We start from the raw sequence: 57,671 nt of genomic DNA, 5'->3' as shown, positions 1-57,671 counted from the left end.
AGCCGCTCAACCCCGACTACCAGTACTGGTGCGAGGAATGCGCGCGGGCGCTGATCATAAAAGGCGACCCCATCGAGACGTACCGCGAACTCGAGGGGGAGCCGATCTACGGCCGGCTGCTGGAGGAGCACTGCACGCTCAAGCGCTTCTATTCGTTCGTGACCGCGTAGCCCTCCGCGCGGGGCATTTCGGGACACAGGCGAGCGAAGCGAAACCGATTTGGTGTTGGGCCGGGTCGACCGTGTAAAGTTGGCGTCGCCGCCGGGGAAACCGGGCGGAGCGGGACAAGGGGCTATAGCTCAGTTGGTAGAGCGCCTGCATGGCATGCAGGAGGTCAGGAGTTCAATTCTCCTTAGCTCCACAGAAGAAGAGGGCGGACCATCCGAACGGATGGTCCGCCCTCTTCGTTCGTCCCGGACTCCGGTGGTCCCGGACCGCCGCAGCGGTCCGGGACCCGTGTCAGCGGCCCAGGGCGCGCCGGCCGCGCCCCTGCGAGAGCACCGGCAGATTGCGGGACGGCGCCTTGGCCTGGGGCGCCTCGTCCTCGATGCGCAGGGCCAGCGCCGGGCAGCGGCGCACCGCCCGCAGCGCCTTCGCCTCCGCGAAACGCGGCACCTGGGCCTGAGCCACCGTCGGGAAGCCGTCCGCGCCGAGCTGGAAGACCTCCGGGAGGATGTCCGCGCACAGGCCGTGGCCCCGGCACAGCGTCCAGTCGACGTAGATCTTCTGGCGGCTGGGCCCGTTCTCCTCCCCGCCGCCGCCCGGGATGCCCGTGGGGGCCCTGCCCCCCTCGAAGAGCGGCAGGACGCCCGCCACGGGCCGTCCGCAGCCGTTGCCGAGGACGTGCGCGGCGAGGTCGTCGGTGAACGCCTTGACGGTCGACTCCAGGAACATCGCGGAGCCGTCCGGGTGCGAACACGCCCCGCGCCGCTTCACGTTCCTGGCGACCTGCTTGACCGCCTCCAGGGCGGCGGGACCGCCGCCGCCCAGGATGTCCTCGAGGCCGCGCGCGGCGGCCGGCAGCCCCAGGTAGCAGGGGCCGCACTGGCCCGCGCTCTCCTCCGCCAGCCACTGCGCCACCCGCAGCGACTCGCCCAGCGGGCAGGTGTCCTGACTGATCGGCAGGATCGCGCCCGCGCCCAGCGAACCGCCCACCGCGTCCAGGGAGTTGCGGGAGACGATCGCCTCGTTGACGGTCGCCGCGTCGATCCACTTGCCGTGGTAGCCGCCCGTCAGCACCCCCTGAGGCACCGGCGGGGCGCCGGCGAGCTGCAGGACGTAGCGCAGCGGCACACCCGTCGGCACCTCGATCACCATGGGGCGGGTCACCGCCCCGGACACCGTGAGCATCACGGTGCCCGGCTCGTCGTACAGGCCGGTGTTGCCGTAGCGCTCCGGGCCGATGCGGGCCGCGATGGCGAGCTGGGCGAAGGTCTCGGCGTTGGACAGCAGCGTGGGCGCGCCGCCGACGCCGTTCTTCGAGGCGCTGACCTTGCGGCCCGGCGGGACGGCCGGGCCGCCGTCGATGGAGCGGATCAGGGAGGCCGCCGCGCCCGTGACCATGCGGACCGGGTTGCGCTGCACGCGGGCGCGCAGCGCGGAACGGCGTCCGTTGTTCAGGCCGCGCTCGGCGAGCGCGGCCTCCATGGAGCGCTGGGTGGACTCCCGGGTGACCCCCACCACGAGCGTGCGGGCACCCATGGCCTCGGCGCACAGCAGCGCGCCGTCCAGGATGAGGTGCGGGGCACGGTTGATCAGCACCGTGTCCTTGCGGCAGGCCGGCTCGTCCTCGCTGCCGTTGACGACGACGACCGGCCGGACGCCGCGCTTGATCGCCGATTCGGCGACCGAGCGCAGCTTCTTGTGGAAGGGGAACCCCGCGCCGCCGCGGCCCCTGAGGTTGATGCGTTCGGCGAGCTGCGCGAGCTGCTCACCGCCCAGGGGCTCGAGCGGCCCGTGCACCTTGAGGTGCATGGGCAGATCGAGCCGGTCGACAAGGTCGAAGCCCGACGTGAGCTGGGGAAGGCCGACCACGCGGACTTCGGGTACGTCGGGCAGGGCCTCGTTCACTTATAGCCTCCGGACGGCGTGTTCCAAGGTTCGCCCGAGCCCGGTGCGTCGAAGTCGTAGGACGACGGGGGCGACGCACCGGGGAGTGGTTCATTGGCGGGACCGCTGTTGTACGTGTCACTCGGGTTGTACGTGGCGTAGAGGCCGTTCGTCTCACCGGTGTCGCGCACATCACGTGAACCGAAGCCGGAGGCGGCCGAATTGTCATAGGCCGGGATGTTGTATCCGGTGTCCTGGAGCGGGTCGTACGACGAGGGCGGGGCCTCGCCGACCGGCGGCGGGGACGGGATCGGCCAGTTGCCCGAGGTGCTGGAGGGGCCGTCCACGCGCGGGATGGCCTCCGTGGGCCGCATGTCCGGCGGCAGCTCCATGCGGGCGGTCGCGTCGGTGAGGGACTGGTGCCCGGTGGCCGGCCGGCCGGGCGTCGACACCGCGCGGTAGGCGGCCGCGAAGCCGTTCGCCGGTTCCGGGGCGGGGGCGCGCTCGGCGGTCTCGTACCGCGGGCGCTCGCCGCGCCGGTCGCCGTCCCCGCGCGGGCGGCCGGCGCCCCGCGCGGAGCCGCGCCCGTCGCCGTATCCCGGCAGGGGGGACCCGGCCGCCCGGGACCTGCTTTCCTCCCCCTGCTCCCCGCGGCCCCGCTGCTGGTCGGCGAGGCCGAGCAGCGTGGTGACCCGGTCGGCGATCCTGCGCTTCACACGGGCCGGGGAGGCGCGCACGACGAGGGCCGCCATGACGCCGACCAGGGACAGCCCGTAGAGGATCAGGAAGATCGGCTTCGCCGATCGACCCGCGTAGAGGCCGTGCACCAGCGCGGCGCACCAGGCCGGATAGGCCAGCATGTGCATCGCCCGCCAGCGGGCCGCGACCGGCGCCGGGGAGGCGAAGCGGTTGCGCAGCACGCCGGTGATGCCCACGAAGATCATCAGCAGGCCGGCGAGGGTGCCGAGCCCGATGAGGAAGGACCTGCCGGCGACGGCCTCGTCGTCCGTGAGGGCCAGCCCGAAGGGGATGATCGCGGCGATCCACGTGGTGTGGTCCAGGGCCAGCTTGATGCCTATGTGCACCAGCAGGAAGGCGATCGAGGCGACCGCGGTGGTCCGGTGCACCGCCTGCGCCAGGATCCGCTGGCGGGGACCCAGCAGGATCCGGTCCTGGGCGACGAGCCCCCAGATCACCGAGCAGCTGAGGCAGACGAGTGACAGGACGCCCACGCCGAAGTTGAGGAACTCGGCGAACCAGTCGTCCGCCGTGCTGTCGTCCGGCCTCACGACCCGCCTCCCGACGTCACGACGCGGAGCGGGTACGACGGAGCCGCAGCCGACCGGCCCCGAGCGGGGGGTGGGCTGCTGTCTGGGCGAGGGTTCATGGGGGCAACTCCGAAGGTTCGGTAAAGCGGTCCCGCTGCCGAACTCTAAGGCCCGTCATACCGATGAGTACGAGGTTTGAGTTATTGCGCTGTTATCAAAAGACAATGAGGCCGTCGCGATGCCCCTTAGGGGTCGTTACGCGAAGTAATACGTGACCCCGGGTCACCGTGCCGCGGAAGCACGTCGCGACCGGATCGGCGGCTGCGGTACCCTGGCGCCATGCGTGCCGTACGCCTTCTGCTTAGCGAGCCGCGCTGATCAGTCCCGACCGCCGGTGACCGGCCGGTCGGAATCGGCGCGGCGTCCCCTCCTGTGCGAGGGGATTTTTCATTTCCAGGAAGTCGCAGCAGCAGGCAGAGACGATCGATGGAGCATTGAGGATCATGAGCGAGACGAACCCCGCTGCCACCGCAGCCGCGGAGGCAGCGCCGCACCGCTACACGGCCGCCCTGGCGGCCGAGATCGAGGCACGCTGGCAGGACTTCTGGGACGCCGAGGGCACCTACGCCGCGCCGAACCCGAGCGGCGACCTGTCGGGCGATCCGGAGACCGCCGCCAGGCCCAAGAAGTTCATCATGGACATGTTCCCGTACCCCTCCGGTGCGGGACTGCACGTCGGACACCCGCTGGGCTACATCGCCACCGACGTCTTCGCCCGCTTCCAGCGCATGACCGGACACAACGTCCTGCACACCCTGGGCTTCGACGCCTTCGGCCTGCCCGCCGAGCAGTACGCCGTGCAGACCGGCACGCACCCGCGCGTGTCGACCGAGGCCAACATGGAGAACATGAAGTCCCAGCTGCGCCGGCTGGGCCTGGGTCACGACAAGCGCCGGTCGTTCGCCACGATCGACCCGGAGTACTACAAGTGGACCCAGTGGATCTTCCTGCAGATCTTCAACTCCTGGTACGACGAGGAGGCGGAGCGGGCCCGCCCGATCGCCGAGCTGGTCGAGCTGTTCGAGTCCGGTGAGCGCGGCGTCCCCGGCGGCCGCTCCTGGAACGAGCTGACCGAGGCGGAGCGCGCCGACGTCCTGGGCGAGTACCGCCTGGCCTACGCCTCCGACGCGCCGGTCAACTGGTGCCCCGGTCTGGGCACCGTGCTGGCCAACGAGGAGGTCACCGCCGAGGGCCGCTCCGAGCGCGGCAACTTCCCCGTCTTCAAGGCCAGGCTGCGCCAGTGGAACATGCGGATCACGGCTTATGCCGACCGCCTCCTTGACGACCTGGACGGCCTGGACTGGCCCGAGGCCATCAAGCTGCAGCAGCGCAACTGGATCGGCCGCTCCGAGGGCGCCCGCGTCGACTTCCCCATCGACGGCGAGAACATCACCGTCTTCACCACCCGCCCCGACACCCTGTTCGGCGCCACCTACATGGTGCTGGCGCCCGAGCACCCGCTGGTGGAGAAGTTCACCCCGGACGCCTGGCCCGAGGGCACCCACGAGGTGTGGACCGGCGGGCACGCCACGCCCACCGAGGCCGTCGCCGCCTACCGCGCGCAGGCCGCCGCCAAGTCCGACGTCGAGCGGCAGGCCGAGGCCAAGGACAAGACCGGCGTCTTCATCGGCGCGTACGCCACCAACCCGGTCAACGGCGAGCAGGTCCCCGTCTTCATCGCCGACTACGTCCTGATGGGCTACGGCACCGGCGCGATCATGGCCGTCCCGGCGGGCGACCAGCGCGACTTCGAGTTCGCGCGCGCCTTCGAGCTGCCGGTCCACTGCATCGTCGAGCCGACCGACGGCCGCGGCACGGACACCTCCACCTGGGAGAACGCCTTCGCCTCGTACGACGCGAAGATCATCAACTCGTCGAACGACGAGATCTCCCTGGACGGCCTGTCCGTCGTCGAGGCCAAGGCCCGCGTCACCGAGTGGCTGGAGCGCGAGGGCCGCGGCGCGGGCACCGTCAACTTCCGCCTGCGCGACTGGCTGTTCAGCCGGCAGCGCTACTGGGGCGAGCCCTTCCCGATCGTCTACGACGAGGACGGCGTCGCCCACGCCCTGCCCGAGTCGATGCTGCCGCTGGAGCTGCCCGAGGTCGAGGACTACAGCCCGCGCACCTTCGACCCGGACGACGCCGACACCCAGCCCGAGACGCCGCTGTCGCGCAACGAGGACTGGGTGAACGTCACCCTGGACCTGGGCGACGGCCGCGGTCCGCGCCGGTACCGCCGCGAGACCAACACCATGCCCAACTGGGCCGGTTCCTGCTGGTACGAGCTGCGCTACCTGGACCCGCACAACAGCGACAAGCTGGTCGACCCGGCCATCGAGCAGTACTGGATGGGCCCGCGCGAGGGCATGCCGCACGGCGGCGTCGACCTGTACGTCGGCGGCGCCGAACACGCCGTGCTGCACCTGCTGTACGCGCGCTTCTGGTCCAAGGTGCTGTACGACCTGGGGCACGTGTCGTCGTCGGAGCCGTTCCACAAGCTGTTCAACCAGGGCATGATCCAGGCCTACGTCTACCGCGACAGCCGGGGCATCGCCGTACCGGCCGCCGAGGTGGAGGAGCGCGACGGCGGCTACTGGTACCAGGGCGAGAAGGTCTCCCGGCTGCTGGGCAAGATGGGCAAGTCCCTGAAGAACGCGGTCACCCCGGACGAGATCTGCGCCGAGTACGGGGCCGACACGCTGCGCCTGTACGAGATGGCGATGGGCCCGCTGGACGTGTCCCGGCCGTGGGACACCCGCGCGGTGGTCGGTCAGTTCCGGCTGCTGCAGCGGCTGTGGCGCAACATCGTCGACGAGGCGAGCGGCGAGGTGACCGTCGTCGACGACGGCGACGTCGACGAGGACACCCTGCGCGCCCTGCACAAGGCGATCGACGGCGTGCGCGGCGACCTGGAGGGGATGCGCTTCAACACCGCCATCGCCAAGGTCACCGAGCTGAACAACCACCTGACCAAGCGGGGAGGGGCGCTGCCGCGCTCCGTCGCGGAGCCCCTGGTGCTGCTGGTCGCGCCGCTGGCCCCGCACATCGCCGAGGAGCTGTGGCGCAAGCTGGGGCACGCGGACTCCGTGGTGCACCAGGACTTCCCGGTGGCCGACCCGGCGTACGTGGTGGACGAGACCGTCACCTGCGTCGTGCAGATCAAGGGCAAGGTCAAGGCGCGACTGGAGGTGTCCCCGGGCATCTCCGAGGACGAGCTGGAGAAGGTCGCGCTGGCCGACGAGCGGGTCGTCGCGGCGCTGGACGGGGCCGGGATCCGCAAGGTGATCGTCCGGGCGCCGAAGCTGGTGAACATCGTCCCGGCGTGAGGTGGGCGTTCCGTGGCCCGTCCGGTGCGATCCGCCGGACGGGCCTCGGGGTTCGGCCTTCAGAGCGCCGGTGGTCCGGGTGGTCCCCTACGGGCAGGTTCGGGGTTTTTCGGGAACTCCGGACCTGCCCGTTGCGTTTACCGTTGAAGAGCGGCGCGACGTGCGCCGGGACAGGCCGGAGGGGCCCGGAGGAGGAGCTTCGTGGAAGCGGTGTTCGCAGTGGTCGCCCTGCTCTTCGTGCTCTTCGTGGCGCTCGGCGCCTACGCCACGGTGAAGGTCGTCGGCGCCGCCAAGCGCAGCGCGGACCGCCACATCACCCAGGCCCGCCGCACGGTCGAGGACCACACCCTGAGGGCCAAGGCCTTCGCGCAGACCGGCCCGGCCGGCGAGATCGCCCAGCTCCGGCTGGGACTGCGCACCTCCATGCGGGCCACCCAGGAAGCCCTGGAGGCCGCCGTCGCCGAGGACCAGTCCCTCAAGGAGTCCCTCGGCCTCTTCCAGCGGCTCAGCGCGCACGGCCACGAACTGGACGGCGAACTCAGGCGCCTGGAGTCCGAACCGGACCGCGCCACCCTCGCCGCCCGGCTGCCCGACCTGCGCGAGCGCACCGAGCGCATCACGGGGGCCGCGGACTCCCTGCGCTGGGCGGCCCGCGACCGCGCCCGCCGTTTCGCCTCCGACGACCTGGACTCGCTGAGCGAGCAGATCGACGTGGAGGCCGGGGCCCTGCGCCACTGGACCACCACGGAGCAGCACCCGGCGCCCCCGCCCTGGCCCGAGGCCACCGACGCCCCGGCGGCCGGGCGGACCCGGCCGGACACCCCGGAGCCCGCCCCGGCGAAGGAACCGGAACAGCGGCCCGCCATCACCCCGCCGGCACCGCGTCCCGCCTACCCCTGGCAGAAGAAGCCCCGCCCCGAAAGCACCACCTGAGCACCCCCTGAGCACCACCTGATCCGGCCACCGTCGTACCCCGCCCGCGAGGCCGGACTGCCGCACGGGCACCACGGCAGGTAACCTCCAGCTCATGTCCCGCCATGTCGCGATCGTCACCGATTCAACGGCCTACCTGCCGACCCGGACGATGGAGCGGCACCACATCACGGCGGTACCCCTGACCGTGGTCCTCGGCGACCGCGCGCTCGAAGAGGGCACCGAGATCTCCACCCGTTCCCTCGCCCAGGCTTTGCAGAAGCGGCGCCCGGTCACGACCTCGCGGCCCGGCCCCGAGGTGTTCGCCGAGACCTACCGCAGGGTCGCCGGGGCCGGCGCGACCGGCATCGTCTCCCTCCACCTCTCCGCCGAGCTCTCCGGCACCTACGACGCGGCGGTCGTCGCGGCCCGCGAGGCGCCCGTGCCGGTGCGGGTGGTGGACACCGGCATGATCGCGATGGCGCTCGGGTTCTGCGCGCTGGCGGCGGCGGAGACCGCGGAGGCGGGCGGCACGGTGGACGAGGCGGTCACGGCCGCGGAGAAGCGGGCGGCGGACACGTCCGCCTACTTCTACGTCGACACGCTCGACTATCTGCGCCGGGGCGGTCGGATCGGCGCCGCGCAGGCCCTGCTGGGCTCGGCCCTCGCGGTCAAGCCGCTGCTGCAGCTGACGGACGGCCGTATCGAACCACTGGAGAAGGTGCGTACGGCGTCGAAGGCGATCGCCCGTCTGGAGGAGATCGCGGCCGAACGGGCGGGCGGGGCGGAGGTCGACGTCGCCGTCCACCATCTCGCCGCGCAGGAGCGCGCGTCGGCCCTCGCGGACCGGCTGCGGACCCGGCTGCCGGGACTGGCCGACCTGCACGTCAGCGAGGTGGGAGCGGTGATCGGGGCGCACACGGGGCCCGGGCTGCTGGGGGTCGTGGTCTCGGCCCGGTGAAGTCGGCGCACTCGTACGGGTGACGGAGTTGTCCACAACCAGATGGTGATCCACCGGATTCGAGCAAGATCATCCTGGATGGGATGATGTGCCGGATCCTCCTGGCATGGCACTTCGATCACGCTCACGCACAGCGACGGCAACCAGCGGCCCGGGCCGCCCACCCGCCTCCGACGGCCGTGCCCGCCACCGCAGGCCGACCGGGCCCCGAGGCCGGTCCCCGCACCGGAACCGCAGGGCGGCCGCGGAGGAGATCCGCCGCCGGGCGGAGTCGCTGTTCGACGACGACCGCTCCGCGCACACCAGGCGACCCCCGACCTGGGCCCTGACCGGCACCCGCCGCATCAGGCGGGCCGGCTCCTCGGCGGACGGGAACCGGGCGGCGGCCGTGGGGCACCTCGCGGGCGCGGACCGCGCGGCGGCCGCGGATCACGTGACGGCTCAGGGGCGCTCGGTGACCGTGGCGCGCGGAGGCGCCGGGGAGCACGCGGCGACTGTGCGTCGCGCGGGGAGCGCGGGCCGGCCGGGGCCGGGGGACCCGCCGATGGGCGCGGGCCGGCCGGTGGCTCCGGGACGGGCGGCTGCCGTGGGCCCCCTCGCCGCGGGGTCCGGTGGCGGTGCGGTCGCGGTGGACGACGAGGACGACGACGTGGGCCCGCAGGTCGCCGGCCGCGGGTCCGGACGGGGGTGGCGGCGGGAGAGGGCCGGGCTCGCGCTGCGGGAGCGGCTGCCGTTGTGGGTGCGGGCGCGGTGCGGGATGGAACGACGGAGCGTGGTCGCGCTGTCGGTGCTGCTCGTGGTCGCCGTGGGATTCGCCGTGCAGCACTTCTGGACCGGGCGGACCCAGCCGGTGAGGGCGCCGGAGGTGGTGCGGGCGGCGGCGGTTCCCCACGGGTCGCACGACGAGGGCGCGGCGAAAGGGGAAGCCGCGCCGGACGGCGCGGTGCGGGCCGACGGCTCGGCGGGACCCGAGATCGTGGTCGACGTCAGCGGCAAGGTGCGCGACCCGGGGATCCACCGCCTGCCCGCCGGCTCGCGCGTCGAGGACGCGCTGCGGGCGGCCGGCGGTGTACGGCCCGGCACCAGGACCGACACCCTGAACCGTGCCCGTTTCCTCGTCGACGGCGAACAGGTGGTCGTGGGGGGCCCGGCGCCGACCGGAGCGGCCTCCGGCGGCGGCCCCGCCGCACCGGTCTCCCTCAACACCGCCACCCCGGACCAGCTCGACGCCCTGCCCGGAGTCGGCCCCGTCCTCGCCCAGCACATCGTCGACTACCGCACCCGCAACGGCGGTTTCCGCTCGGTGGACGAACTCCGCGAAGTGAACGGCATCGGCGACCGCCGTTTCGCGGAACTGCGGAACCTCGTACGGCCATGAGGACGGAGGCGACGGGCACGGCGGCGCCACCGCCCACGGGGCCCACCGCCCGGCGGCGCGTCCACGCCGCCTCCGGGAACCGGCTCGGAGCCGCGCACCCGAGGCAGGAGGGACCGACCGACCTGCGCCTGGTCCCGCCGGCCCTGGCCGCCTGGGCCACGGCCGCCGTGATGCTGCACGCCCCACCCGGCCGGGCGGCGGGCGCGGTGATCGTCTCCCTGCTGGCGGCCGGCGCCCTCCTCGTGGCGCGCGGCCGCCTGACCGGGCGGGGACGGGCCGCCGCCCACGCCGGCGCCGCCGCGCTGCTCTGCGTCGCCGCGGCCGCCGGATCGGCGGGCCTGCACGGCGCGGACCTGCGACGGGGCCCCGTGCCCGCACTGGCGCGGGAGTACGCCCCGGTGACCGCCGAGGTCGAGATCACCTCCGACCCCCGGCTCACCCGGCCCAGGGTCAGCGGCGACCACATGGCCCCGGCATCCGTACTGATCGAGGCCGACGTGCGGCAGGTGGGGCGGACCGGCGGCGCGGCGGAGACGACCCGCGCACCCGTCCTGCTGATCGTCGACCCGGGCTCGTCCGACCGCACCGCACCGGACACCGAGGGCCGCTCCCCCTGGCTCGCCCTCCTGCCCTCCACCCGCCTCCGCGTCGAGGCACGGCTCGCCCCGGCGCGGGCGGGCGGCGACCGGTTCGCCGCCGTGCTGCGGGTGAAGGGCCGGGACGGCCCGGACGCCGTGGGCCGGCCGTCGGGTCCGCAGCGGCTGGCGGGACGGCTGCGGGCCGGACTGCGGGAGGCGACCGACGGACTGCCGGCGGACGCGCGGGCGCTGCTGCCCGGCCTGGTCGTGGGCGACACCGCCAGGATCACCCCCGAACTGGACGAGGCGTTCAGGGAGACCGACCTCACCCACACGCTCGCCGTCTCCGGCGCCAACTTCACCATCCTCCTCGCCCTGCTCCTCGGCCCGCCCGGCCTCGCCCAGCGGGCCGAGCGACGCGGACTCGCCCCCCGCCTCGGCATCTCCCTACGTGCCACCGCACTGCTGGGCGCGGTGCTCTCCCTCGCCTTCGTCGTCGTGTGCCGGCCCGATCCCAGCGTGCTGCGGGCCGCGGCCTGCGGATCCGTGGCGCTGCTCGCGCTCGCCACCGGCCGCCGCAGATCACTGATCCCGGCGCTGGCGACGGCCGTCCTGCTCCTGGTCCTCTACGACCCCTGGCTGGCCCGCAGCTACGGCTTCCTGCTCTCCGTGCTGGCCACCGGCGCGCTGCTCACGCTGGCGCCGCGCTGGAGCGCGGGACTGCGGCGGCGCGGGGTGCCGCCCCGCCTCGCGGAGGCGCTGGCCGCCGCGGGCGCCGCGCAGGCGGTGTGCGCGCCGGTGGTCGCCGTGTTGGCGGCGCGGGTGAGCCTGGTGGCGATCCCGTGCAATCTCCTCGCGGAGTTCGCGCTCGCGCCGGCCACGGTGCTGGGCTTCCTGGCCCTGGCCACGGCGCCGGTGGCGATGCCGGCGGCGAAGGCACTGGCCTGGTGCGCGAGCTGGCCGGCCCAGTGGCTCGCGCGGGTCGCCAGGACCGGGGCGGCGCTGCCCGGCGCGGGAGTGGACTGGCCCGGCGGTTGGGGCGGAGCGGCGGCGCTCGGCGCCCTCACCCTGGCGGCGCTGTTCGTGGGCCGGCGCCTGCTGGGACACCCCTGGTGGTGTGCCGCCTGTGCGCTGCTGCTGGTGCTCCTGGTGGTGCAGCCGCCGCCGTTGACCCGGGCGATCACGGGCTGGCCGCCGACGGGCTGGCGGATGGTGATGTGCGACGTGGGCCAGGGGGACGCGCTGGTGCTGGCGGCGGGCGAGGGCGCCGGCGTGGTCGTGGACGCCGGCCCCGACCCGGCCCTCGTCGACCACTGCCTGCGCTCCCTCGGCGTCACCAGGGTCCCGCTCGTCGTCCTGACCCACTTCCACGCCGACCACGTGGCGGGCCTGCCCGGCGTACTGCGCGGACGCGCGGTGGGCGTCATCGAGACGACGTCCCTCGAAGAACCTGCCGACCAGGCCGCGTTCGTCCGAAGAATCGCCGCCGCCCGGCACGTCCCGGTGACGTACGCCGCCGCGGGTGAGACACGGCGCGCGGGGGAGCTGTCCTGGGAGGTGGTGTGGCCACCGCCGGGCGCCCCGCACTCCACGGGCCCGCACTCCACGGGCCCGCACTCCACGGGCCCGCACTCCATGGGCCCCGTGCCGGAGGGCCCGAACGACGCCAGCGTGGCCATGCTGGTCCGCACGGCCGGTCTGCGCCTGCTGTTCCTCGGAGACCTGGAACCCCCGGCCCAGCGGGCCCTGGCGCGCTCACCCGCCGCCCGGCGGCTGGCCGGCGTGGACGTCCTCAAGGTCGCCCACCACGGCTCCGCCCACCAGGACCCGGAGCTCATGCGCCGGGCGGCTCCACGGCTGGCGCTCATCAGCACGGGGGAGGACAACACCTACGGGCACCCGGCGCCGGGCACGGTCGCCGTCCTCCGCACCGCAGGCGCGACGGTGCTGCGGACCGACCGGGACGGAGCGCTGGCCGTGGTCGGTGGCGAGAACGGGGGCGGGGAACTGCGGGTGGCGCGACACTGAGGGCATGACCGGGGACATGAACACCGCGGAAGTCGACGCCTACCTGCGCCGCCTGGGCGTCGAACAGCCCGCCTGGCCCACCGTGGACGCGCTGCGCGAGCTGCACCTGCGGCATCTGGAGACCGTGCCGTTCGAGAACCTGTCCATCCATCTCGGCGAGGAGATCGTGCTGGACGAGAAGCGGCTGCTGGACAAGGTGGTGGAGGCGCGGCGGGGCGGTTTCTGCTACGAACTCAACGGCGCTTTCGGGGCGCTGCTCGCCGCCCTCGGTTACGACGTCCAACTGCTCGCGGCGCGGGTGTACGGCGACGAGGGCCGGCTCGGCATCCCGTACGACCATCTGGCGCTGCGGGTACGGACGGTGGACGGCGGCGACTGGCTGGCCGACGTCGGCTTCGGCGCGCACTGCCACCTGCCGCTCGCCTTCGGGGAGCGCGGGGAGCAGAAGGATCCCGGGGGCACGTTCCGGATCTCCGAGGCGGGCGCCGACGCGGCCGGAGTGCGCGGCGGGCACGACCGGGTGGAGGCCGCGGACCTGGACGTGAGCCTGAACGGACGGCCGGTGTACCGCCTGGAGGTCCGGCCGAGGGTGCTCGGCGACTTCACGGTCGGGGCCTGGTGGCACAGCACCTCACCGGTCTCCCCCTTCACACGGTCGCCGGTGTGCTCGCGGATCACCGAGGACGGGGGCAGGATCACGCTCAGCGGCCGGCGGTTCACGGTCACCGCGCCGGACGGGACGCGGCGGGAGCACGGGACCGGGACGGACGAGGAGGTGCTGGCGCTCTACCGGGACCGGTTCGGGATCGTACTGGACACGGTGCCGGCGGCGCGCGGCACCGGCACGGGCGGCTGACCCCGGTATCGGACAATGACCCGTGTGAGTGATGTGCGACATGTGCTGGTGCTGCCCGACCGTGATGCCGCGGAGGAGGTGGCCGAGGCCCTCGGGGAGCGGTTCGGCGTGGACGAGGAGCCGCGGCTGGTGCGGGACGCGCTCGCCGGTGAGGACGACGCGGAGGACGCGCAGTGGCTCGTCGTCCTGCGGGACGAGCCGGGCCGGCTGGACCCCGCGGAGCTGAACGAGTTCGTGGCCGGGTGGGAGGGCTGGCGGGAGGAGCCGTAACCCGGCCGGCGGCGGCGGGCGGTGTTGTCGGTGGCGCGTGGGATGCTTGTCGCGATGGCCAGGAAGACCGCATCCGACGACCCCCTCGCCCCGGTGACGCTCGCCGTGGGCCAGGAGGACCTGCTGCTCGACCGCGCCGTGCGGGAGGTGGTGGCCGCCGCGCGGGCCGCCGACGCCGACACGGACGTACGCGACCTGACACCGGACCAGCTCCAGCCCGGCACCCTCGCCGAGCTGACCAGCCCGTCGCTCTTCGCGGAGCGCAAGGTCGTGGTCGTACGCAATGCGCAGGACCTGTCCGCCGACACCGTCAAGGACGTGAAGGCGTACCTCGGCTCGCCCGCCGAGGAGATCACGCTCGTCCTGCTGCACGCGGGCGGCGCCAAGGGCAAGGGGCTGCTCGACGCGGCGCGCAAGGCAGGGGCGCGGGAGGTGGCGTGCCCGAAGATGACCAAGCCGGCGGACCGGATGGCCTTCGTGCGCGGCGAGTTCCGGACCGCCGGCCGGTCGGCCACCCCGGAGGCGTGCCAGGCGCTGGTCGACGCCATCGGCAGCGATCTGCGGGAGCTGGCCTCGGCGGTGTCCCAGCTGGTCGCGGACGTCGAGGGCACGATCGACGAGGCGGTCGTCGGCCGGTACTACACCGGGCGGGCCGAGGCGTCGAGTTTCGAAGTCGCCGACCGGGCGGTCGAAGGACGCGCGGCGGAGGCGCTGGAAGCCCTGCGCTGGTCGCTGTCGACCGGGGTGGCCCCGGTCCTGATCACCAGTGCGCTGGCCCAGGGGGTACGGGCGATCGGCAAGCTGTCGTCGGCGCGCGGCGGCAGATCCGCCGATCTCGCCCGCGAGCTGGGCATGCCGCCCTGGAAGATCGACCGGGTCCGGCAGCAGATGCGCGGCTGGACCCCGGACGGCGTGGCCGTCGCGCTGCGCGCGGTCGCCGAGGCGGACGCGGGCGTGAAGGGCGGCGGGGACGACCCGGAGTACGCCCTGGAGAAGGCCGTCGTCACCATCGCCCGCGCGGCGCGCTCGCGGGGACGGGCGTAGGCGCCCGCGACGGGACGGCGCGGGCGGGGGACCGGGCGTGGCACGCGCGGCGCGCCCTTGTGATCGAGTCGCCCTCCTCCCGCCGGGGAGGAGAATGAGGAGTGACGGCCTTCGACCGCCCAGCAGTGGGAAGGTGGCGAGCGTCATGGCCGAACACCCGCACGCAATGCTCGTCCGCAAGGGCTACGAGGCTTTCTCACACGGCGACATGGACGCCCTGCGGGGACTGATGTCCGCGGACGCCACGTACCACGTGCCCGGGAGTCATCCCCTGGCGGGCGACTACAAGGGGCAGGACGCGATCATCGGCTTCTACGAGCAGCTCGCCCAGGAGTCCGGCGGGACCATGGACATCGAGCTGCGCCACATCCTCGTCGACGGCCGCGGTCACGCGGTGGCGGTGCACCGCGTGACCGCCGAGCGGCAGGGGGAAAGCTTCGAACAGATGGCGTGCTACGTCTTCCGGATCGTCGGGGACAAGATCACCGATGTCGACGAGTGCCTCGAGGACCTCGAGACGGCCAACGCCTTCTGGGCGTGAGGGGAAGGCCGAAGGCCCCGCCCACCACCCGGGGAAGGGTGTGAGGGCGGGGCCTTCGGTTGACGCGTGTGAGCCCGTACCCGCGTGGCGAACGCAGGCCGCGTACGGGCTCGGGTGCCGGCCGGGGGCGGATGAGAGAGGGCCCGCCCGGATTCCCGCCGACGGTCAGATCAAAGGGTGTTTCAGCCCTTGACGGCCGCGACCTTCTGAGCCAGCGCCGACTTCTTGTTGGCGGCCTGGTTCTTGTGGATGACGCCCTTGGAGACGGCCTTGTCGAGCTGACGCGCCGCGGCGCGCTGGTACTCGGTGGCCTTCTCGGCGTCACCCGCGGCGGCGGCCTCGCGGGCCTTGCGGATCGCGGTCTTCAGAGAGGACTTGACGGCCTTGTTGCGCAGCCGGGCCTTCTCGTTGGTCTTGTTCCGCTTGATCTGGGACTTGATGTTCGCCACGAATGAGCCTCTACAGGTTCTGGCACGGGACCGCACGGAAGCCGCACGATTCCGGTGCCGGGTGATTTCTTGGGGTGTGCCTCGCGCTGAGAGGGCATGAGACACAGCCCCCCACACTACCAGCGGCTCATTCGGTGGCCCAAACCCGTCCCCGGTCGCCACCCGTGGGACGATGGAAGCTACGTATCGATCCGACCCGAGACCGCAGACGCACAAGCAGACGTATGCGGACGCCTCAAGAATCAGGACCCTGCGTGCCCGCGATCCCCAGCCATGTGCCCGAGCCGAGCCGTACCGACCCGGCGCTGATCCGCAATTTCTGCATCATCGCGCACATCGACCACGGCAAGTCCACGCTCGCCGACCGGATGCTCCAGTTGACCGGAGTGGTCGAGCAGCGGCAGATGCGCGCTCAGTACCTCGACCGCATGGACATCGAGCGCGAGCGCGGCATCACGATCAAGTCCCAGGCGGTGCGTCTGCCGTGGGCCCCGACCCACGACAAGAACAGCACGCACATCCTCAACATGATCGACACCCCCGGGCACGTCGACTTCACGTACGAGGTCTCCCGCTCGCTCGCCGCCTGCGAGGGCACGATCCTGCTGGTCGACGCCGCCCAGGGCATCGAGGCCCAGACCCTCGCCAACCTCTACCTGGCGATGGAGAACGACCTCACGATCATCCCGGTGCTCAACAAGATCGACCTGCCGGCCGCGCAGCCGGAGAAGTTCGCCGAGGAGCTGGCGAACCTGGTCGGCTGCGACCCCGACGACGTGCTCAAGGTGTCCGCGAAGACCGGCCTCGGCGTCGAGGCGCTGCTGGACAAGGTGGTCGCCGAGATCCCCGCCCCGGTCGGCGTCAAGGACGCCCCCGCCCGCGCGATGATCTTCGACTCGGTCTACGACTCCTACCGCGGTGTCGTGACGTACGTCCGTGTCATCGACGGCCAGCTCAACAAGCGCGAGCGGATCCGGATGATGTCCACCGGCGCCACCCACGAGCTGCTGGAGATCGGCACCAACTCGCCGGAGATGCTGCCCGCCGACGGCCTCGGCGTCGGCGAGGTGGGCTACCTCATCACCGGTGTGAAGGACGTCCGCCAGTCGAAGGTCGGTGACACCGTCACCAGCCAGCACAAGGGCGCCCAGGAGGCGCTCGGCGGCTACAAGGACCCCAAGCCCATGGTGTTCTCCGGCCTCTATCCCCTGGACGGCTCCGACTACCCGGAGCTGCGCGAGGCGCTGGACAAGCTCCAGCTCAACGACGCCGCCCTGGTCTACGAGCCGGAGACCTCCGCCGCCCTCGGCTTCGGTTTCCGCGTCGGCTTCCTGGGCCTGCTGCACCTCGACGTGATCCGCGAGCGTCTCGAGCGCGAGTTCGGGCTCGACCTCATCGCCACCGCCCCCAACGTGGTCTACCGCGTGGTCATGGAGGACGGCAGCGAGCACACCGTCACCAACCCGAGCGAGTTCCCCGAGGGGAAGATCGACGAGGTGTACGAGCCGGTCGTGCGCGCCACCATCCTGGCGCCCAGCGAGTTCATCGGCTCGATCATGGAGCTGTGCCAGACCCGGCGCGGTGTGCTGCTCGGCATGGACTACCTCTCCGAGGACCGGGTGGAGATCCGCTACACCCTGCCGCTCGCCGAGATCGTCTTCGACTTCTTCGACCAGCTGAAGTCCAAGACCCGCGGCTACGCCTCCCTCGACTACGAGCCCACCGGCGAGCAGACCTCCAGCCTGGTGAAGGTCGACATCCTGCTGCACGGTGACAAGGTGGACGCGTTCTCCGCGATCACCCACAAGGACCAGGCGTACGCGTACGGCGTACGGCTGGTCGCCAAGCTCAAGGAGCTCATCCCGCGGCAGGCCTTCGAGGTGCCGGTGCAGGCCGCCATCGGCTCCAGGGTCATCGCCCGCGAGACCATCCGCGCCATCCGCAAGGACGTCCTCGCCAAGTGCTACGGCGGTGACATCTCCCGCAAGCGGAAGCTGCTGGAGAAGCAGAAGGAGGGCAAGAAGCGGATGAAGATGGTGGGTTCCGTGGAGGTCCCGCAGGAGGCCTTCATCGCCGTCCTCTCCAGCGACGACAGCGCGGGATCGGGCAAGGGCAAGAAGTAGCCGGGGGTTACCGCGGGTCACTCCGCGAACCGGGCGTAACGGGGCCCGTCGTACGCGAGTACGGCGGGCCCCGCGCGTCCACGGGGTAGCTCTCTCCATGTGAAGTGGCAGGCCGTGACCCCTTACGCCGTGGCCGGTCGCCCTTTACTCTGTCCGTGCTCGATAGTTACTCGCGAGTTAAACAACGGCGCGAGGAAACCCCAGCCCCACTGAGCCAGCCGCACCGTCGCGGGCCCCGGAGGATGTCGTGAGCGACACACAGACACTGATCGAGAACCGTCCGCCGAGCGTGGCGACCCTCTTCCTGGAGCGTGTGGCGGCCACACCGGACGCCGAGGCCTACCGCCACCCCGTCCCACCGGCCTCCGGCGAGGGCCCGGACGACTGGAAGTCCCTCACCTGGGCGGGCGCCGCCGAGCGGGTCCACGCCATCGCGGCCGGCCTGATCGAGCTGGGCGTGCGGCCGGAGGAGCGGGTCGCGCTCGCCTCCTCCACCCGGGTCGAGTGGATCCTCGCCGACCTCGGCATCCTCTGCGCGGGCGCCGCCACCACCACGGTCTACCCGCAGACCAACGCCGACGAGTCCGCCTACATCCTGTCCGACTCCCAGAGCCGGGTGCTCATCGCGGAGAACGCCGAGCAGGCGGCCAAGGCGGTGGAGAAGCGCGCCGAGCTGCCCGAGCTCACCCACGTCGTGGTCGTCGACCCGGCCGGCGCCGGGACCGACGACTTCGTGATCACCCTCGCCGACCTGGAGAAGCGCGGCGCCGCCCGGCTCCAGCAGGAGCCGGAGCTGATCAAGGAGCGGGTCGGGGCGATCACCAAGGACCAGCTCGCCACCCTGATCTACACCTCCGGCACCACCGGCCGCCCCAAGGGCGTGCGCCTGCCGCACGACTGCTGGTCGTACATGGCGAAGGCGATCGCCGCGACCGGCCTGGTCCACGGCGACGACGTGCAGTACCTGTGGCTGCCGCTCGCGCACGTCTTCGGCAAGGTGCTCACCTCCGGGCAGATCGAGGTCGGTCACGTCACCGCCGTCGACGGCCGCGTCGACAAGATCATCGAGAACCTCCCGGTGGTCCGGCCGACCTACATGGCGGCCGTGCCCCGCATCTTCGAGAAGGTCTACAACGGCGTGGCCGCCAAGGCGAAGGCCGGCGGCGGCGCCAAGTACAAGATCTTCCAGTGGGCCGCCGGGGTCGCCCGCGAGTACGCCAAGGTCACCCAGGACAACTTCCGCCGCACCGGCACCGCGAGCGCCCCCTTCGGCCTCTCGGCGAAGCACGGCGTCGCCGACAAGCTCGTCTACGCCAAGATCCGCGAGGCCTTCGGCGGCAACCTCCGCGCCTGTGTCTCCGGCTCGGCCGCCCTCGCCCCCGAGATCGGCTACTTCTTCTCCGGCGCCGGCATCCACATCCTGGAGGGCTACGGCCTCACCGAGTCCTCCGCCGCCTCCTTCGTCAACCCGGGCGAGGCCTACCGCACCGGCACCGTCGGCAAGCCGCTGCCCGGCACCGAGGTCCGCATCGCCGACGACGGCGAGATCCTGCTGCGCGGCCCCGGCATCATGCAGGGCTACCACAACCTGCCCGAGAAGACCGCCGAGGTCCTGGAGGAGGACGGCTGGTTCCACACCGGTGACATCGGCGAGCTCTCGCCCGACGGCTACCTCCGCATCACCGACCGCAAGAAGGACCTGATCAAGACGTCCGGCGGCAAGTACATCGCGCCCGCCGAGGTCGAGGGCCGTTTCAAGGCGGTCTGCCCCTACGTCTCCAACATCCTGGTGCACGGCGCGGACCGCAACTACTGCACCGCCCTCATCGCCCTCGACGAGGCCGCCCTCACCGCCTGGGCGGCCGAGAACGGCATGGCGGGCAAGCCGTACGCCGAGATCGTCGCCGCACCCGCCACGGTCGAGATGGTCGACGGCTACGTCAGGCAGCTCAACGAGGGCCTCCAGCGCTGGCAGACCATCAAAAAGTTCCGCCTCCTCCCGCGCGACCTCGACGTCGAGCACGGTGAGATCACCCCCAGCCTGAAGCTGAAGCGCCCGGTGGTGGAGCGCGCGTACCAGCACCTCATCGAGGAGATGTACGCGGGCACGCGCGAGGCGTGACCACCACGGTGTGACCGCGGGGGCGGGTTCCCGGGCCGGTGCGGCCGGGGAACCCGCCCCTCTTTTCACGATGACCGGAACAAAACGACTTTCTGTTCGTTCCTGAACGCGCGCACAGCACTGTTTTCACCCTTGACGGTCTACTTCGGTGACTCGGTGCTTATGGGCGGGTCCGGTCTGTCACCCTGTCGGCAGCGATCGAGTTCTCTTCGTACGAGCTGCCCGGGGAGCTGCCCATGAGGGCCATTCCGACCCAACGGGAGACCGCCTCGTGCGCCCCCGGCGCGCGGGAGCGCGTGTGGGTGGACGCGACCCTGCCCGGGAGCCCCCTCGCGCCGGGCACCGCACGCGCCGTGCTGCGCAAGGCGCTCACCGAGTGGGCGGAGCTCGCGCCGCCCGGCGCCGAACACCTCACCGGCCGGGTCGGCGACGACGCCACGCTGATCGCCAGCGAACTCGTCACCAACGCCGTCGTGCACGCCGGCACCGAGGTGCGTCTGACGTGCGGGCTGGAGGAGGCGACCGGCGCGCTCGTCGTCGAGGTCGCCGACCGGCACCCCTCCCGCGCGCCGCGCGGCAACGAGCCGGAGGCGCCGGCGTACGAGACCCCGGAGTACGGGCGCGGCCTGCGCCTCGTCGCCGCGCTCTCCGAGGCCTGGGGGATCACCTACCGTCCGGGCACGAAGACGGTGTGGGCGCGACTGGCCGCCGGGGGGAGCCCGGCGGGCGACCGGATCGAGGCGTACGCAGGGGAGCGCGCGCTGGCGCACGACCTGAGGGTGGCGGAGATCCTCGCGCCGGAGCCGCCCCGGCCGGAACAGGCCGCCCCCGACCCGCTGGACGCACTCGACCCGCCGGCCCCCCGACGCCCGCCCGGCCACCGGGAAGCGCCCGGTCCCGCCCGTGACGCCCGCCGCGGCGGCTCGTACGGCGACGACTGGCTCGCCCGCCGGCCCGGCCGGGACGGCACCTGGCTGGGGCGCGGCGCCCTGTCCTTCCTCGCCGAGGCCTCCGACCTGCTCGCCGGGCAGCTCGACGAGGACCTGGTCACCTCCCTCACCGGGCAGCTGATCGTGCCGCGGCTGGCCGACTGGTGCGCGGTGTGGCTGGAGGACGGGACCACCGGCCACGGCGGCGGCTGGGGCGGGGGCGGCCGGGCCGGCGGCCTTGGCCTCGCCCGCGTCTGGCACGCGAGTGAGAACCGCATCGAGGACCTGAGCCGTTCCCTGGAGCGGAACCCACCGCCCCCGTGCGACCCGCTCCAGGCCGGCCCCGCCCCCTACCCGTGGCCGGACGGAGCACTCGACACCCCGGGCGCTCCCGGCGCCGCCCTCGCCTACCGGCTCGTCGCCGGCGGACGCCCGCTGGGCACGCTGGTGATCGGACGGGGCGGGATCGACCGGTTCCCCGACGAGGTCACCGGCCTCGTGGAGGACCTAGGGCGGCGGGTCGCGCTCGCCATCGGGGCCGCCCGGCAGTACTCCCGCCAGGCCACCATCAGCGCCGTCCTGCAGCGCGGACTGCTGCCCGGCGCCGTCGCGGAGATCCCCGGCGTGCGCAGCGCCCTCGTCTACGAACCCTGCGACAAGGGCGGACCGAGCGGCGACTTCTACGACCTCTTCCCCGCCGGGCACGGCCGCTGGTGCTTCGCCGTCGGCGACGTCCAGGGCAAGGGCCCCGAGGCCGCCGTCGTCATCGGTCTGGCCCGGCCCTGGCTGCGGCTGCTCGCCCGCGAGGGCTACCACGTCGCCGACGTCCTGGACCGCCTCAACCAGCTCCTCCTCGACGACGCGACCGAGGCCGCCGACGCCGCCGCCCGCGCGCTGGTGGCCGCCGGCGCCCGCCCGACCACCCCCGGCGACGGCCCCCAGACCCGTTTCCTCTCCCTCCTCTACGGCGAACTCGTCCCCTTCGACGGCGGCGTCCACTGCACCCTCGCCTCCGCCGGACACCCGCTGCCCCTGCTGCTCGCCCCCGACGGCTCGGTCCGCGCCGTCGCCCAGCCGCAGACCCTGCTCGGGGTCGTCGAGGACGCCGCCTACACCAGCGAGACCTTCGAGATGCACTCCGGCGACACCCTGCTCTGCGTCACCGACGGGGTCACCGAGCGGCGCTCCGGCTCCCGCCAGTTCGACGACGGCGACGGGCTCGCCACGGCCCTGTCGGAGTGCGCGGGGATGGACGCGGAGCCGATAGCGGAACGGATCACCCAGCTCGTGCACGAGTTCGGGGCCCGCCCGCCGGCCGACGATCTCGCCCTGCTCGTGCTGCAGGCGGACTGACGCGGCCGGTGCGGGACAATGGAGCACATGCCTTCCGCACTCCCCGACGGCGAGCCCGTCCCCGCCGACGGCGCGCTGCCCGCGTCCGCGCTCGCCGGGGCCGCAGGCCGTCCCCTCGGGTTCTACCTGCACGTCCCGTACTGCGCCACCCGCTGCGGCTACTGCGACTTCAACACTTACACCGCGACCGAGCTGCGCGGCAGCGGCGGCGTGCTGGCCTCCCGCGACAACTACGCCGAGACCCTGGCCGACGAGGTCCGCCTGGCGCGGAAGGCGCTGGGGGACGACCCGCGCGAGGTCCGCACGGTGTTCGTCGGCGGCGGTACGCCGACGCTGCTGGCCGCCGACGACCTCGTACGGATGCTGGGGGCGATCCGCGAGGAGTTCGGCCTGGCGCCGGACGCCGAGGTGACGACGGAGGCGAACCCGGAGTCGGTCGACCCGGCCTACCTGGCGGCCCTGCGCGCGGGCGGCTTCAACCGGATCTCCTTCGGCATGCAGAGCGCCCGGCGGCACGTGCTGAAGGTCCTGGACCGCACGCACACCCCCGGCCGTCCCGAGGCGTGCGTCGCGGAGGCCCGCGCGGCGGGCTTCGAACACGTCAACCTCGATCTGATCTACGGCACGCCGGGGGAGTCCGACGACGACTGGCGGGCGTCCCTGGACGCGGCGATCGGCGCCGGTCCCGACCACGTCTCGGCGTACGCGCTGATCGTCGAGGAGGGCACGCAGCTCGCCCGCCGCATCCGGCGCGGAGAGGTGCCGATGACCGACGACGACGTGCACGCGGACCGGTACCTGATCGCCGAGGAGACGCTGTCGGCGGCGGGCTTCGACTGGTACGAGGTGTCCAACTGGGCCACCTCCGACGCGGGCCGCTGCCTGCACAACGAGCTGTACTGGCGGGGCGCCGACTGGTGGGGCGCGGGGCCCGGGGCCCACTCGCACGTGGGCGGGGTGCGCTGGTGGAACGTCAAGCACCCGGGCGCGTACGCGGCGGCGCTGGCGGAGGGGCGGTCGCCGGGGGCGGGACGGGAGGTCCTGTCGGACGAGGACCGGCGGGTGGAGCGGATCCTGCTGGAGCTGCGGCTGCGGGAGGGCGTACCGCTGTCCCTGCTGAAGGAGGACGGACTGGCGGCTTCGCGCCGGGCGCTCGCGGACGGGCTCCTCCAGGAGAGGCCGTACGAGGAGGGGCGCGCGGTGCTGACCCTGCGCGGGAGGCTGCTGGCGGACGCCGTGGTCAGGGACCTGGTCGACTGACCTTTCCTCGCCCCCGCCGCCCCTTCCCGTCCCGACCCGGGGCTCCGCCCCGGACCTCGTCCTCAAGCGCCGGACGGGCTGTAAATCAGCCCGTCCGGCGCTTGAGGACGAGGTCCGAAGGGCCGAAGGGGGGCCAGGGGGCGACGGAGCACGCCCCTCAGGACGGTGCCGTCACGAAGTCGATCAGTTCCTCCACGCGGCCCAGGAGCTGGGGCTCCAGGTCCTTGTAGGAGCGCACCGAGCCGAGGATCCGCTGCCACGCCTCGCCGGTGTTCGCCACGCGCCACCCCAGCGCCGCGCACACCCCCGTCTTCCAGTCCTGCCCCCGCGGCACCCGGGGCCACGCCTCGATGCCGACCGACGCCGGCTTCACCGCCTCCCAGACGTCGATGTACGGGTGGCCCACCACCAGCGCGTGCTCGCTCGTCACCGCCTCCGCGATCCGCCACTCCTTCGAGCCGGGGACCAGGTGGTCCACCAGGACGCCCAGCCGCGCGTCCGGCCCCGGCGCGAAGGACTCGACGATCGACGGCAGGTCGTCGACGCCCTCCAGGTACTCCACCACCACGCCCTCGATGCGCAGGTCGTCGCCCCACACCTTCTCGACCAGCTCCGCGTCGTGCCGCCCCTCCACGTAGATGCGCCCCGCGCGGGCCACCCGCGCCCGCGCGCCGGGAACGGCCACCGAACCGGACGCCGTACGGGTGGGACGCGCCGGACCGGCGGACGGCCGCACCAGCGTCACCGCACGGCCCTCCAGCAGGAAGCCCCGCGGCTCCAGCGGGAACACCCGGTGCTTCCCGAAGCGGTCCTCCAGGGTCACCGTGCCCGCCTCGCAGCGGATCACCGCGCCGCAGAAGCCGGTACCGGGTTCCTCGACCACCAGGCCGGGCTCGGCCGCGACCTCGGGGACGGGCTGCGGTTTCTTCCACGGAGGGGTCAGATCGGCGGAGTACTGGCGCATTCTGACGACGATACGAGGATCCCGCCCGCCGTGATCAGTCCGACACGCCGAAACGGGCCGCCAGGGCGTCGCGCTGGGCCCGGACGAACGCCGCGTCCACCACCGCGCCGTGGCCGGGGACGTACCGCGCGTCCTCACCGCCCAGCTCCAGCAGCCGGTCCAGGGCGGCCGGCCAGTGGGACGGTACGGCGTCGGGACCGGCCTGCGGCTCGCCCGACTCCTCGACCAGGTCGCCGCAGAACACCACCTCCGGGTCGCCGGGGACCAGTACCACGAGGTCGTGGGCGGTGTGCCCGGGGCCCACGTTCGCCAGCAGCACCTGTCGGCCGCCGCCCAGGTCGAGCGTTCGCTCGCCGCTCACCGCGTGCCGGGGCGGGACCAGTGCGTCCACGGCCTCCTCGGCCACCCGCGCGTCCAGCCCGTGGCGCACCGCGTCCGCGCGCAGCTCCTCACGCCCGCGGCCCGTCAGCACCGTGTCCACGCCCACCGCGCCGAACACCTCCGCGCCCGCGAACGCCGCCGCCCCGAGGACGTGGTCGAAGTGGGGGTGGGTGAGCGCGAGATGCGTCACACGGCGACCGGTGAGCGCCTGCGCCTCCGTCCGCAACCGTGCGCCCTCGCCCAGACCGGAACCCGCGTCGACGAGCAGCACGCCGTCCGGGCCCACGACGAGCCCCGCCGTGCAGTCCCACACCGGCAACCGGCACCGCCCCACCCCGGCGGCCACTTGCTCCCATCCCGGCTCTTCCCAAGTCACGGTCATACCGGGACGCTATCGGGGGACGGCGCCGCCCGGCGCGACGGCGCGGGGACCGGCCTTGCCCGGGGTGCACCCCCCGGCCGTACACTGGGCGGGGAAGTCTGGCACTCGCGTGCGAAGAGTGCCAGGCGGACGGGCAAGGTACCGCGCGGAAGGGTTCTGGAGGTGTGCGCGATGCTCAGTGAACGCAGGCTCCAGGTGTTGCGCGCCATCGTTCAGGACTACGTGGGCACCGAGGAGCCCGTCGGCTCCAAGGCGCTCACCGAGCGGCACAACCTCGGCGTCTCCCCGGCCACCGTGCGCAACGACATGGCGGCCCTGGAGGACGAGGGCTTCATCGCCCAGCCGCACACCAGCGCCGGGCGCATCCCCACCGACAAGGGCTACCGCCTGTTCGTCGACAAGCTCGCCGGGGTCAAGCCCATGACCCCGCCCGAGCGGCGGGCCATCCAGAACTTCCTCGACGGCGCCGTCGACCTCGACGACGTGGTGGCCAGGACCGTGCGGCTGCTCGCGCAGCTGACCCGGCAGGTCGCCGTCGTGCAGTACCCGTCGCTGACCCGCTCCACCGTGCGGCACGTGGAACTGCTGTCCCTCGCCCCCGCGCGGCTGATGCTGGTGCTGATCACGGACACCGGCCGGGTGGAGCAGCGCATGGTCGACTGCCCGGCGCCGTTCGGCGAGTCCTCCCTGGCGGACCTGCGGGCCCGCCTGAACAGCAGGGTGGCGGGCCGTCGGTTCACCGACGTGCCGGGCCTGGTGGAGGACCTCCCCGAGGCGTTCGAGGCCGAGGACCGCGGTACGGTCTCGACGGTGCTCTCCACTCTGCTGGAGACGCTCGTCGAGGAGAACGAGGAGCGGCTGATGATCGGCGGCACCGCCAATCTCACCCGCTTCGGACATGACTTCCCCCTCACGATCCGGCCCGTCCTGGAGGCGCTGGAGGAGCAGGTCGTGCTCCTCAAGTTGCTCGGTGAGGCGGGGGATTCGGGCATGACCGTGCGCATCGGGCACGAGAACGCCTACGAGGGACTCAACTCCACGTCCGTCGTGTCGGTGGGCTACGGTTCGGGCGGCGAGGCGGTTGCCAAGCTCGGCGTGGTCGGACCGACCCGCATGGACTACCCGGGAACGATGGGAGCGGTACGCGCAGTGGCACGGTACGTCGGACAGATCCTGGCGGAGTCGTAGTGGCCACGGACTACTACGCCGTACTCGGCGTGCGCCGCGACGCGTCGCAGGAGGAGATCAAGAAGGCCTTCCGGCGGCTCGCCCGCGAGCTGCACCCGGACGTCAATCCTGATCCGAAGACGCAGGAGCGGTTCAAGGAGATCAACGCCGCCTACGAGGTGCTGTCGGATCCGCAGAAGAAGCAGGTCTACGACCTCGGCGGCGACCCCCTCTCGCAGGCCGGCGGCGGTGGCGCGGGCGGCTTCGGGGCTGGTGGCTTCGGGAACTTCTCCGACATCATGGACGCGTTCTTCGGCACGGCGTCGCAGCGCGGTCCGCGCTCGCGCACCCGCCGGGGCCAGGACGCGATGATCCGCATCGACGTCGAGCTCGACGAGGCCGCGTTCGGCACGACCAAGGACATCCAGGTCGACACGGCCGTCGTCTGCACCACGTGCAGCGGCGAGGGCGCCGCTCCGGGCACCACCGCGCAGACCTGTGACATGTGCCGGGGCCGGGGTGAGGTCTCGCAGGTCACCCGGTCCTTCCTCGGCCAGGTCATGACCTCCCGCCCCTGCCCGCAGTGCCAGGGCTTCGGCACGGTCGTCCCCACCCCGTGCCCGGAGTGCGCGGGCGACGGCCGGATCCGTTCCCGGCGCACCCTCACGGTCAAGATCCCGGCCGGTGTCGACAATGGCACACGGATCCAGCTGGCCGGCGAGGGCGAGGTCGGGCCCGGCGGCGGTCCCGCCGGTGACCTGTACGTGGAGATCCACGAGCTCCCGCACGCGCAGTTCCAGCGGCGCGGCGACGACCTGCACTGCACGGTCACCCTCCCGATGACCGCGGCGGCCCTCGGCACCAAGGTGCCGCTGGAGACGCTGGACGGCTTGGAGGAGGTCGACATCCGGCCCGGCACCCAGTCCGGCCAGTCGATCCCGCTGCACGGCCGGGGCGTCACGCACCTGCGGGGCGGCGGCCGGGGCGACCTCATCGTCCACGTCGAGGTCCAGACCCCGACCAAGCTCGACCCCGAACAGGAACGCCTGCTCCGGGAGCTCGCCAAGCTGCGGGGCGAGGAACGGCCCACGGGGCAGTTCCAGCCCGGTCAGCAGGGGCTGTTCTCGCGCCTGAAGGACGCGTTCAACGGGCGCTGACCGGTCGGCGCCGGGTGGGTGGTGTTCTGCTGCCGGGGGTCCGGGGGTCGTCCCCCGGGCGGGCGCGGTCAGCCCGGTCGGCAGGGGCTGTTCTCGCGCCTGAAGGACGCGTTCAACGGGCGCTGACGGACATGTTCGGCGGGGGCCGGGGCCCTCGCCGCCGCCCTGCCGAAAAGTGGCTTATGCCAAGAGGAAGGGCGGATTCGGAGTTGCTCGGAGGACGTGACAACATGCCGTCATGTCCTCCGTACTGACCGATGTCTGCCCGCACCCGATCGTGCAGGCGCCGATGGCGGGCGGTGTCGCCGTGCCGCAGCTCGCCGCCGCCGTGTCCGAGGCGGGCGGACTCGGTTTCCTGGCCGCCGGGTACAAGACCGCGGACGGGATGTACCAGGAGATCAAGCAGCTGCGGGGGCTGACCTCCCGCCCCTTCGGCGTCAACCTCTTCCTGCCGCAGCCGGAGACGGCCGACCCCGCCGCCGTCGACGTCTACGCACACCAGCTGGCCGGCGAGGCCTCCTGGTACGAGACCGCGCTCGGTGACCCCGACAGCGGCCGCGACGACGGCTACGACGCCAAACTCGCCGTGCTGCTGGACAACCCGGTGCCGGTGGTGTCGTTCCACTTCGGCGTGCCGGCCCGTGAGGTGCTGGACTCGCTGCGCCGCGCCGGCACGCTCACGCTGGTCACCGCCACGACCGCGGAGGAGGCCCGGGCCGTGGAGCGGGCCGGCGCGGACGCGGTGATCGCACAGGGCGTGGAGGCCGGCGGCCACCAGGGCACCCACCGCGACGACCCGGAGGCGGACGGCTCCGGTGTCGGACTGCTCTCCCTCGTCGCCCAGGTCCGGGAGTCCGTCGGCATCCCGGTCGTCGCCGCCGGCGGCATCATGCGCGGCGGCCAGATCGCCGCCGTCCTCGCGGCCGGCGCCGCCGCGGCCCAGCTCGGCACGGCCTTCGTCGCCGCCCGCGAGTCCGGCGCCCACGCCCTGCACAAGCAGGCCCTCACCGACCCCCTGTACGTCCGCACCGAGCTGACCCGCGCCTTCTCCGGCCGCCCGGCCCGCGCCCTGGTCAACCGCTTCCTGCGCGAGCACGGCCCGTACGCGCCCGCCGCCTACCCGGACGTCCACCACCTCACCGCGCCCCTGCGCAAGGCCGCCGCCAAGGCCGGCGACGCGCAGGGCCTGGCGCTGTGGGCGGGGCAGGGCCACCGGATGGCCCGCGAGCTGCCCGCCGGGCGGCTGGTGGAGGTGCTGGCCGCCGAACTGGCCGCCGCCCGCACGGCGCTGTCGACGGGAGGCGCCCGATGACCGCGCCGGTGTTCGTCGTCGACCACTTCGACGCGGGCGGCGGGGGCCGTTACGTGCTCGACGGTCCCGAGGGGCGGCACGCCGTCTCCGTGAAGCGGCTGCGGGCGGGCGAGGACGTCGTCCTCACCGACGGCGCGGGCCGCTGGGCGGACTGCGTGGTGCTCGGCGCCGAGGGCAAGGACCGTCTGATCGTCCGACTGGACTCGGTGACCGAGGAGCCCGCGGAGGAGCCCCGGCTCACCGTCGTCCAGGCCCTGCCCAAGGGCGACCGGGGCGAGGTGGCCGTGGAGACGATGACCGAGGTCGGCGTCGACGCGATCGTGCCGTGGGCGGCGGCGCGCTGCATCACGCAGTGGAAGGGCGAGCGGGGGGCGAAGTCCCTCGCCAAGTGGCGGGCGACGGCCCGGGAGGCCGGCAAGCAGTCGCGCCGGGTGCGCTTCCCGCGGGTCGCGGACGCGGCGACGAGCAAGCGGGTTGCGTCACTTCTCGCCGAAGCGGAGTTCGCGGCCGTGCTCCACGAGAGCGGCACGGAGCCCCTGGCGAGTGCCGAACTCCCCGCCTCCGGTGACATCGTGCTGGTCGTCGGGCCCGAAGGCGGTGTCTCTCCGGAGGAGTTGGCGCTCTTCGAGGAGGCCGGAGCGCGGGCCTACCGGCTGGGGCCCAGTGTGCTGCGCACCTCCACCGCCGGTACGGCCGCGGCGGCGCTGCTGCTCGGTCGCACGGGGCGCTGGTCCTGACCCGAGGTTTCTTCGCCCCCGCCGCCCCTTCCCGTCCCGTCCCGGGGCTCCGCCCCGGACCCCGCTCCTCAAACGCCGGAGGGGTTGAATCAGCCTCTCCGGGGGGCGTGGTCCTCAGGGACGGGAAGAAGCAAGTGGCCGTATGCGCTCTACCGCCCCGCCTGTGACGGTGGCAGTCTGCCGTTCATGGGGGCGATGAACAGGATTCCGCGCGCGGTGCGCGCATGGCGGCGGCAGGCGCTCGCGGCCGGCTTCGCCGTGGCCGCCGTCGCCGGGGTCACCGCGTGCGAGGGCGGCGGACTCGGCTCCGCGGCCGTCGCGTTCACGACCGACGAGACCGTCACCGAGGAGCTCAACCGGCAGAAGGCCGACGTGCGCTGGCTCAGCTGCACCGGGTCCTTCGGGGACAAGGAGGGCCGAAGCGAGGCGAGCCGGAACACCGTCGCCTCCGTCGACTGCCAGGGCGAGACCCGGGACGGCAAGGAGATCACCGTCACCGGGAGGATCACCCACGCCGTCAACGGCGCCTGCGTGCGCGGGAACATCACCGCGAAGGTCGGCGGGAAGCAGGTGTTCCGGGTCGACGGCCTGGGCGACTGCGACTCCACCAGCCCGCCGCGCGTGGGCGAACCCACGCGACGCGGCCCGGAGCCCACCGTCACCGTGACCGTCACGACGACCGTGTGGTGCGAGCAGTACCCGTCGTGTCGTCCCGTCGAGGGCAAGTGACCACAACCCCTGTCCAGGACCGCCCGTACCTGCATAGGGTGATCGGGTGACACAGCCCGCATCGGTCGCATCCGCCGCTTATCTCCGGTTCCCGCACCTGCACGGCGAGTTGGTCGCCTTCACCGCCGAGGACGACGTGTGGCTCGCCCCCCTCGACGGCGGCCGGGCCTGGCGGGTCAGTGCCGACAACGTGCCCGTGACCCGGCCCCGCGTCTCGCCCGACGGCGCCACCGTCGCCTGGACCTCCACCCGCGACGGCGCCCCCGAGGTGCACGTCGCGCCCGTCGACGGCGGCCCCGCCAGACGCCTCACCCACTGGGGCAGCATCACCACCCGGACACGGGGCTGGACGGCGGACGGACGGGTCCTGGTCACCAGCTCCCAGGGCCAGGCCAGTTTCCGCCGCACCTGGGCCCGCGCCGTCCCCCTGGACGGCGGCCCCGCCGCCACCCTGCCGTACGGCCCCGTCGGCGACGTCGCGCGGGGACCGCACACCGTGCTGCTGTCCGCGCCGATGAGCCGCGAGGCCGCCTGGTGGAAGCGGTACCGGGGCGGTACGGCGGGCAAGCTGTGGATCGACCGCGAGGGCGACGGCGAGTTCGTACGGCTGCACGAGGACCTCGACGGGAACATCGAGGACCCCCTGTGGGTGGGGGAGAGGATCGCGTTCCTCTCCGACCACGAGGGCACCGGAGCCCTGTACTCCTCCCTCGCCGACGGCTCCGACCTGCGCCGGCACACACCGCTCGAAGGCTTCTACGCCCGGCACGCCGCCACGGACGGCAGCCGGGTCGTCTACTCCAGCGCCGGTGAACTGTGGCTGCTGGACGGCCTCGACGGGGACGGGCCGCGCCGCCTCGACGTCCGGCTCGGCGGACAGCGCGTCGACCTCCAGCCGTTCCCGGTGAACGCCGCCCGCTGGTTCGGCTCCGCCTCCCCCGACCACACCGCGCGCGGCAGCGCCGTCTGCGTGCGCGGCGCCGTCCACTGGGTGACCCACCGGGCCGGCCCCGCCCGCGCGCTCGCCGCGACCCCGGGCGTACGGGCCCGGCGGCCCCGCACCTTCCGCGTGGACGGCGAGGAGTGGGTGGTGTGGGTGACCGACGCCGAGGGCGACGACGCCCTGGAGTTCGCCCCCGCCACCGGGCTCGCCCCGGGCGCCACCCCGCGCCGGATCGCCGCCGGGCGGCTGGGCCGCGTCGCGGAACTCGCCATGGCCCCCGACGGCAGCCGCGCCGCGGTCGCCTCCCACGACGGCCGGGTCCTGCTCGTCGAGCGGGAGACCGGCGAGGTCCGCGAGGTCGACCGCAGTGAGGACGGCGACGTCTCCGGGCTGGCCTTCTCGCCCGACTCCTCCTGGCTCGCCTGGTCCCACCCCGGCCCGCGCCCGCTCAGTCAGCTCAAGCTCGCCCACACCACCGACCTGTCGGTCACCGAGGCGACCCCGCTGCGGTTCCACGACTACGCGCCCGCCTTCACCCTCGACGGCAAGCACCTCGCGTTCCTGTCGACCCGCTCCTTCGACCCGGTCTACGACGAGCACGTCTTCGACCTGGCCTTCGTCGAGGGCGTACGCCCGTATCTGATCACCCTCGCGGCGACCACCCCGTCGCCGTTCGGCCCGCAGCGGCACGGCCGGCCCTTCGAGACGCCGGACCGGGACGAGACCCCCGACAGCGAGGGCACCCCCACCACCCGCATCGACCTCGACGGCCTCGCCGACCGCATCGTGCCGTTCCCGGTGGAGGCCGCCCGCTACACCGACCTGCGCGCCGCCAAGGACGGCGTGCTGTGGCTGCGGCACCCGGTGCGGGGCGTGCTCGGCGCGTCCAGGGCCACCCCGGACGACCCCGACCCCAAGACCGACCTGGAGCGCTACGACCTCGACCGGCAGCGCGTCGAGCACCTGGCCGTGGACGCCGACCACTTCGAGGTCAGCGGCGACGGCAAGCGGGTGCTGCTGTGGACCGACGGGCGGCTGAAGGTCGTCCCCAGCGACCGGCGCGCCTCCGGCGACGACGACAGCGACACCAACATCACCGTCGACCTGGACCGGGTCCGCCAGTTCGTCGACCCGGCCGTCGAGTGGCGGCAGATGTTCGACGAGAACGGCCGCATCATGCGGGACAACTTCTGGCGTCCCGACATGAGCGGCGTGGACTGGGAGGGGGTCCTGGACCGGTACCGGCCCGTGCTCGACCGGCTCGCCACCCACGACGACCTGGTGGACCTGCTGTGGGAGGTGCACGGCGAGCTCGGCACCTCGCACGCCTACGTCATCCCGCGCGGCGGCTACGGCGACGGGGCGCGGCAGGGACTGCTCGGCGCGGACGTCTCCCGTCACGAGGACGGCAGTTGGCGGGTCGACCGCATCCTGCCCGCGGAGACCTCCGACCCGGACGCCCGCTCCCCGCTCGCCGCGCCGGGGGTCGCCGTCCGGCCCGGTGACGCGATCGTCGCCGTCGCCGGGCAGCCGGTCGACCCGGTGACCGGGCCCGCGCCGTTGCTGGTGGGGACGGCGGGGAAGCCGGTGGAGCTGACGGTGTCGCCGGCGGGGGGCGGCGGGCCGCGGCACGCGGTGGTGGTGCCGCTCGCCGACGAGGAGCCGCTGCGGTACCACGCGTGGGTCGCGGACCGGCGGGCGTACGTGCTGGAGAAGTCCGGCGGACGGCTGGGGTACGTCCACGTTCCCGACATGCAGGCGCCCGGGTGGGCGCAGATCCACCGCGACCTGCGGGTGGAGGTGCTGCGGGAGGGGCTGATCGTGGACGTGCGGGAGAACCGGGGCGGGCACACGTCGCAGCTCGTGGTGGAGAAACTGGCCCGGCGGATCGTGGGATGGGACCTGCCCCGGGGGATGCGGGCGGAGAGCTATCCGCGGGACGCGCCCCGGGGGCCGGTCGTCGCCGTCGCCAACGAGTTCTCCGGGTCCGACGGGGACATCGTGAACGCCGCGATCCGGGCGCTGGGGATCGGGCCGGTGGTCGGTACCCGGACGTGGGGAGGCGTGATCGGGATCGACAGCCGGTACCGCCTGGTCGACGGGACCCTGGTGACCCAGCCCAAGTACGCCTTCTGGCTCGAGGGTTACGGGTGGGACGTGGAGAACCACGGGGTCGATCCCGACGTGGAGGTCGTGCAGCGGCCGCAGGATCACGCGGCGGGGCGGGACGTGCAGTTGGACGAGGCGGTGCGGGTGGCGCTGGAGGCGCTGGAGTCGACGCCGGCGAAGGTGCCGCCGGTGTTGTCGTAACCGGGGGTGTCGCGGGGCCCGGCGCTTGCGGGGCGCCTCCCCCGCTCTCGGCCGTTCCCCCTTCTCGACTTCGTTCGAGAAGGGGACCCCCAGGGGCGGGAGGCGCCCCCGTCGCCCACCCGTACCGCCCCAGCAGCATGTTTGCCCGCGGCCACACGGGCGCGGATACGATGCCTTCGTACGTGATCAGCTGGCTCGAGGAGGGGTCATGGCTGGGGAGCCTCAGGACGACTGTCTGTTCTGCAAGATCGTTGACGGGAGCATTCCGGCGACGATCGTGCGGGAGACCGGGACCACCATCGCGTTCCGCGACATAAACCCCCAGGCGCCCACCCATGTGCTGGTGATCCCGAAGGCGCACCACCGGGACGCCGCCGCCCTCGCCGCAGCCGCGCCCGAGCTCGCCGCCGACGTGCTGCGGGAGACGCAGGCCGTCGCCGACGAGGAGAAGCTGGAGAGCTACCGGATCGTCTTCAACACCGGCAGCGGCGCCGGCCAGACCGTCTGGCACGCGCACGCCCACGTCCTGGGCGGTCGCGGCCTCGACTGGCCCCCCGGATAAGCCGCCTTGTCCGTACGCGAACTGGTGGTCCTCGGCACCGCCAGCCAGGTCCCCACCCGGCACCGCAACCACAACGGCTACCTGCTGCGCTGGGACGGCGAGGGCATCCTGTTCGACCCCGGCGAGGGCACCCAGCGCCAGATGCTGCGCGCCGGGGTGGCCGCCCACGACCTGAACCGGATCTGCGTCACCCACTTCCACGGCGACCACTGCCTCGGTCTCGCCGGGGTGATCCAGCGCGTCAACCTCGACAAGGTGCCGCACGAGATCACCGCCCACTACCCGCGTTCCGGGCAGCGCTTCTTCGACCGGTTGCGCTACGCCACCGCCTACCGCGAGACCGTCGCCCTCACCGAGGCCCCGGTCGACACGGACGGCCCCCTCGCCCGCACCCCCGGCTACACGCTGGAGGCGCGGAAGCTGTCCCATCCCGTCGAGGCGTACGGCTACCGGCTGGTCGAACCCGACGGCCGGCGCATGCTGCCCGACCGGCTGGCCGCGCACGGCATCAAGGGCCCGGACGTCGGCCGCATCCAGCGCGAGGGCACGCTCGGCGGGGTCCCGCTGGAGGAGGTCAGCGAGGTGCGGCGCGGGCAGCGGTTCGCGTTCGTCATGGACACCCGGCTGTGCGACGGGGTGTACGCGCTCGCCGAGGGCAGCGACATGCTGGTCATCGAGTCCACGTTCCTCGACGAGGACGAGGAACTCGCCGTCGACTTCGGCCATCTGACCGCCGGCCAGGCGGCCCGGGTGGCGCGGGAGACGGGCGTGCGCCATCTCGTCCTCACCCACTTCAGCCAGCGCTACCCCGAACCGGAGGAGTTCGAGCGGCAGGCGCGGGCGGCCGGGTACGAGGGCGAGCTGACCGTGGCGCGCGATCTGCAACGGGTAGCGCTTCCGAAGCGTCGGTGAAACGGTCGTACGATGGCCTGATGCCCGTACCGAAAGCCGAACTGCACCTTCATATCGAAGGCACCCTGGAGCCCGAGCTGGCCTTCGCCCTCGCCGCGCGCAACGGCGTCGAGCTGCCCTACGCCGACACCGACGCGCTCCGTGAGGCGTACCGCTTCGAGGACCTGCGGTCCTTCCTGGACCTGTACTACGCGCTCATGACCGTGCTGCGCACCGAGCGGGACTTCGAGGACCTGGCCGACGCCTACCTCGCCCGCGCCGCCGCGCAGGGCGTGCGGCACGCGGAGATCTTCTTCGATCCGCAGGCGCACACGGCGCGCGGTGTCGGCATGGGCACCGTCGTCGAAGGGCTGTGGCGGGCGCTGGGCCGGAGCGAGGAGACGCACGGTGTCTCCACCCGGCTGATCCTGTGCTTCCTGCGGGACGAGTCCGCCGAGTCGGCCCTGGCCACCCTGGACGCCGCGAAGCCCTACCTGGACCGGATCACCGGCGTCGGGCTCGACTCGGCGGAGGTCGGGCATCCGCCGGTGAAGTTCCGCGAGGTGTACGAGGCCGCCGCCGCGCTGGGGCTGCGGCGCGTGGCGCACGCCGGTGAGGAGGGGCCGCCGGAGTACATCACCGAGGCGCTGGACGTCCTCGGCGTGGAGCGGGTCGACCACGGGCTGCGCTGCGTGGAGGATCCGGCGCTGGTGGAGCGGCTGGTGCGGGAGCGCGTGCCGCTGACGCTGTGCCCGCTGTCCAACGTGCGGCTGCGGACGGTCGACACCCTCGCCGACCATCCGCTGCCGGCGATGCTCGACGCGGGGCTGATGTGCACCGTCAACTCCGACGACCCGGCGTACTTCGGCGGCTACGCCGGGGACAACTTCGACGCGGTGCGGGGGACGCTGGGCCTCGGTCCGGAGCGGTTGCGCGAGCTGGCGCGGAACTCCTTCCTCGCCTCGTTCCTGGACGACGACGAGGCGCTGCGGGCGCGGTACCTCGCCGAGGTGGAGGCGTACGACTTCGGCTGACCACCGTGAGCGACGTGCCGGGGCTCCGGCGGGGCGGGGGGATCGCGCGGCCCGGCGTTTGCGGGGTGCCTCCCCCACTCTCGGCTTCTCCCCCACTCTCGGCTTCGCTCGAGCGGGGGGACCCCCATGAGCGGGAGGTACCCCCACCGCCCACCCGTGCCGCCCTGCGGCACGACTGCCCGCGGGAGCGGGAGCGGGGTTCAGCCGGCCCCGGGTGCCTGGGTCGCCGCTGCCGTGTCGTAGGTGCGTTGGGCCGGGGCCGGGGTGCCGTCGAGGGGGATCTCGACCACCGGCTGTTCCGGGGCGCCGACCTCGGGGACCGAGCCCGTCGGGGTGCCCGTGGCCGCGGCGAGCACGGCCGCCGGGTGGCCGCCGCGGCGGCGGACCGCGCCCGGCAGCAGCGGGCGTCCGCCGGTGTGCAGGGCGACCGCGGTCATCGGCAGCGCGACCAGCAGCAGACCGGTGCCGAGGACCGCGCCCATCACCGGGAACCCGGCCTGCGCGGACAGCACGCTGCCGGTCAGCGGTCCCGCGGCGGTTCCCAGGGACGACGCCGAGCCGACCAGCACGGCCCAGCGCCCGCGCGGGTCCAGCGAGGCGGCGAGCCCGATCAGGTACGACAGCACGACCGGGTAGACCGTGTTCCAGGCGATCTCACCGGCGGCGAAGCTGCCGAGACCGGTCGCGGAGGCGCTGAGCGCGATGCAGCCGGCGATGAGGACCGTGCCGCCGCCGATGGGCAGCGCCCGCCCCAGCCGCGACCCCAGCGCGCCCGCGCCCAGGACGCCCAGCAGTCCGGCGCCCAGCGCCACCGCGAAGACGACGCCCACGGTCGGCTCGGAGAGGTGCGCCTGGCCGACCCCGATGCGCCCGCTCACGCCCCACAGCGCGTTCTGGGCGAGCGACCACAGCAGCATCGTGCCGGCGAGGACCGCGCCCGAACGCCGGTGCGGCAGACGGGCGGTGCCGTCCGGCTCGGTGCGGCGCGGACCGGGCGCGCCGGCCGGCAGCCGGGAGGTCAGCGGCCACACGGCCAGCGCGGTGAGGGCGATGCGCGTGGAGCGGGTCGGGGCACGGACCCTGGCCCGGCTGGGCCTGCTGCTGGCCGCCGTCGGCTACGGCGGGGGCCCCCTCACCACCCCCGTACCCGCCGTCCTCGCCGGCGGGGAGATCGGGGGGGCGGGGGCCGGGGGGGCCGTCCCGGACCGGAACCCGCCGATCATCGCGCCGGCGACGACGGCCGGTACGGCGGTGGTGAGGGCGGCCCCGCCGTAGCCGACGGCGGCCAGCAGCAGGCCCAGCCGGGCCAGGGTCCGTGCCCCGACCCGCTCCACGCGCGACGCCAGCAGGAACCCGGCGGTCGCGGAACTCAGCAGCAGCGCGCTGCCGACGGCTCCCGCCTGGGTGGCGGAGAGGCCGAGGCCGCGTTCCAGCCGGCCGACGGTGGTCGGCAGCAGGTACGGGGCGAGATATCCGGCCGTGAAAAGGGCGACGAGGGGCCAGGGGGTGGTGCGAGGGGCGAACACGGGCGTTCCCGGGGCGTGCGGAAGGGACGGTGCGGAGACCGTGGGGGAGGAAGGGAGCGACGACCGTCGACGGACAGGAGCGCGCGGCCAATTTGTATCAAGCGGGGGCAGGGCAACGGGAGCGCGCAAGGAGTGATCTAAGTCACTCTCGTGTTTGGGCTTCCGAAAGGGCGGGTAGCAGCATTCGCTAACGCCAGTGAACAGCCCCGCCACCTGCGGGAATCGCAGTCTCCGCCTTCGTCCGGATCTCCCGCATCACGGCGACGATCCGCTCCTCCCGCTCCGGCGTCAGCCGGGCCACCGGCACCGAGCAGCTGATGGCGTCCTGTGCGGGGGAGGCGTACCGCAGGGTGAACCCGAAGCCGGCGATCCCGGGCACGCCCTCCTCGCGGTCCACGGAGTAGCCGCGTTCCCGTACCCCGGCCAGATCGGCGGCCAGCGACTCCCGCGAGGTGTGCGTGTTCGGCGTGGCCGCCTCGTACGGCCCCTCGGGCAGCTCCTCGTCCGGCCGCTCCGCCAGCAGCGCCTTGCCGAGCGCGCCCATGTGCGCCGGCAGCCGCCGCCCCACCCTGCTGATCGTCCTCAGGTACTCGTGCGACTCGCGGGTCGCCAGGTACGCCACGTCACGGCCGTCCAGCCGCCCCATGTGGATCGTCTCGCCCAGCGCGTCGGACGCCTCGTCCAGATACGGGCGCACGGCCCGCACGCGCGGGTCCGAGTCGAGGTAGCCGGTGCCGGTGAGCAGGGCGCGGATGCCGATGCCGTACAGCGAGCCGGTGACGTCGGTGCGGACCCAGCCGCGCGCGATCAGGGTCTGCAGCAGCGCGTACATCGAGCTGCGCGGCACCCTGAGCGTGTCCGCCAGCTCCTGGAGGCGTGCCGGGCGGTCGCCGCGCGCGGCGAGCAGCTCCAGTACCTCCAGCGTGCGCGCGGCGGACTTCACCTCGCGTACGCCCCCTGTCTCCGGCATGCGCCGATCGTAGTCCGGCGGGAGGAGGGCCGGACCGGGCCATTGACGGCCCCCGTCCGCCTCCTTAGCCTTCATCTGCATACGTGGATGACGTCTACATCGGGAGACGGGTGAGGCGAGTCCCGATACGGACCCCGCCCGCCACCGGACCCGACCTCGTAGGAGCCGCCCTGTGACCACGCCGACCTCCCGCGACCTGACCGTCACCGAGGTGCGGCTGACGCCGATCCTCGTCGCCGACCCGCCCCTGCTCAACACCCAGGGCGTCCACCAGCCGTACACCCCCCGCCTGATCGTCGAGGTGGTCACCGCCGACGGCGCCACCGGCCTCGGCGAGACCTACGGCGACACCAAGTACCTGGACCTGGCGCGGCCCCTCGCGGACCGGCTCGTCGGCCGCCGGGTCGACGACCTGAACCGGCTGTTCGCCGAGGCCGACGAGGTGGCCGTCGACGCCTCCCGGGTCTCCGGCAGGGTCGACGTGGGCGGACTGCGCGGCGTGCAGACCGCCGACAAGCTGCGCCTGTCCGTGCTCTCCGCCTTCGAGGTGGCCTGCCTCGACGCCCTCGGCAGGAGCCTCGGCCTGCCCGTGCACGCGCTGCTCGGCGGCAAGGTGCGCGACGCCGTCGAGTACAGCGCGTACCTCTTCTACAAGTGGGCGGACCACCCCAGGGGCGTCACCGCGGAGAAGGACGACTGGGGCGCCGCCGTCGACCCGGCCGGCGTCGTCGCACAGGCCCGCGGGTTCACGGAGCGGTACGGGTTCACCTCCTTCAAGCTCAAGGGCGGCGTCTTCCCGCCCGACGAGGAGATCGCGGCCGTACGCGCCCTCGCCGCCGCGTTCCCCGGACGCCCCCTGCGGCTCGACCCCAACGGCGCCTGGTCCGTCGAGACCTCGCTGAAGGTCGCCGGGGAACTCGGGGACGTCCTCGAATACCTGGAGGACCCCGTCCTCGGCACCCCCGCCATGGCCGAGGTCGCCGCCCGCACCGGGGTCCCGCTCGCCACCAACATGTGCGTGACGACGTTCGCCGAGATCAAGGAGGCCTTCGCGCGGGACGCCGTCCAGGTCGTCCTCTCCGACCACCACTACTGGGGCGGACTGCGCAACACCCAGCGGCTCGCCGCGATCTGCCGCGCCTTCGGCGTCGGCGTCTCCATGCACTCCAACACCCACCTGGGCATCAGCCTCGCCGCGATGACCCACGTGGCGGCCACCGTGCCCGACCTGCACCACGCCTGCGACTCCCACTATCCCTGGCAGTCGGAGGACGTCCTCACCGAACGCCTCACCTTCGAGAACGGCGCCGTGCGGGTCTCCGACGCACCCGGCCTCGGCGTCGAACTCGACCGCGACCGGCTGGCCGCCCTCCACCGGCGGTGGCTCGACGACGACGGTTCCCTGCGGGACCGCGACGACGCGGCGGCCATGCGGGCCGTCGACCCGGACTGGACCACACCGGCCGTGCCGCGCTGGTGATCCCCCGGGGGCCGACACGGACCGACGGCGGTCCCGTTGTCGGCGGGGTGGTGCACACTGGCGGAAACCGCACCACGTCAGGGAGCCACCGTGAAGGCGTCCACCGGGAAGGCACGCGTCGAGGGACCGCACCGCTCGCCCCAGGTCGATCCCCTCGCCGCCCTGCGCGCACCGGGCGACCCGCCCTGGGACGTCTACCTCACCGGCACCGTCTTCCTCGACATCGTCTTCACCGGGCTCGACTCCGCCCCGGTGCGCGGGACCGAGTCCTGGGCGCGCGGGATGGGGTCGAGCCCCGGCGGCGTCGCCAACATGGCCACCGCCCTGGCCCGCCTCGGCCTGCGCACCTCCCTCGCGGCGGCCTTCGGCGACGACCACTACGGCGAGTACTGCTGGGACGCGCTGGAGCGGGGCGAGGGCATCGACCTCTCCCCGTCGCGCACCGTGCCCGGCTGGCACTCGCCGGTCACCGTCTCCATGGCCTACGACGGCGAGCGCACGATGGTCTCCCACGGCCACGAACCGCCCCCCGAGGAACCCGCGCCCGACTGCCCGCCCCGCGCGCGGGCCGCCGTCGCCTCCCTCACGCCCGGCCGCGGCGCGCCCTGGATCGCGCAGGCCGCGCGCAAGGGCGCCCGCGTCTTCGGCGACGTCGGCTGGGACGACACCGGGGCGTGGGACCTGGCCGCGCTGCCCGACCTGCGGCACTGCGAGGCGTTCCTGCCGAACGCGGAGGAGGCCATGCGGTACACCCGCACCGACTGCCCCCGCGCGGCGGCGCGCGCCCTCACCGAGCACGTGCCCGTCGCCGTGGTCACCCTCGGGGCGGACGGCGCGTATGCGGTGGACCGGCGCACGGGGGAGACCGCCTCGGTGCCGGCGATCGACGTCGAGGCGCTCGATCCGACCGGGGCGGGGGACGTGTTCGTCGCCGGGTTCGTCACGGGGACGCTGGCGGGGTGGCCGCTGGCCGACCGGCTCGCCTTCGCGGGGCTCACGGCGGCGCTGTCCGTCCAGGAGTTCGGGGGATCGCTGTCGGCGCCGGGGTGGACGGAGATCGGGGCCTGGTGGCGGAAGGTGCGGTCGGTCGAGGGGCAGGACCCCTCGGCGCTGCGGCGGTACGAGTTCCTGACGGGGCTGGTCCCGGGGGAACTGGTGCGGCCGTGGCCGCTGCGGCGGGCGGTGCCGACGATCGGCTTCCGCCGGTCCGCCTGAAACGGGGGCTCCGCCCCGCGCCCCCGCCAGAGGGCTCCCGCCCCGCGCCCCCACCACCCGGTTCGGCCGGCTCGAAAGCGGGCCACCGGTCCGGGGCGCTGCCCCGGCTCGGCGGGCCGGGACCCGGGCCATGGGCCGGGGGCGCCGTCCCGGCCCGGTCCGCTAAAAGCCCTACGGGCTTGTCACTCCTCCGTCGTACCCTGGGAAACGTGAGGCCGCCCTCCGGTGCGCGGCCGTGACGAGGAGGATCCGCAGGCCTTCAGAGCCGGCCCATGACTCAGACACCCACAGCTCACACCCCCGCGCAGGGGCAGGCGAGAGTGCAGTTCACCGTCCCCGCCCAGCACCCCATGGTGACCGTGCTGGGTTCCGGGGACTCCCTCCTGCGCGTGATCGAGAAGGCCTTCCCGGGGGCCGACATCCACGTCCGGGGCAATGAGATCAGCGCGGTCGGCGACGCGGACGAGGTCGCCCTCATTTCGCGCGTGTTCGACGAGATGATGCTGGTGCTCCGCACCGGGCAGCCGATGACGGAGGACGCAGTGGAACGCTCGATCGCCATGCTCAAGGCGAGCGAAAGCGGGGAGAGCGACGGCCAGGAGACCCCGGCCCAGGTGCTCACGCAGAACATCCTGTCCTCGCGCGGCCGCACGATCCGGCCCAAGACGCTCAACCAGAAGCGCTACGTGGACGCGATCGACAAACACACCATCGTCTTCGGCATCGGCCCGGCGGGCACCGGCAAGACGTACCTCGCCATGGCCAAGGCGGTGCAGGCCCTGCAGTCCAAGCAGGTCAACCGCATCATCCTGACCCGCCCCGCGGTCGAGGCCGGGGAGCGGCTCGGATTCCTCCCGGGCACGCTCTACGAGAAGATCGACCCGTATCTGCGCCCGCTCTACGACGCGCTGCACGACATGCTCGACCCCGACTCGATCCCCCGGCTGATGGCGGCGGGGACCATCGAGGTCGCGCCGCTGGCGTACATGCGCGGTCGCACGCTCAACGACGCCTTCATCATTCTCGACGAGGCCCAGAACACCAGCCCCGAACAGATGAAGATGTTCCTCACCCGTCTCGGCTTCGACTCGAAGATAGTGATCACGGGTGACGTCACGCAGGTCGACCTGCCCGACGGCACCAAGTCCGGACTGCGGCAGGTGCAGGACATCCTGGAAGGCCTGGACGACGTCCACTTCTCCCGGCTGTCGTCCCAGGACGTCGTCCGGCACAAGCTGGTGGGCCGTATCGTCGACGCGTACGAGCAGTACGACAGCCAGCACGGCACCCAGAACGGCACCCACAAGGGCGGCCGGGGCAAGTCCGGGCACAAGGGGAAGTAGACCGAGCACCAGATGTCGATCGACGTCAACAACGAGTCCGGAACCGAGGTCGACGAGCAGGCGATCCTCGACATCGCCCGCTACGCGCTCGCGCGGATGCGCATCCACCCGCTCTCCGAACTCTCGGTGATCGTCGTGGACGCCGGCGCCATGGAGCAGCTGCACATCCAGTGGATGGACCTGCCCGGGCCGACGGACGTCATGTCGTTCCCGATGGACGAGCTGCGGCCCCCGTCCAAGGACGACGACGAGCCCCCGCAGGGGCTGCTCGGCGACATCGTGCTCTGCCCCGAGGTCGCCGCCAAACAGGGCGAGGAAGCGCCGACGCGGCACACCATGGACGAGGAGCTCCAGCTGCTCACCGTCCACGGTGTGCTGCACCTGCTGGGCTACGACCACGAGGAACCGGACGAGAAGGCCGAGATGTTCGGCCTGCAGGCCGCCATCGTGGACGGCTGGCGCGCGGAGAAGGGCCTCACCGGCCCGTCCCCGGCCCCGACCGTCTCATGAGTCCGACCCTCGTCCTCGGCGCGATCGCCCTGGTCGTCGTCGCCTGGCTGGCCGCCTGCGCGGAGGCCGGCATCGCGCGCGTCTCCAGCTTCCGCGCCGAGGAGGCCGTGCGCTCCGGCCGCCGGGGCGGCGCCAGGCTCGCGCAGATCGCCGGCGACCCCACCCGCTACCTCAACGTGGCGCTGCTGGTGCGCGTCGCCTGCGAGATGGCCGCCGCCTCCCTGATCACCTACGGCTGTCTGCGCGAGTTCGACGGGACGGCCGAGTCGCTGCTGATCGCCATCGCGATCATGGTCCTGGTGTCGTACGTCGCCGTCGGGGTCTCCCCGCGCACCATCGGCCGCCAGCACCCGCTGAACACCGCCACGGCCGCCGCGTACGTCCTGGTCCCGCTCGCGCGGGTCATGGGCCCGGTCCCGTCGCTCCTCATCCTCATCGGCAACGCGCTCACCCCCGGCAAGGGCTTCCGGCGCGGCCCCTTCGCCTCCGAGGCGGAGCTGCGCGCGATGGTCGACCTCGCGGAGAAGGAGTCGCTGATCGAGGACGAGGAGCGCCGCATGGTGCACTCGGTCTTCGAGCTCGGCGACACGCTCGTGCGCGAGGTCATGGTGCCGCGCACCGACCTCGTGGTGATCGAGCGGTACAAGACCATCCGCCAGGCCCTCACCCTCGCCCTGCGCTCCGGGTTCTCCCGCATCCCGGTGACCGGCGAGAGCGAGGACGACATCGTCGGGATCGTCTACCTCAAGGACCTGGCCCGCAAGACGCACATCAGCCGGGACGCCGAGAGCGAACTGGTGGCCACGGCGATGCGGCCGGCGTTCTTCGTGCCGGACACCAAGAACGCGGGCGACCTGCTGCGCGAGATGCAGAAGCAGCGCAACCACGTCGCCGTCGCCGTCGACGAGTACGGCGGCACCGCGGGCATCGTCACCATCGAGGACATCCTCGAGGAGATCGTCGGCGAGATCACCGACGAGTACGACCGCGAACTGCCGCCGGTGGAGGAGCTGGGCGAGGACCGCTACCGGGTCACCGCCCGCCTCGACATCGGCGACCTGGGCGAGCTGTACGGCCTGGAGGAGTTCGACGACGAGGACGTGGAGACCGTCGGCGGGCTGCTCGCCAAGCACCTCGGCCGGGTGCCGATCGCGGGCGCCTCGTCCGTGGTCGCGCTCCCCGACGCCCGCGAGCTGCGGCTCACGGCCGAGGCGTCGGCCGGACGCCGGAACAAGATCGTGACGGTGCTGGTGGAGCCGGTGGCCCCGGCGGACCCGCCCGCCGACGAGGAGGAGAAGCCGGAGTGACCCCGCGGGAGCTGCGCGCCCTGTGCCTGTCCTTCAACGCGGCGGTGGAGGAGTTCCCCTTCAACCCGCAGACCTCGGTCTTCAAGGTCGGGGGCAAGCTCTTCGCCCTGACGGACCTGGACGCGCGGCCTCTCAAGGTCAACCTCAAGTGCGCCCCGGAGGACGCGGTCCGGCTCCGCGCCGAGCATCCGGACCTGATCGTCCCGGGCTGGCACATGAACAAACGCCACTGGAACACGGTGACGGTCGACGGCGCCCTCCCGGACCGCCTGGTCCGGGAGCTGGTGGAGGACTCGTACGACCTGGTCGTGGCCGGACTGCCACGAGCGGACCGCCTCCGCCTCGACCGTCCCTGAGACCGGAGGCACGGCCCCCTTATGCTCGCATCATGACCGACACCACCGCCCTCGACCCCGAGGACCGCAAGATCGTCACCCTGGCTCGTTCCGTGCGGGCCCGCAACGGTGTGCCCGAGGGCGCCGCCGTACGCGACGAGACCGGGCGGACGTATGCCGCCGGGACCGTGGCCCTGGACTCCCTGAAGCTGAGCGCCCTGCAGACGGCGGTGGCGATGGCCGTGGCGTCCGGCGCGACGTCGCTGGAGGCGGCGGCCGTGGTGACGGAGGCGGAGTCGGCGTCGCCCGAGGACCGCGCGGCCGTACGGGACCTCGGCGGCCCCGCTACCCCGGTCCTGGTGGCCGGCACGGACGGCACGGTCCGGGAGACGGTCACCGCGGGCTGAGACCGCGAAGGACGCGTCCGGCGCCGGTCCCCCCGGCGGTCACCGGGCCCGTTCGTCCTCGACGGATCCACCCCGGCGGACGGCCGGGCCGGTTCGCCCGCGGACGACCGGTCCGGCCCCCGGTCCGGGTGGTGGTACGGCGGGGTCTCCCGCATCAGGGAGAATGGGCGGCATGAGTGTTCGTACCCAGTCATCCGAGCAGCCGGCCGACGCCGTCCACCGGGCCGGTTTCGCCTGCTTCGTGGGCCGTCCCAACGCGGGCAAGTCCACCCTCACGAACGCTCTGGTCGGGCAGAAGGTGGCGATCACCTCGAACCGGCCGCAGACCACCCGGCACACCGTGCGCGGGATCGTGCACCGCGAGGACGCGCAGCTGATCCTCGTGGACACCCCCGGACTGCACAAGCCGCGCACCCTGCTCGGCGAGCGGCTGAACGACGTGGTCCGCACCACCTGGGCCGAGGTCGACGCGATCGGCTTCTGCATCCCCGCCGACCAGAAGATCGGCCCCGGCGACCGCTTCATCGCCAAGGAACTCGCCGGGATCAAGAAGACCCCGAAGATCGCGATCGTCACCAAGACCGACCTGGTGGACGGCAAGGCGCTGGCCGAGCAGCTGATCGCCGTCGACCAGCTCGGCCGGGAGCTGGGCATCACCTGGGCCGAGATCATCCCGGTGTCGGCGACCGCGAACCAGCAGGTCGGCCTGCTGGCCGACCTGCTGATCCCGCTGATGCCGGAGGGCCCCGCCCTCTACCCCGAGGGCGACCTCACCGACGAACCCGAGCAGGTCATGGTCGCGGAACTGATCCGCGAGGCCGCCCTGGAGGGCGTCCGCGACGAGCTCCCGCACTCCATCGCCGTGGTCGTCGAGGAGATGCTCCCGCGCGAGGACCGCCCCGCCGACAAGCCCCTCCTCGACATCCACGCCAACCTGTTCATCGAGCGCCCCAGCCAGAAGGGCATCGTCATCGGCCCCAAGGGCAAGCGCCTGAAGGACGTCGGCATCAAGTCCCGCAAACAGATCGAGGCGCTCCTCGGAACACCCGTGTTCCTGGACCTGCATGTGAAGGTCGCCAAGGACTGGCAGCGGGACCCGAAGCAGCTGCGTCGTCTCGGCTTCTGATCATCACGCGCGCTGCTCGCGCAGCAGCTCCCCGAACCAGCCGTACGACGCCTTCGGGGTCCGCTCCAGCGTCTCGAAGTCGACGTGGACCAGACCGAAGCGGCGGGCGTAGCCCTCCGCCCACTCGAAGTTGTCCAGCAGCGACCACACGAAGTAGCCGCGCACGTCCACGCCCGCCTCCACCGCCCGGTGCAACGCGCGGATGTGGCCGTCGAGGTAGGTGATGCGGTCCCGGTCGTCCAGGCCGTCGTACGCGCAGCCGTTCTCGGTGACGACCACCGGCGGGAGGCGGTCGCCGTACCGGGCGCGGAAGGCGGTGAGGAGCTCCGTCAGGGCCTCCGGGACCACCGGCCAGCCGAAGTCCGTCACCGGGTGTCCCTCGATCACCCGTACCGAGAAGGGGAGTTCGGCCGGCATCCGGACACCGCCGAAGTCGATCTCCGTGCCCTGCGGCGCGCCCACGCTCGTCGGCGCGTAGTAGTTGATCCCGTACCAGTCCAGCGGCTCCGCGACGACCTTCAGGTCCGCCTCGACGTCACCCGGCATCAGCTCGCCGATGCCGTCCGGGTAGCGGCCGAGCAGCAGCGGATCGGCGAACATCCCGTTCAGCAGGGCGTCGTAGAAGCCGGCCGCCGCCACGTCCGCCTCGTCCTCGGAGGCCGGCCAGGTGGGCGCGTGCGAGTTCGCGATGCCGATGTCGTCCGCCCCCGCCGCCCGCAGCGCCCGCACCGCGAGCCCGTGCGCGAGGAGTTGGTGATGGGCTGCCGGGAGCGCGTCGAAGAGCAGCTTCCGGCCGGGGGCGTGCACGCCCAGCGCGTGCCCCAGCAGGGTGTGCTCGGCGGGCTCGTTGAGGGTGATCCACTTCGTCACCCGGTCGCCGAGCCGCCCGGCGACCTCCGACGCGTACTCCGCGAACCGCTGCGCCGTGTCCCGCTCCAGCCAGTCGAGATCCGCCGGCAGGTCCCAGTGGAACAGCGTCGGCACCGGCCGCACGCCCGCCGCGCACAGCTCGTCGACCAGCCGATCGTAGAAGTCCAGGCCGCCCCGCGAGCGCACCCTCGGCCAGGAGACCGAGAAGCGGTACGCGTCCACGCCCAGGCCGGCCAGCAGCGCCACGTCCTCGCGGTGGCGGTGGACGTGGTCGCAGGCCACCGCCGCCGTCGAGCCGTCCCGCACCCGCCCCGGCCCGTCCGTGAACACGTCCCACACGGAGGCCTCGCGTGCGTCCGCCGCCCCCTCGATCTGGTGCGCCGAGGTCGACACGCCCCACAGGAAACCGGCCGGGAAACGGGGGATCGGGTTCGTCGTCGCCATGGCCCGGATCATCCGCACCGACGACGGGCGAAGTCAACGCCCTTGCGGGACAAGCGGGTTACGCCCCCTCCTTCAGCACCCTCCTGATCAGCTCCCGCTGCTCCTCCGTCAACCGGGGGTCCGCGCAGTACACCGACCTGCCGTCCACCGTGATCCGGTAGCCGAAGCCGTCCGGCACCCCGGCCGGCGGTGTGCCCCGGCCTGCGGCCAGCGCCCGCTCGGCCAGGGCGTGCCACTCGTGGGCGTCGGCACGGCCCGAGGTGTCCACCTCGGCCCGCCGCTCGATCCCCGCGAACCCGCCCGTGCGCCGCACCTGAATACGCATGGGTCCCTGTCTAGTACGGAACTACTGCGTCCGCACTCCCACCCGCTCCCAGGCCTTCGACACCGCCCGCAGCTCCTCGCCCTCCCCGTACCGGGCGCGCGCCGCCTTCACCGTCAGCGTCGCGAAGTCCGTGAACCGCGCGTCCTGCTCCAGCTCCCCGCCGGTCAGCACGTCGTACCAGACCTGCCCCGCCCGCTCCCAGGCGTGCCCGCCGAGGGTGGTGGCCGCGAGGTAGAAGGCGTGGTTCGGGATGCCCGAGTTGATGTGCACGCCGCCGTTGTCGCGGCCGGTGCGGACGTAGTCGTCCATCGTCGCGGGCTGCGGGTCCTTGCCGAGGACGTCGTCGTCGTACGCCGTGCCCGGCTCCTTCATGGAGCGCAGCGCCCTGCCCGTGACGCGCGGGGCGAGCAGCCCGGCCCCGATCAGCCAGTCGGCCTCCTCGGCGGTCTGGCCGAGCGTGTACTGCTTGATGAGCGCGCCGAAGACGTCCGACACCGACTCGTTGAGCGCGCCGGACTGGCCGAAGTAGTCCAGGTTCGCGGTGTACTGCGTGACGCCGTGGGCGAGTTCGTGGCCGATGACGTCGACGGGGATGGTGAAGTCGAGGAAGATCTCCCCGTCCCCGTCGCCGAACACCATCTGCTCGCCGTTCCAGAAGGCGTTGTTGTAGTCCTCGTCGTAGTGCACGGTCGCGTCCATCGGCAGCCCGTGGCCGTCGATCGAGTCGCGGGAGTACGCCTTCAGCAGCAGCTCGAACGTGGCGCCGAGACCGGCGTAGGCACGGTTCACGGTGGCGTCCCGGCCGGGCGCGTCGCCCTCGCCGCGCACCTTCGTCCCCGGCAGGTCGGTGCGGTGCCGGGCGTCGTACACGGTGCGCCGCGGCTTGCCGGGCTCGGCCTCGGCGAGCGCGGCGACGGCCGGCGCGCCGACGACCGTGGTCAGGCGGCGCTGGGTGCGCTCGTAGGCGTCGCGCCGGAGGGTCCGGCGGGCGGGGCCGTGGAGCACGGGGTCCTCGGCCTGCGCGAGCCGGTCGAGGACGTGCGGCGGGACGATGGTGCAGAAGACGGGCTCGAAGCCCCCGTTCTCGGTCATGTCCGGCACCATCGCACTGCGTCGACCCGTTGTCACGGGGGGTGACATTGATTGGATGAAATGTCGGTAATCGACTGTCGTGGGGGTGGCGGTGTGTTATCGGTGCGGGCGGTTTGTGACCCATTGCGCAGTTCCCCGCGCCCCTTTCGAGTGGCGCGGTCCCGCATACTGATACATGCGGCCCGCGCCTGGGAAAGCTCGGCTAGCATGCTCCGCATCATGCGTTTCGGGCTGCTTCTCCTTAGCTGCCGCGGTGAGGGTCTGCAGTAGAGGTCGACCCCCTCCCCGCGGAGTTCGGCGCTGCGCCGTCGGCCGTCCATCAGGACACACCGAGGAGCCCGAAGCATCATGGCGAACCGCCAGCAGCCCAGTCCCATGCCGATCCACAAGTACGGCCGCTACGAGCAGGTCGACATCCCCGACCGCACCTGGCCGGACAAGCGGATCACCACCGCCCCCCGCTGGCTCTCCACCGACCTGCGCGACGGCAACCAGGCGCTGATCGACCCCATGTCGCCCGCCCGCAAGCGCGCCATGTTCGACCTGCTGGTCACGATGGGCTACAAGGAGATCGAGGTCGGCTTCCCGGCCTCCGGCCAGACCGACTTCGACTTCGTGCGCTCGATCGTCGAGGATCCGGACGCCATCCCGGACGACGTCACCATCTCCGTGCTGACCCAGGCCCGCGAGGACCTGATCGAGCGGACCGTGGAGTCCCTGAAGGGCGCCAGGCGCGCCACCGTCCACCTGTACAACGCCACCGCCCCCGTCTTCCGCCGCGTGGTCTTCCGCGGTTCCAAGGACGACATCAAGCAGATCGCCGTGGACGGCACCCGCCTGGTGATGGAGTACGCCGAGAAGCTGCTGGGCCCCGAGACGGCGTTCGGCTACCAGTACAGCCCCGAGATCTTCACCGACACCGAGCTGGACTTCGCGCTGGAGGTCTGCGAGGCGGTGATGGACACCTACCAGCCCGGTCCGGGCCGTGAGATCATCCTCAACCTGCCCGCCACCGTCGAGCGCTCCACCCCGTCCACGCACGCCGACCGCTTCGAGTGGATGCACCGCAACCTGTCCCGCCGCGAGTACGTCTGCCTGTCGGTCCACCCGCACAACGACCGCGGTACGGCGGTGGCGGCGGCCGAGCTGGCGCTGATGGCCGGCGCCGACCGCGTCGAGGGCTGTCTGTTCGGGCAGGGCGAGCGCACCGGCAACGTCGACCTGGTCACCCTGGGCATGAACCTGTTCTCCCAGGGCGTCGACCCGCAGATCGACTTCTCCGCCATCGACGAGATCCGTCGCACGTGGGAGTACTGCAACCAGATGGAGGTCCACCCGCGCCACCCGTACGTGGGCGACCTGGTCTACACGTCCTTCTCCGGCTCCCACCAGGACGCCATCAAGAAGGGCTTCGACGCCATGGAGGCCGACGCGAAGGCCCGGGGCGTCACCGTCGACGACATCGAGTGGGCGGTCCCGTACCTGCCCATCGACCCCAAGGACGTCGGCCGCTCCTACGAGGCGGTCATCCGCGTCAACTCGCAGTCCGGCAAGGGCGGCATCGCCTACGTCCTGAAGAACGACCACAAGCTGGACCTGCCGCGCCGGATGCAGATCGAGTTCTCGAAGATCATCCAGGCGAAGACGGACGCCGAGGGCGGCGAGATCACGCCGACCGCGATCTGGGACGTCTTCCAGGACGAGTACCTGCCCAACCCGGAGAACCCCTGGGGCCGCATCCAGGTCGCCAAGGGCCAGACCACCACCGACCGCGACGGCGTGGACACGCTCACCGTCGAGGCCACGGTGGACGGCGAGCGGACCACCCTGACCGGTTCCGGCAACGGCCCGATCTCGGCGTTCTTCGACGCGCTGGGCGCCGTGGGCGTCGACGTGCGGCTGCTGGACTACCAGGAGCACACGATGAGCGAGGGCGCCTCCGCGCAGGCCGCCTCCTACATCGAGTGCGCGATCGGCGACAAGGTGCTGTGGGGCATCGGAATCGACGCGAACACCACGCGGGCCTCGCTGAAGGCGGTCGTCTCGGCCGTCAACCGCGCAACGCGCTGACCAGCCGAATCGGCGGTCCGGGGCCCCGCTCGCCGGAAAACGGCGGGCGGGGCCCCGTCACATACCGGCCATCTCCACGTGCGGGTCACGGAAAGGTCTCGTCCTGGGTGCTGACTCCGCCTCATGGATGTGGCTAACATCACGCAAGCGGCGGCGATGATGCCGTGGCGTTGATGGAGGTGCGACGTGCTGCCAGGACGGGGACCCAACGGCCGTTCCGCTGCCGCCAGACTGTCGCGCCTGCTGGGCACCCGCACCGCGTGGACGGCGGTCGGCGACGGGGAGTTCTTCTGCCCCGGCTGCGGCGGCGACCGCAACTACCAGCGGCTGACCGGACACCGCCGCTTCGCTCTGCTCGGCGTGCCCGTGCTGCCGCGCGGCGGTACCGGGCCGGTCGTCGAATGCGCGGCCTGCCGCCGCCACTTCGGCACCGACGTCCTGGACCACCCCACCACCACCCGCTTCTCCGCGATGCTCCGCGACGCCGTCCACACCGTCGCCCTCGCCGTGCTGGCCGCCGGCGGCACCTGCTCCCGCGCCTCCCTGGAGACGGCCGCGGCCGGGGTGCGCGCCGCCGGCTTCGACGACTGCACGCAGCAGCAGCTGGCCGCGCTCGTCGAGGCGCTGGAGGCGGACACCGGTCGCTTCACCGGCGAGCCCTGCACGGCGGGCCTGGCGATCGAGCTGCACGAGGCGCTGGACCCGCTGGCCCCGCACCTCGCCGCGCCGGGCCGTGAGTCGATCCTCCTGCAGGGCGCCCGCATCGCCCTCGCCGACGGCCCCTACACCCCCGCCGAGCGTGACGCCCTGGCCACCGTGGGCGCGGCCCTCACCATCTGCGCGGACGACGTGACCCGCCTGCTGGCGGCGGCCCGCACACCGTCCTGATGCGGCGGCGCCCCGGCCGCTCCGGGACCGCCCGGGGCGCGTCACAGCACGAGGCGCATCACCTCGCGGTCCTCACCCGGGCCGAAGTAGTCCCGGCGCAGTCCCCCCTCGGGCGGCTCCGGACGGAAACCCAGGGAGCGGTAGAGCAGGATCGCGGCGTCGTTGGCGGGCTCCACGGTCAGCCGGACCCGTTCGGTCCCGCAGCGGCGCAGCCGCGCCAGGACCTCCACCATCAGCTCCCGGCCCAGCCCGTGCCGGCGCCGGTCCTCGGCCACGCACAGGCCGAGGATCCAGCTGTCCCGGCTGATCGCCGTGGTGGCCGCCAGCACGTAGCCGCGCAGCCGGCCGTCGCCGTCGTCGAGGACGAGCAGGTGACCGGCGTGGCCGGCGTACAGGTCGTAGAGCTGGCGCAGCAGGAAGGCCGGGTAGGCGACCTCCTGGAAGACCTCCTCGTCGAGCCGCTGCAGTTCGGGCAGATCGGACTCCCGCGCCGTCCGCAGCAGCGGGGGCCGTGATTCCGGTAGAGGCGTCGGCCGGGTGAGGCGCTCCTCGTGGTCCAGGGCGCGCTCAAGCGGTTCGGCGGTCATGCCACCCCCAGTCGGGACGTGAGTCGTCAACACGGCAGCCGGGGCCGCCGTTCACACGAAGGGGGGAATGCGGACCCCGGTGGCGGCCGGTGGCTGCTTCTGGCTAGAGTGAGCGTCCAACTCGCCCTGCACAAGGGCGAGTTCAGGTGTGACAGGACTGTGCCGGCGTGCGCCCGATGTGCGCCCGGTCACGGAGGACTGGCGTGTTCCTGGCTGTCTCCGCGTGCCGACCGGGCTTACCGTGCGAACACCGGAGCCGCTTCTTCGTCCGCCGACGTCCACGGGGGACTCGTGCGCCGGGCCCACGGTCTTGTCCGACACCGAATGGAACCTGGCAGGGTGATGATGGATCGCAACGCCGACGCGCCATGGTCGCAGTTCGATCCGGAGGCGTACGTCGACCTCAATTACCGCACCCCGCTCGAGGTCGACCTGCTGATCGTGCGACTCATGCGCGACTATTTCAGCCGCTGCTACGCACAGGGTGTCCCGTCCTCGGTCCGCGGGGTCGACGTGGGCGCCGGCGCGAATCTCTATCCGGCCCTGTCCATGCTGCCCTGGTGCGAAAAGATCCTCCTCCTGGAATACGCGACTCCGAATGTCGAATATCTGGAGAAACAGGCGTCCGGCGGGGGATACGACACCGCGTGGGACGCTTTCTGGGACGTGCTGAGCGAGGCCCCCGCCTACCGGGACGTCGAGCCGCGGAGCCGGTTCGGCGAGATCGTCCGGGTGGAACGCGCCAACCTGCTGGACCTCGACGGACAGCGGCGCTGGGACATCGGCACGATGTTCTTCGTGGCCGACTCGATGTCCGAGTGCCCCGACGAGTTCCGGCGGGGAGTGGAATGCTTCATGGACGCGCTGAACGAGGGAGCGCCCTTCGCCGCGGCGTTCATGAAGGAATCGCTCGGATACCAGGTCGGCGCACACAGGTACCCCGCCTACCGGGTCAACGCGGACCGGATCCGGGAGAGCCTGGAAACCTTCGCCGCCGAGCTGGAAATCCACGACATGGACCACATGGTGCGGCCGGGTCACGAGGGGATGATTCTCGCCCTGGGGCGGCGGAATTCGGCGATTGCCGCCCCGTAGGAACGGGGACCATGTCTGAACACAGGGCAACGAGATCTGTGCGAGGGGTGCGGGGATGCAGATCAAGCCGCGGCAGCACATGCTGGACATCTGGCGGGCCATGGCCCGCCATTCGTTCGACGACGGAAAGCTCGTCCGGGAGGAGACCGACGGGCTGAGCAGCGTCGCCGACGCCGAGCGGCTGCTCTGCCTGCTCTACCCCGCCACCGAGGTCCCCGCCTTCCGTCTCGACCAGCCGGACACCACCGAACGGGACGTGCTGCGCGCACTGGAGGGGGTCGGCAGCCGGCTGGAGATCCCGCCCAACCTGATCGCCGCGCTCTCCCAGTTCATGCGCAGCCACACCGACCCCGACGACAGCCCCACCTTCGCCGGCGGACACTACTTCAGGCCGGCCGAACCCCAGCAGAAGCTCACCCACGAGCAGTACCAGCTGGGCGTGGTCGACTCCTACTCCATGTCCGTCACGCTCTGCCTCGCCACGCTCGGATTCCTCAAGGTCTACGAGCCCAGCACCACCCGCCCCGAGGTGCGCAAGGCCATCGGCGAACTGAGGGAGGCCACGAACACCCGGCTGACCGCCGCGATGATCAGCCTCCTGCGCTCCTTCACCGTCAACGTCTTCGACGCCGAGTCCGAACAGGGCAAGCGGCTCATCCAGGTCATCGGCCAGGACAGACAGTCCGACCGGGCCGTCCTCCAGCAGTTCTCCCGCCGGTTCCGCCCGCTGCGCGCCACGATCATCGAAAGCCTCAGCCGCGGCATCCAGGTCGACGAGTCCATCCGCGACGAGAGCCAGCTCTTCGAGTGCGGCTGGGCCTGGGGCGTGGTCAAGGACGCGCCGACCATCACCGACCTGGACGTCCAGGTCCCCGGCCAGCCCGACGGCATCGCCGACCGGCTGCCCTACGTGTACTTCACCGTCATCGCCCTGGACGGCATCCAGGACCTGTTCTCCGACCGCACCCTCACCCTGGGACTGCTCGACGCCGACCAGCAGAAACTCGCCGAGGCGTTACGCCTGCGCTGGGAACTCAGCCAGCAGTACTGGTCGGCCATCGCCCGGTTCGGCAGCGAGCGCTGGCCCCTGGAGGACCTGCCCTGGCAGACCACCGGACTGCGGCTGGAGTCGGAGTACTTCTCCCTGACCGTCGCGGCCATCCTCGTCCACGACCTGGTCCGCCGGAAGGCCACCGACGACGACCTCACCCGCACCGTCGCCATCATGGAGCGCCTGGCCGACCGCGGTCGCGTCACCAGCCGCATGACCAGGAACGACCCCGCCATCGAGCTGCACAACCCGGGCGTCACCATGCCGCTCGCCGGCTCCGAGCGGTCCGGCGGACCGCTGCAGTGGCGGATGACCGACTTCTCGGCCCAGCTGCTCAAGCGGATCGTCCAGCTCGCGGAGCTCTCCCGGAACATCGACGCGCAGGACCGGCTGCTCCGCCTGGGCGAGCAGGCGTTCGAGCACCTGTGGAACCGGCGCATCGAGGACGGCGAGGGAGCAGGCCTCTGGGACCACGCACGCGCCGTCTACCCCGACGCACGCGTCAGCCGGCGCCTCTCCTGGAGCATCACCGAACGCGTCACCGAGTGCCTGGTCGCCGCCCGCAACCTCTACGAACAACAGCCCATCCGCAGCCCCGAACTGGCCGAGCTGGCCCGGGACCTGCTCAGCGAGGCCACCCACCTCTTCGGCAGGGAACAGCTGGAGGCCTCCACCAGCGCCGACGGAAGCCGGAGCCGGGCCATGCGGAGCATGGAAAGCCGCCTGGACCACGCCCGCAGCCTGGTCGACGACCGGCCCGCGACCGCGTTCGCCCTGGCCCTGCCCGTGCTCCGGGAACTCGACACCCTGGCCCAGGCCCGGGGCGCCGCCGCGCAGGAGGTGTGAGCCGTGCTCGTCTTCGCCGCCTCCGACAAAGGGGGCACCGGCCGCTCGGTGACCAGCGCCAACCTGGCCTACCAGCGCGCCCTCACCGGCGACCACGTGGCCTACGTCGACTTCGACTTCGGCTCGCCCACCGCCGCCGCCGTCTTCGACGTGCCCGGCGCGATGCGCGGCACCGAGGAGAGCGGCCTGCACTCCTACCTGGAGGGCGCCGTCACCGAACCGGCCAGGATCGACGTCTGGCGGCAGACCGAGCACCCCCAGCTGCGCGCCCGGCCCAACCAGGCGGGCCGCCTGGTGCTGCTCCCCGGCGACGCCGGCGGCGGCGAGTTCGCCACCGGCGAGGACGCCCTGGAACGCTGTGTCGACCTCCTGCTGCGGCTGCACGGCGAGTTCGACCTGATCGTCGTCGACCTCAGCGCCGGCCGCAGCTACGCCGTCGACATGGTCCTCGCCGCGACCGCCCACCCCCGGATGCGCTACGTCCCCTTCCGCTGGCTGGTCTTCCACCGCTGGACCCGGCAGCACGTGATCGCCGCCGCCGGACTCGTCCACAAGGACCACGGCATCATCCGGGGCGGCGTCGAACGCGGCCACGACGAGGAGGCGCTGCGGGGCGCGGTCCGCTTCGTCCGGGCCGCCGTGCCCGATCCGGACTCCCCGCTGTGGTCCCAGGGCACGCCCGCCCAGGCCGCCTGGATGCAGTCCTGCGACGAGGCGCTGCGCCGGCTCGCCGCGGAACACCGCATCGGCGACAGCGTGGTGCTCGGCGTCGTCCCCCTGGAACCCATCCTGCAGTGGCGCGAACAGCTCATCACCGAAGAGGACGTCCTCTCCACACAGATCGCCAACAAGGAGACACTGGAGGCGCTGGAGGAGATCGCGCGACGGCTCACCGACGACGACTGCTGGGGGCGGCCATGACGGAAGCGGTGTTCCGCGAGACGGCCGCCGAACCACGCACCCAGGCGGTGCCCCTGTCCCACCTCTCCCTGGAGCTCGGCCACCTCTACATGGAGGACTTCGAGGCCGGCCCCGCACACCTGAGGCGGCACTTCGAGCGGGTGCGCCCCTGGGCGGAGGCGGCGCGCGCCGGCGCGGCCGCCGCCACCGGCGGCAGACGCCCCCGGATCAGCACCTGCTTCCTCGTCGACGACTACTTCACCCGCTTCTCCGCCCCGGCCGAGGTCGTCCCCATGCTGCTGGAGGAAGCCGACCGGGCCGGGCTCACCGTCGACTACCTGGCCCGCGAGTCCGGCTGCGCCGTCGCCGGCAAGGCGCCGGTCGCCGAGGCCGTGGCCGGACGCATCGTCGAGGAACCGCCCCCCGGCAGCTACGGACTGCGCCCGCCGGCCGCGCAGACCGGCTGGCTGGCCAACGGCGAGCGCAGCCCCGTCGCCCGCGCCCCGCAGGCCATGAAACCGGCCGCCGTCTGGCAGCCGCCGAAGGAGACCGCCGCCCGCCGCCACTCCGTCTTCCTCGACGTCGAACTCTGGGACGACGGCCCCGACGGACACCGCACCTGGTCCTGTCCCTTCCTCGCCGCGGTGTGGCAGCTCGCCCGCCTCGGACTGCTGCGCGACGAGGGCGAGGCCGTCCTCGTGCCCCAGCCGCACACCGGGACCGCCTTCCCCGACGACTGGGACGAACTGCCCCCGCTGCTCCGGCTCAACCCCCGGGCGGACCCGTTCGCCGCCTACCGGACCTGCTCGGTGATCCCCAGCCGCTTCTTACCCGTCGAGCACGCCGTCCGCGTGATCCTCGACCAGATCGAGGTCGACCCCGGAGCACTGGCCCAGGCCGCCGAGCGCTCCGCCCGCGAGCACGCGACCGTCCCCGACTCGGTGGCCGACCGCGTCTCCTACGTCTTCTACGCGGGGCGATGACATGGCGCCGGAGGGGACACCGCCACCCGTCGTACTCGCCTGCGGCGAGGTCCGCACCTGCCTGCTGCCCGCCCTGCAGGCCCTCGACAGCCGCTCCGCCGCCCAGCTCCTCGGACTGCGCGCCGACGAACGCGTCCTGCTCTCCGAACGCCCCAACGTCTACGGCCGCTCCCCGGACACCCTCACCGGCGTCGACTGCCCCCTGCCCAGCGCCAACGGCGCCAG

The 57,671-nt window shown here is 72.8% G+C and carries 48 protein-coding genes, 1 tRNA gene and 1 pseudogene (2 of these 50 cut by a window edge); 39 read left to right on the top strand and 11 right to left on the bottom strand.

Going from position 1 to position 57,671, the window contains the following annotated elements; translation table 11 throughout:
• Together ADK41_RS24565 and ADK41_RS24560 are read left to right on the top strand one after the other, a co-directional pair.
• On the top strand, positions 1-170 hold the 3' portion of the coding sequence (locus ADK41_RS24565; RefSeq protein ID WP_019523121.1) for a hypothetical protein. Its footprint begins 64 nt before the window's first position; only the last 170 of its 234 coding nucleotides appear in the window; its start codon lies off the left edge, out of view; it ends in the stop codon at positions 168-170.
• A 118-nt stretch (positions 171-288) separates the two neighbouring features.
• A tRNA-Ala gene (locus ADK41_RS24560) sits at positions 289-361 on the top strand.
• Positions 362-459: 98 nt separating this feature from the next.
• Here the strand turns inward: ADK41_RS24560 and ADK41_RS24555 are convergent.
• Together ADK41_RS24555 and ADK41_RS24550 are read right to left on the bottom strand one after the other, a co-directional pair.
• Positions 460-2,070 (bottom strand): NADH-quinone oxidoreductase subunit NuoF family protein, encoded by a 1,611-nt coding sequence (locus ADK41_RS24555; RefSeq protein WP_030818348.1) that lies wholly within the window; start codon positions 2,068-2,070, stop codon positions 460-462.
• Positions 2,067-3,338 (bottom strand): ferric reductase-like transmembrane domain-containing protein, encoded by a 1,272-nt coding sequence (locus tag ADK41_RS24550; protein WP_030818346.1) that lies wholly within the window; start codon positions 3,336-3,338, stop codon positions 2,067-2,069. The genes ADK41_RS24555 and ADK41_RS24550 overlap by 4 nt, the downstream gene beginning before the upstream one ends.
• A 482-nt stretch (positions 3,339-3,820) precedes the next feature.
• Here ADK41_RS24550 and leuS point away from each other — a divergent pair, with 482 nt between their 5' ends.
• From leuS to ADK41_RS24505, 9 genes are all read left to right on the top strand, one after another.
• Positions 3,821-6,703, top strand: coding sequence for a leucine--tRNA ligase (gene leuS, locus ADK41_RS24545; RefSeq protein WP_030818344.1), 2,883 nt, complete (start codon positions 3,821-3,823; stop codon positions 6,701-6,703).
• A 201-nt stretch (positions 6,704-6,904) separates the two neighbouring features.
• Entirely contained in the window at positions 6,905-7,636 is a 732-nt protein-coding gene (locus ADK41_RS24540) for a hypothetical protein (RefSeq protein ID WP_030818342.1), read from the top strand.
• 94 nt (positions 7,637-7,730) lie between these two features.
• Positions 7,731-8,576 (top strand): DegV family protein, encoded by an 846-nt coding sequence (locus tag ADK41_RS24535; protein ID WP_030818339.1) that lies wholly within the window; start codon positions 7,731-7,733, stop codon positions 8,574-8,576.
• A gap of 544 nt (positions 8,577-9,120) precedes the next feature.
• Positions 9,121-9,954 (top strand): helix-hairpin-helix domain-containing protein, encoded by an 834-nt coding sequence (locus ADK41_RS24530; protein WP_078661727.1) that lies wholly within the window; start codon positions 9,121-9,123, stop codon positions 9,952-9,954.
• Entirely contained in the window at positions 9,951-12,560 is a 2,610-nt protein-coding gene (locus ADK41_RS24525; RefSeq protein ID WP_051842733.1) for a ComEC/Rec2 family competence protein, read from the top strand. Before ADK41_RS24530 ends, ADK41_RS24525 begins: the two co-directional genes overlap by 4 nt.
• 16 nt (positions 12,561-12,576) lie before the next feature.
• Positions 12,577-13,416: an arylamine N-acetyltransferase family protein gene (locus ADK41_RS24520; protein WP_030818332.1), complete on the top strand. Its 840-nt coding sequence runs from the start codon at positions 12,577-12,579 to the stop codon at positions 13,414-13,416.
• A gap of 24 nt (positions 13,417-13,440) precedes the next feature.
• A complete protein-coding gene (locus ADK41_RS24515; RefSeq protein WP_037803092.1) occupies positions 13,441-13,686 on the top strand; it encodes a hypothetical protein in 246 nt (81 codons plus the stop codon).
• Positions 13,687-13,740: 54 nt separating this feature from the next.
• Entirely contained in the window at positions 13,741-14,730 is a 990-nt protein-coding gene (gene holA, locus ADK41_RS24510; RefSeq protein ID WP_030818328.1) for a DNA polymerase III subunit delta, read from the top strand.
• 145 nt (positions 14,731-14,875) lie between these two features.
• Positions 14,876-15,271 carry a nuclear transport factor 2 family protein gene (locus ADK41_RS24505; RefSeq protein ID WP_030818317.1) on the top strand — a complete coding sequence of 132 codons (396 nt, stop codon included), beginning with the start codon at positions 14,876-14,878 and terminating at the stop codon, positions 15,269-15,271.
• A 182-nt stretch (positions 15,272-15,453) separates the two neighbouring features.
• On the opposite strand, the gene rpsT is transcribed toward ADK41_RS24505, so the two are convergent.
• The gene (gene rpsT, locus ADK41_RS24500; protein WP_030818315.1) at positions 15,454-15,720 is read right to left on the bottom strand and encodes a 30S ribosomal protein S20; all 267 of its coding nucleotides are present in this window, start codon (positions 15,718-15,720) and stop codon (positions 15,454-15,456) included.
• Between the two features lie 254 nt (positions 15,721-15,974).
• Between rpsT and lepA the strand changes: the two genes are divergently transcribed.
• The 4 genes from lepA (at position 15,975) to hemW (ending at position 23,507) form a co-directional block, all read left to right on the top strand.
• On the top strand, positions 15,975-17,843 hold the full coding sequence (gene lepA, locus ADK41_RS24495) for a translation elongation factor 4 (RefSeq protein ID WP_030818312.1): 1,869 nt from the start codon (positions 15,975-15,977) through the stop codon (positions 17,841-17,843).
• A 247-nt stretch (positions 17,844-18,090) separates the two neighbouring features.
• Positions 18,091-19,965, top strand: a complete 1,875-nt coding sequence (locus ADK41_RS24490) for an AMP-dependent synthetase/ligase (RefSeq protein WP_030818310.1) — start codon at positions 18,091-18,093, stop codon at positions 19,963-19,965.
• Positions 19,966-20,201: 236 nt separating this feature from the next.
• The gene (locus ADK41_RS24485) at positions 20,202-22,247 is read left to right on the top strand and encodes a SpoIIE family protein phosphatase (protein ID WP_030818308.1); all 2,046 of its coding nucleotides are present in this window, start codon (positions 20,202-20,204) and stop codon (positions 22,245-22,247) included.
• A 27-nt stretch (positions 22,248-22,274) separates the two neighbouring features.
• Positions 22,275-23,507: a radical SAM family heme chaperone HemW gene (hemW, locus tag ADK41_RS24480; RefSeq protein ID WP_030818306.1), complete on the top strand. Its 1,233-nt coding sequence runs from the start codon at positions 22,275-22,277 to the stop codon at positions 23,505-23,507.
• Positions 23,508-23,664: 157 nt separating this feature from the next.
• On the opposite strand, the gene ADK41_RS24475 is transcribed toward hemW, so the two are convergent.
• Both ADK41_RS24475 and ADK41_RS24470 read right to left on the bottom strand, forming a co-directional pair.
• Positions 23,665-24,471: a DUF3097 domain-containing protein gene (locus tag ADK41_RS24475; RefSeq protein ID WP_030818304.1), complete on the bottom strand. Its 807-nt coding sequence runs from the start codon at positions 24,469-24,471 to the stop codon at positions 23,665-23,667.
• Between the two features lie 34 nt (positions 24,472-24,505).
• Positions 24,506-25,234, bottom strand: coding sequence for an MBL fold metallo-hydrolase (locus ADK41_RS24470; protein ID WP_030818302.1), 729 nt, complete (start codon positions 25,232-25,234; stop codon positions 24,506-24,508).
• A 171-nt stretch (positions 25,235-25,405) separates the two neighbouring features.
• Between ADK41_RS24470 and hrcA the strand changes: the two genes are divergently transcribed.
• From hrcA to ADK41_RS24425, 9 genes are all read left to right on the top strand, one after another.
• A complete protein-coding gene (hrcA, locus tag ADK41_RS24465) occupies positions 25,406-26,422 on the top strand; it encodes a heat-inducible transcriptional repressor HrcA (protein ID WP_030818300.1) in 1,017 nt (338 codons plus the stop codon).
• Positions 26,422-27,558: a molecular chaperone DnaJ gene (gene dnaJ / locus ADK41_RS24460; protein WP_030818296.1), complete on the top strand. Its 1,137-nt coding sequence runs from the start codon at positions 26,422-26,424 to the stop codon at positions 27,556-27,558. The genes hrcA and dnaJ overlap by 1 nt, the downstream gene beginning before the upstream one ends.
• Before the next feature lie 238 nt (positions 27,559-27,796).
• Entirely contained in the window at positions 27,797-28,870 is a 1,074-nt protein-coding gene (locus ADK41_RS24455; RefSeq protein WP_030818294.1) for a nitronate monooxygenase, read from the top strand.
• The gene (locus tag ADK41_RS24450; protein ID WP_030818291.1) at positions 28,867-29,607 is read left to right on the top strand and encodes a 16S rRNA (uracil(1498)-N(3))-methyltransferase; all 741 of its coding nucleotides are present in this window, start codon (positions 28,867-28,869) and stop codon (positions 29,605-29,607) included. Before ADK41_RS24455 ends, ADK41_RS24450 begins: the two co-directional genes overlap by 4 nt.
• Before the next feature lie 195 nt (positions 29,608-29,802).
• Complete coding sequence (locus tag ADK41_RS24445; protein WP_106979346.1) at positions 29,803-30,336, top strand: hypothetical protein; 534 nt, start codon at positions 29,803-29,805, stop codon at positions 30,334-30,336.
• Positions 30,337-30,382: 46 nt separating this feature from the next.
• Positions 30,383-33,589, top strand: a complete 3,207-nt coding sequence (locus ADK41_RS24440; protein WP_030818287.1) for a S41 family peptidase — start codon at positions 30,383-30,385, stop codon at positions 33,587-33,589.
• Positions 33,590-33,797: 208 nt separating this feature from the next.
• Positions 33,798-34,151, top strand: a complete 354-nt coding sequence (locus ADK41_RS24435; RefSeq protein WP_030818285.1) for an HIT domain-containing protein — start codon at positions 33,798-33,800, stop codon at positions 34,149-34,151.
• A 6-nt stretch (positions 34,152-34,157) separates the two neighbouring features.
• Positions 34,158-35,063 carry a ribonuclease Z gene (locus ADK41_RS24430; RefSeq protein WP_030818282.1) on the top strand — a complete coding sequence of 302 codons (906 nt, stop codon included), beginning with the start codon at positions 34,158-34,160 and terminating at the stop codon, positions 35,061-35,063.
• A gap of 20 nt (positions 35,064-35,083) precedes the next feature.
• A complete protein-coding gene (locus ADK41_RS24425) occupies positions 35,084-36,076 on the top strand; it encodes an adenosine deaminase (protein ID WP_030818280.1) in 993 nt (330 codons plus the stop codon).
• 200 nt (positions 36,077-36,276) lie between these two features.
• On the opposite strand, the pseudogene ADK41_RS24420 reads toward ADK41_RS24425, so the two are convergent.
• Both ADK41_RS24420 and ADK41_RS24415 read right to left on the bottom strand, forming a co-directional pair.
• Positions 36,277-37,602 (bottom strand): annotated as a pseudogene (locus tag ADK41_RS24420) (MFS transporter).
• A 187-nt stretch (positions 37,603-37,789) separates the two neighbouring features.
• Positions 37,790-38,572 carry an IclR family transcriptional regulator gene (locus ADK41_RS24415; protein WP_030818275.1) on the bottom strand — a complete coding sequence of 261 codons (783 nt, stop codon included), beginning with the start codon at positions 38,570-38,572 and terminating at the stop codon, positions 37,790-37,792.
• A gap of 172 nt (positions 38,573-38,744) precedes the next feature.
• Here ADK41_RS24415 and ADK41_RS24410 point away from each other — a divergent pair, with 172 nt between their 5' ends.
• The 8 genes from ADK41_RS24410 (at position 38,745) to era (ending at position 46,295) form a co-directional block, all read left to right on the top strand.
• Positions 38,745-40,052 (top strand): glucarate dehydratase family protein, encoded by a 1,308-nt coding sequence (locus ADK41_RS24410; protein ID WP_030818273.1) that lies wholly within the window; start codon positions 38,745-38,747, stop codon positions 40,050-40,052.
• Between the two features lie 90 nt (positions 40,053-40,142).
• Positions 40,143-41,267, top strand: a complete 1,125-nt coding sequence (locus ADK41_RS24405) for a carbohydrate kinase family protein (RefSeq protein WP_030818270.1) — start codon at positions 40,143-40,145, stop codon at positions 41,265-41,267.
• A gap of 272 nt (positions 41,268-41,539) precedes the next feature.
• Positions 41,540-42,610, top strand: a complete 1,071-nt coding sequence (locus ADK41_RS24400) for a PhoH family protein (RefSeq protein WP_030818267.1) — start codon at positions 41,540-41,542, stop codon at positions 42,608-42,610.
• 12 nt (positions 42,611-42,622) lie between these two features.
• Positions 42,623-43,120, top strand: coding sequence for an rRNA maturation RNase YbeY (gene ybeY / locus ADK41_RS24395; protein WP_024888363.1), 498 nt, complete (start codon positions 42,623-42,625; stop codon positions 43,118-43,120).
• Entirely contained in the window at positions 43,117-44,427 is a 1,311-nt protein-coding gene (locus ADK41_RS24390; RefSeq protein WP_030818263.1) for a hemolysin family protein, read from the top strand. The genes ybeY and ADK41_RS24390 overlap by 4 nt, the downstream gene beginning before the upstream one ends.
• Entirely contained in the window at positions 44,424-44,783 is a 360-nt protein-coding gene (locus tag ADK41_RS24385; protein WP_030818261.1) for an MmcQ/YjbR family DNA-binding protein, read from the top strand. Before ADK41_RS24390 ends, ADK41_RS24385 begins: the two co-directional genes overlap by 4 nt.
• Positions 44,784-44,815: 32 nt before the next feature.
• The gene (locus ADK41_RS24380) at positions 44,816-45,169 is read left to right on the top strand and encodes a cytidine deaminase (RefSeq protein WP_030818259.1); all 354 of its coding nucleotides are present in this window, start codon (positions 44,816-44,818) and stop codon (positions 45,167-45,169) included.
• Between the two features lie 172 nt (positions 45,170-45,341).
• Complete coding sequence (gene era, locus ADK41_RS24375) at positions 45,342-46,295, top strand: GTPase Era (RefSeq protein WP_037803176.1); 954 nt, start codon at positions 45,342-45,344, stop codon at positions 46,293-46,295.
• A 3-nt stretch (positions 46,296-46,298) separates the two neighbouring features.
• On the opposite strand, the gene ADK41_RS24370 is transcribed toward era, so the two are convergent.
• Genes ADK41_RS24370 through ADK41_RS24360 form a run of 3 tightly spaced genes read right to left on the bottom strand, consistent with a single transcriptional unit; the run spans position 46,299 to position 49,026 of the window.
• Positions 46,299-47,609, bottom strand: a complete 1,311-nt coding sequence (locus ADK41_RS24370; protein ID WP_030818254.1) for a GH1 family beta-glucosidase — start codon at positions 47,607-47,609, stop codon at positions 46,299-46,301.
• A 58-nt stretch (positions 47,610-47,667) separates the two neighbouring features.
• A complete protein-coding gene (locus ADK41_RS24365) occupies positions 47,668-47,934 on the bottom strand; it encodes a protealysin inhibitor emfourin (RefSeq protein ID WP_030818252.1) in 267 nt (88 codons plus the stop codon).
• A 21-nt stretch (positions 47,935-47,955) separates the two neighbouring features.
• Positions 47,956-49,026, bottom strand: a complete 1,071-nt coding sequence (locus ADK41_RS24360) for a M4 family metallopeptidase (protein ID WP_030818249.1) — start codon at positions 49,024-49,026, stop codon at positions 47,956-47,958.
• 348 nt (positions 49,027-49,374) lie between these two features.
• On the opposite strand from ADK41_RS24360, the gene leuA reads away from it, so the two are divergent.
• On the top strand, positions 49,375-51,096 hold the full coding sequence (gene leuA / locus ADK41_RS24355) for a 2-isopropylmalate synthase (protein ID WP_030818247.1): 1,722 nt from the start codon (positions 49,375-49,377) through the stop codon (positions 51,094-51,096).
• 186 nt (positions 51,097-51,282) lie between these two features.
• Positions 51,283-51,984, top strand: a complete 702-nt coding sequence (locus ADK41_RS24350) for a TerB family tellurite resistance protein (RefSeq protein WP_030818245.1) — start codon at positions 51,283-51,285, stop codon at positions 51,982-51,984.
• A 41-nt stretch (positions 51,985-52,025) separates the two neighbouring features.
• On the opposite strand, the gene ADK41_RS24345 is transcribed toward ADK41_RS24350, so the two are convergent.
• The gene (locus ADK41_RS24345; RefSeq protein ID WP_030818243.1) at positions 52,026-52,571 is read right to left on the bottom strand and encodes a GNAT family N-acetyltransferase; all 546 of its coding nucleotides are present in this window, start codon (positions 52,569-52,571) and stop codon (positions 52,026-52,028) included.
• A gap of 342 nt (positions 52,572-52,913) precedes the next feature.
• On the opposite strand from ADK41_RS24345, the gene ADK41_RS24340 reads away from it, so the two are divergent.
• The 5 genes in view from ADK41_RS24340 to ADK41_RS24320 are tightly spaced (at most 55 nt apart) and all read left to right on the top strand, a layout consistent with a single transcriptional unit that may run on beyond the window.
• Complete coding sequence (locus ADK41_RS24340; RefSeq protein WP_037803082.1) at positions 52,914-53,666, top strand: SCO2525 family SAM-dependent methyltransferase; 753 nt, start codon at positions 52,914-52,916, stop codon at positions 53,664-53,666.
• Between the two features lie 55 nt (positions 53,667-53,721).
• A complete protein-coding gene (locus tag ADK41_RS24335) occupies positions 53,722-55,563 on the top strand; it encodes an SCO2524 family protein (RefSeq protein ID WP_030818238.1) in 1,842 nt (613 codons plus the stop codon).
• 3 nt (positions 55,564-55,566) lie between these two features.
• Entirely contained in the window at positions 55,567-56,484 is a 918-nt protein-coding gene (locus ADK41_RS24330) for an SCO2523 family variant P-loop protein (RefSeq protein ID WP_030818235.1), read from the top strand.
• Positions 56,481-57,446: an SCO2522 family protein gene (locus ADK41_RS24325; RefSeq protein ID WP_030818233.1), complete on the top strand. Its 966-nt coding sequence runs from the start codon at positions 56,481-56,483 to the stop codon at positions 57,444-57,446. The genes ADK41_RS24330 and ADK41_RS24325 overlap by 4 nt, the downstream gene beginning before the upstream one ends.
• Position 57,447: 1 nt before the next feature.
• A protein-coding gene (locus ADK41_RS24320; RefSeq protein ID WP_030818231.1) for an SCO2521 family protein crosses the window boundary here: on the top strand, positions 57,448-57,671 show its start. It continues 784 nt past the right edge of the window; the window shows 224 of its 1,008 coding nt (coding positions 1-224); the start codon lies at positions 57,448-57,450; its stop codon lies off the right edge, out of view.

The organism is Streptomyces caelestis (genome assembly GCF_001279005.1).
Taxonomy (GTDB): Bacteria; Actinomycetota; Actinomycetes; order Streptomycetales; family Streptomycetaceae; genus Streptomyces; species Streptomyces heliomycini.
Note: the sequence above shows the minus strand (reverse complement) of the source record. Positions and strands in the feature narration are given on the sequence as shown.

Coding starts and splice junctions, on each gene's coding strand:
- ADK41_RS24535 (WP_030818339.1), top strand. CDS start 7,731: ATGTCCCGCCATGTCGCGATCGTCACCGATTCAACGGCCTACCTGCCG.
- ADK41_RS24340 (WP_037803082.1), top strand. CDS start 52,914: ATGATGGATCGCAACGCCGACGCGCCATGGTCGCAGTTCGATCCGGAG.
- ADK41_RS24485 (WP_030818308.1), top strand. CDS start 20,202: ATGAGGGCCATTCCGACCCAACGGGAGACCGCCTCGTGCGCCCCCGGC.
- ADK41_RS24335 (WP_030818238.1), top strand. CDS start 53,722: ATGCAGATCAAGCCGCGGCAGCACATGCTGGACATCTGGCGGGCCATG.
- ADK41_RS24390 (WP_030818263.1), top strand. CDS start 43,117: ATGAGTCCGACCCTCGTCCTCGGCGCGATCGCCCTGGTCGTCGTCGCC.
- ADK41_RS24445 (WP_106979346.1), top strand. CDS start 29,803: ATGAACAGGATTCCGCGCGCGGTGCGCGCATGGCGGCGGCAGGCGCTC.
- leuS (WP_030818344.1), top strand. CDS start 3,821: ATGAGCGAGACGAACCCCGCTGCCACCGCAGCCGCGGAGGCAGCGCCG.
- ADK41_RS24455 (WP_030818294.1), top strand. CDS start 27,797: ATGTCCTCCGTACTGACCGATGTCTGCCCGCACCCGATCGTGCAGGCG.
- ADK41_RS24530 (WP_078661727.1), top strand. CDS start 9,121: ATGGGCGCGGGCCGGCCGGTGGCTCCGGGACGGGCGGCTGCCGTGGGC.
- ADK41_RS24505 (WP_030818317.1), top strand. CDS start 14,876: ATGGCCGAACACCCGCACGCAATGCTCGTCCGCAAGGGCTACGAGGCT.
- ADK41_RS24370 (WP_030818254.1), bottom strand. CDS start 47,609: ATGGCGACGACGAACCCGATCCCCCGTTTCCCGGCCGGTTTCCTGTGG.
- ADK41_RS24415 (WP_030818275.1), bottom strand. CDS start 38,572: ATGCCGGAGACAGGGGGCGTACGCGAGGTGAAGTCCGCCGCGCGCACG.
- leuA (WP_030818247.1), top strand. CDS start 49,375: ATGGCGAACCGCCAGCAGCCCAGTCCCATGCCGATCCACAAGTACGGC.
- ADK41_RS24325 (WP_030818233.1), top strand. CDS start 56,481: ATGACGGAAGCGGTGTTCCGCGAGACGGCCGCCGAACCACGCACCCAG.
- hemW (WP_030818306.1), top strand. CDS start 22,275: ATGCCTTCCGCACTCCCCGACGGCGAGCCCGTCCCCGCCGACGGCGCG.
- ADK41_RS24435 (WP_030818285.1), top strand. CDS start 33,798: ATGGCTGGGGAGCCTCAGGACGACTGTCTGTTCTGCAAGATCGTTGAC.
- holA (WP_030818328.1), top strand. CDS start 13,741: ATGGCCAGGAAGACCGCATCCGACGACCCCCTCGCCCCGGTGACGCTC.
- ADK41_RS24400 (WP_030818267.1), top strand. CDS start 41,540: ATGACTCAGACACCCACAGCTCACACCCCCGCGCAGGGGCAGGCGAGA.
- era (WP_037803176.1), top strand. CDS start 45,342: ATGAGTGTTCGTACCCAGTCATCCGAGCAGCCGGCCGACGCCGTCCAC.
- ybeY (WP_024888363.1), top strand. CDS start 42,623: ATGTCGATCGACGTCAACAACGAGTCCGGAACCGAGGTCGACGAGCAG.
- ADK41_RS24425 (WP_030818280.1), top strand. CDS start 35,084: ATGCCCGTACCGAAAGCCGAACTGCACCTTCATATCGAAGGCACCCTG.
- ADK41_RS24365 (WP_030818252.1), bottom strand. CDS start 47,934: ATGCGTATTCAGGTGCGGCGCACGGGCGGGTTCGCGGGGATCGAGCGG.
- ADK41_RS24520 (WP_030818332.1), top strand. CDS start 12,577: ATGAACACCGCGGAAGTCGACGCCTACCTGCGCCGCCTGGGCGTCGAA.
- ADK41_RS24450 (WP_030818291.1), top strand. CDS start 28,867: ATGACCGCGCCGGTGTTCGTCGTCGACCACTTCGACGCGGGCGGCGGG.
- hrcA (WP_030818300.1), top strand. CDS start 25,406: ATGCTCAGTGAACGCAGGCTCCAGGTGTTGCGCGCCATCGTTCAGGAC.
- ADK41_RS24345 (WP_030818243.1), bottom strand. CDS start 52,571: ATGACCGCCGAACCGCTTGAGCGCGCCCTGGACCACGAGGAGCGCCTC.
- ADK41_RS24380 (WP_030818259.1), top strand. CDS start 44,816: ATGACCGACACCACCGCCCTCGACCCCGAGGACCGCAAGATCGTCACC.
- ADK41_RS24525 (WP_051842733.1), top strand. CDS start 9,951: ATGAGGACGGAGGCGACGGGCACGGCGGCGCCACCGCCCACGGGGCCC.
- ADK41_RS24475 (WP_030818304.1), bottom strand. CDS start 24,471: ATGCGCCAGTACTCCGCCGATCTGACCCCTCCGTGGAAGAAACCGCAG.
- ADK41_RS24360 (WP_030818249.1), bottom strand. CDS start 49,026: ATGACCGAGAACGGGGGCTTCGAGCCCGTCTTCTGCACCATCGTCCCG.
- ADK41_RS24470 (WP_030818302.1), bottom strand. CDS start 25,234: ATGACCGTGACTTGGGAAGAGCCGGGATGGGAGCAAGTGGCCGCCGGG.